Below are 44,293 nucleotides of genomic sequence, written 5' to 3' on the forward strand. Positions count from 1 at the left end.
CACGGGCCGCGTCCTCGAAGATGTCACCCGACTGACCCGCGAGTTGCCCGAGGCAACCGCGATGGAAGCCTATCTCGGCACGTCCGCGCCGTTCAATTTCAACGGGCTCGTGCGCCACTATTTCCTGCGCAGCCGCCCGGAGATGGGCGATGTCATGGTGACGCTGCTACCCAAGGGCGACCGGGACCGCTCGAGCCACCAGATAGCCCTCGACCTGCGCCAGAAGCTCAAGACGCTGAAGCTCCCTGACGGTGCCTCGGTCAAAGTCGTCGAAACGCCGCCGGGACCGCCCGTGCTCGCCACCCTGCTTGCCGAGATCTACGGTCCTGATGCGCAGAGCCGGCGTGCCACCGCGACCGAGCTGGAAAAGATCTTCAAGTCGATTCCCTACATCGTCGATGTCGACAACAGCTTCGGGCAGCCCCGTCCCAAGCTCCGCCTGATCCCTCAGCGGGACCGGATCGACTATTACGGACTGTCGAGCCGCGACATCAACGATTCGATCGGCGCGCTGCTGGGCAGCAAGACGGTCGGGTACGCTCCGCGCGGGGATGAACGCACGCCGCTGCCGATCACCATCGCCCTCCCGCAATCCGCGCGAAGCTGGACGCAGACGCTTGCCAGTACGCCGGTGGCGGTCTCGCAAGGCGCTACCGGCCAAAAGCTGGTCGAACTCGGCGCCGTCGTCGATGCCCAGCAGGAGCAGAGCAGCCCGGCCATCTTCCGGCGCGACGGTCATTTTGCCGATATGGTGACCGCCGAGCTTGCCGGCGATTATGAGGCGCCGATCTACGGCATGCTGGCGGTCGATCGCGCGATAGATAGCTATGACTGGGCCGCCAAGGGCCTGCAGAAGCCGGCAATCCGCCTGGCCGGCCAGCCCACCGACGAAAAGACGACGAGCCTGCTGTGGGACGGCGAGTGGGAGATCACCTGGGTCACCTTCCGCGACATGGGGGCTGCGTTCATGATCGCGCTGCTTGCCATCTACATCCTGGTCGTCGCCCAATTCCGCAGCTTCCGGCTGCCGCTCGTCATCCTGACGCCGGTACCGCTGACGCTGGTCGGCATCGTGATCGGCCATATGCTGTTCCGCGCGCCGTTTACTGCCACCTCGATGATCGGCTTCATCGCGCTGGCCGGCATCATCGTGCGCAACTCGATTCTGCTGGTCGATTTCATCCGGCACACGGCAACGCCCGACAAGCCGCTGCGCGATGTGTTGATCGAGGCGGGGACGATCCGGTTCAAGCCGATCGTCCTGACCGCCGCCGCCGCGATGATCGGCGCTGCCGTGATCCTCACCGACCCGATATTCCAGGGCCTCGCCATTTCGCTCCTCTTCGGTCTCGCCTCCTCGACCTTGCTGACCGTGCTGGTTATCCCGGCCATCTATGTGGTCCTGCGGGACGACGGGAGACCGGCAAGCAAATGACGATGACGGGCCAATGATGACGGACGAGGCGGTGGTAATGCTTTGTGAGCGTGCCACCGAGGTTGCTGCGTTCCTTAAAGTCGTCGCTAACGAGCAGCGCTTGCTCCTGCTCTGCCGCCTGCGCGAAGGCGAGGCATCGGTCGGCGAGTTGGTCGGCTTGTGCGGCCTGTCGCAGTCGAGCGTGTCGCAGCATCTCGCCCGCATGCGCGAGGGCGGCCTGGTCCAGACCAGGCGCGAGAACACCACGATCTTCTATCGCATCGCCGATATCAGAGTGCAGGCCTTGATGGCTTTCCTGTGTGATCAGTTCGGCGAGCAAGTCACCGGCGTGCCCGCTGCAGAGCGCGCACCGTAACCAACAACCGGCCGCCGGGGGAACTAAAGGATCTTGGCGAACATGGCAGCCGATCCCCGTGCCGGCGACGCCGCCTTTCGGTCAGCCCGAGCTGCCATTTCGACAGGTGCAGTCCTTGCAAGCGCGGCGAGAAAGGCCGCCGCCGCGATGAACGCATCCGACGCCACACTGTAATAGACCTGCTTTGCGGCGCGCCGGGTCTGAACCAATTCAGCCTTGCGCAGCACGCCGAGCTGCTGCGACAGCCCCGGTTGGCCGACGCCGGTCAAAGCCTCGATTTCGCCGACCGACGTCTCGCCTTGCGCGAGCAGGGTGGCGATCAGCCGGAGGCGGGTATCATGGCCCAAGGTGCGCATCACTTCGGCGAGCGCTTCGAGATCCGGGGCGGGCAAAGTGTCAGCCATCGCCTACCCTTTCTGCGGCTGCGGCTTGCTGCGGTAAAACCACAGCGGGTCATCCGCCACGGCCAGCAGAGCAGCCTGGTCCAGGTGGGGCGGCAACAGCACCGCGTCGCCGGGATGCCAGCCTTCCGGGGTCACGACATGATCGGCATCGACAATCTGCAGGGCGGCCAATACCCGGAGCATCTCATCGACCGAGCGTCCGATCGTCGCGGGATAGCAGATCATCGCGCGGATGATCCCGTCGGGATCGATGAAATAGGTCGATCGCATTGTGGCGGCGTCGGGCGAGCGATCCGAAATCATGCCGTAGGCCCGTCCGATGATCAGCGATGGATCCTCGACAATCGGGAAGCTCACCGTGACGCCGAACCCGTCGCGGATCGCGCGGATCCAGCCCAGATGCGAATAGAGACTGTCAACCGAGACCGCGAGCAGCGCGCAGTCGAGCGCCTCAAATCGGTCGGCCGCCTTTGACAGGACGACGAACTCACTGGTGCACACGGGGGTGAAATCGGCAGGATGCGAGAACAGGATCAACCATCGGCCGCGAAAGTCGGAGAGGTTGACCACCCCCATCGTCGTTCGCGCCTGGAAATTGGGGGCCGGATCGCCGATCTGCAGACACTGTGCGGTGCCGCCCGTATCGGCCGATGTTTCGTCCATTTCGGAAAATTCCGTCTCACGCATCTTGGCGTTATTCCCTACACGATTACATTACAGATGTAAGCGAGAAATTGAGGATCGGATCGTGGGAATGACATCGGGCCTTCCCTTGGACACGGGCAAGGTAGATCAATTACAGGGAATTGCGTGATGAATGCAGCGTCGGCTGATCCTGCCGTCATCATCTGCCCCTCCTGCGCGACGGCAAATCGTGTTCCCACCGCCCGCATCTCGGAAAGCCCGAAATGCGGGCGCTGCAGCCAGGTGCTGTTTAAAGGTGTGCCGGTTGCCGTAAACAGTCAGGCATTCGATCGCCATGTGATGGCCGGTTCGCTACCCGTCCTCGTCGATTTCTGGGCAAGCTGGTGCGGGCCATGCAAGGCGATGGCTCCGGCCTTTACCGCTGCGGCGAAGAGTCTCGAGGCGAAAGTGCGTTTGCTGAAGGTCGACACCGAAGCAGAACAGGCCATTGCCGCCCGGTTCTCGATTCGGTCGATTCCAACGCTCATCATGTTTTCAGGCGGACGCGAGATCGCGCGCAGTGCTGGCGCCATGGACCAACGCGCCATCACCAGTTGGGTCAACCAGCACCTGCCTCCTGGCTAATCTTCCGACGGTTGATTGCTGTGGGGAGCACCGTCATGGGCGAGCTGTGCGAGCGCGGGGACGCCCACCGGCGGCGTGGCTTGCCAGGGTACGAAGAACAGTCGCTTCGCCATAAATCCGCGTATGCGATCGACCTGTTTCAGCTCGCCGCTGAGCCGCTGGCGCAGCAGTGGATCGCTCGAGCCAGCCGCCAGCAGGCTTTTGTTGATGATCCAGGCAAAAGGCTCGATTTGCGCGCGCCGCAAATCGTCCTGCAATGCGCTTGCCTGCGAGACAGGTGTGGTCTCGGCAAGGGTAACCAGCAGAATATGCGTATAGTCGGGATCCTGGAGCCGCATCAGCGGCGTGGTGATGCGGCCCGCAAGGTCGTGCAAAGTCGATTGCCGTGTCATTTGGCGGTGATAGGCGCCGGTCGCATCCATGAGCAGAAGGCTGTGACCGGTGGGGGCCGTGTCCAGCACGACAAACGCGCTGCGCGCCTCGGCGACGATATGCGAGAAGGCATGGAAGACGGCGACTTCCTCCGTGCAAGGCGATGCCAAGTCCTCGCGCAGCAGGGCCTGGCCCTGCGCATCGAGCGTGCCGCCCTTCTGCTCCATGATCTTGGCGATGTACCGCTCGGTTTCCGCTTTGGGGTCAATTCGGTCGACGTGAAGGCCGGCGACATTCCCGGTCATCGTCATTGCCAGGTGGGCGGCCGGGTCAGTGGTACTGAGATGCACGCCATGGCCGCGCGCGACGAGCCCCAGCGCTATGGCGGCGGCGATGGTGGTCTTGCCCACACCGCCTTTTCCCGTGAAGAACAGAAATCGAGTGGGCTGAACCAGAAACCGTGGAGGATTGGCCGGCGAACTTTCGCTCATCATATGACCAGATCCCTTTCAATGAGAGCGGTCGCTCCGCCGAACAGCAATCGCTATTGGTGAGACGTCTCGTGAATGCCCGTATTAGAGCACACCGCTGAGCGGGATAGGCTCACTTAGAAGCCATGGTGATGCGTAGATTCCCGGAGAATCTAAAATGGCACGCCCGCCCGCCACGCGGCTCGTCGCAGAAATTTATCGGGTGGCCGCAGCGGTTCGCAGAAATCCGACGCCAAGACCCGGACGGAAACCCGGACCGAGTGGGTTTTATGAAAATTATGCAATAAAACCAATGTGTTTTGGCGGAGACGGAGGGATTCGAACCCTCGATACGGTTTCCCGTATGACGCTTTAGCAAAGCGTTGGTTTCAGCCACTCACCCACGTCTCCGGCGCACGGCAGAGCGGGGCTATAGCGGCGGTTTCGCGAAGGATCAACCGCATGTATCGCGCCCGCTCGGCGTGAATTCGACTCGGCCTGCCGCTTGGTTCATTGCGGATAAAGCATTCGGGGCGCTACGTTCCGCGACCAAATTCGGGGGAGTGCGCGATGCGCGGACGGATAGTACGATGTGCGATGGCTGCAGGCGCGCTGGCGATGCTCGCCACGCCGCTGGTCGCGCCGGGGCTCGCGCAGGTGCGAACGGTCGATCCCAACGAGGCGATCGACAGCGATCTGCGCTCGCCTTCGACGCCCACAATGGCGCAGCCCAGCGGCCCGCCGCGTGCCCAGGCGTCCGCCGCCCCGCGCTATCCCGATGCGCCGGTGCCGGCGGAGGCCGATCCGCAGGTCTCGGGCTCGAACTCGGGCGCACGCTATGATCCGCCGGGCCAGGCACCACAGGGTTCGCCCGCGCCGCCACCCGCACCCGCGCAGGGCGGCTTCGACACGCGCGAGCAGGCCGAGGCAGCCGCCAGCCGGGGCGGTGACACGTTCACGCCCGGGGAATTGCTCAGCGCGGCCGAGGGCACGTTCGGCAAGGGTGCCGCCGGCCTGTCGGGCATTCTCGAACGCACGCTCAAGGAACAGGGCCGGCCCAACGCCTATATCGCCGGCAGTGAGGCATCGGCCGCGATCGTGCTGGGCTTGCGCTACGGCAAGGGCACGATGTTCCACAAGGTCGAGGGACAGCAGCCGGTGTACTGGACCGGCCCGTCGGTCGGGTTCGATCTCGGCGGCGACGCCAACAAGGTGTTCGTGCTGGTCTACAACCTCTACGATAGCGAGGATCTGTATCACCGCTTCCCCGCCGCCGAGGGCCGGGTCTATTTCGTCGGCGGGTTCGCCGCCACCTATCTGCGCTGGGGCAAGGTGGTGCTGATTCCGATCCGCCTCGGCGTCGGCTGGCGGCAGGGCGTCAACCTTGGCTATATGAAGTTCGGCCATAAACAGAACTGGTTCCCGCTATAAACAGCGCGCCGCTTTCGCGCCGGGCGGAGCGCTGGCGGACCGGGCTGCGCTGGGTGCTGGCGGCGGCCTATCTGCTGGCGGGGGTGCTGCACCTGCGCTCACCCGAACCGTTCCTGGCGATCACGCCCGATTGGGTGCCCAACCCGCGTGCCGTGATCGCCGCGACGGGCGTGTGCGAGATCGCCGGCGCGATCGGGCTGTTGGTGCCGCGCCTGCGCCGGCTCGCAGGGGTGATGCTCGCGCTCTACGCGCTGTGCGTGTTCCCCGCCAATGTGAAGCATGCGATCGACTATATCATGTTCGGGCGCGGCGGGCTGACGCTCTGGTATCACGTCCCGCGCCTGCTGTTTCAGCCGGTGATCATATGGTGGGCGCTGTTCGCGGGCGGCGCGATCGACTGGCCGCTGCGCCGCCACAGCTATCCGCGCACCTCGCCCTTGCGGTGAACGCCCGCGCCGGAGCGCGCTGGCGCTTCGCCGCATTAAACATGGACCGGCGCGCCCACGCACATTAGGGATGCGCGCTTTGTTGCGGCAATGTGGGACGGACCTTGGCGAACGTAGCGGTAATCGGCGCCCAGTGGGGCGATGAGGGCAAGGGCAAGATCGTCGACTGGCTGGCCGAGCGGGCCGATGTCGTCGTGCGCTTTCAGGGCGGGCACAATGCCGGCCACACGCTCGTCGTCGGCGAGGCGGTGTACAAATTGTCGCTGCTCCCGTCGGGCATCGTGCGCGGCACGCCATCGGTGATCGGCAACGGCGTGGTGCTCGATCCGTGGGCGCTCAAGGCCGAGGTCGAGAAATTGCGTGGGCAGGGCGTGGCGATCTCGCCCGAGACGCTGATGGTCGCCGATACCTGCGCGCTGATCCTGCCGCTGCACCGCGATCTCGACGGGCTTCGCGAGGATGCCAGCGGCGCCGGCAAGATCGGCACCACGCGGCGCGGCATCGGCCCGGCCTATGAAGACAAGGTCGGCCGTCGCGCGATCCGCGTGTGCGATCTCGCACATCTCGACGATCTCGGTCCGCAGCTCGACCGGCTCACCGCGCACCACGACGCGCTGCGCGCCGGTTTCGGTGAAGCGCCGATCGACCGCGACGCGCTGCTCGCCGAACTGCGCGAGATCGCCGGGTTCGTGCTGCCGTTCGCACGCCCGGCATGGCGCGATCTCAACGCCGCGCGCGAGCGTGGCCGCCGCATCCTGTTCGAAGGCGCGCAGGGCGTGCTGCTTGATGTCGATCACGGCACCTATCCGTTCGTGACCTCGTCGAACACGATCGCCGGCACGGCAGCGGGCGGATCGGGCCTCGGGCCGAGCGCGGTCGGCTTCGTGCTGGGTATCGCCAAGGCCTATACCACGCGAGTCGGCTCCGGCCCGTTCCCGACCGAGCTGAACGACGAGACCGGCGAGCTGATCGGCCAGCGCGGCCACGAGTTCGGCACCGTCACCGGGCGCAAGCGCCGTTGCGGCTGGTTCGATGCGGTGCTGCTGCGCCAGTCGGCTGCGGTCGGCGGCATCACCGGCATCGCGCTGACCAAGATCGACGTGCTCGACGGATTCGCCGAGATCAAGATCTGCACCGGCTACAAGCTGGGTGACACGACGCTCGATTATTTCCCGGCGCATGCCGCCGATCAGGCCCGCGTCGAGCCGATCTACGAGACGATGCCCGGCTGGAACGAGACGACCGCAGGCGCGCGCAGTTGGGCGGAACTGCCCGCTCAGGCGATCAAATACATTCGCCGCATCGAGGAACTGATCCGCTGCCCGGTCGCGCTGGTTTCCACCAGCCCCGAGCGCGAGGACACCATCCTCGTGCGCGATCCGTTCGCGGACTGATCACGCACCAAACGTAGACAGCGATAATCCAACGCGTTCGCACGGAGATTGTCGAAGTGCGTGCCCCAAGCGAGCCGCTTGCGACACGTCCTTCGACAGGCTCAGGACGAACGGGGAAGGGTATTTCGCTTAGCGCCGCTTCTTCCTGGCCGGCGTTCCATCAGGCGCGCTATCGGCGGGTGACGGCGTGCTCGGCGTCGCCGTTGCGGTAGGGCGGGTGGCGTCGGTCGGCGCCGTGCTTGTCGTATCGGTGGGCGCAGGCGTGGTCGGCATCGTGCCGGACGGCGTCGGCGGGTTGGCCGGAACAGTCGGCGCGGTGGTGGTCGTGGCCGGCGCGGGGTAACCGTTGGGTGAGGTCTGGCCGGTGCCGGTCTGCGCCAGCGCAGCGGTCGACAGGCCGAAGGCCGTCGCCGCGAAGATCATGCTCTTTCGCATCGCTCTCTCCATATTTGCCCGGCTGTCCCGGGTATGGAGATAAAACGTCCGACTATCGCTTTCGAGACTCACCCCGCCGTCTGATTCGGTCGGTTCAGCGATCTCCGCCGCCGCACTGCGCGCGGTGGAGCAGCTTCTGGTCGGCGAGCACCAGCGCGACCATCGCCTCGACCACCGGCACGCCGCGAATGCCGACGCAGGGATCATGCCGGCCCTTGGTGCGAAGCTCGGTGGCGGCACCGTCGCGGGTGATCGTCGGCATCGGCGTGAGGATCGAACTGGTCGGCTTGAACGCGACCCGCAGCGTCACCGGCTGGCCGGTCGCGATGCCACCGGCAATGCCGCCGGCATGATTGGCGGTGAAGATCGGGCCGTCGTTGCCAGGATGCATCGGATCGGCATTCTGTTCGCCGGTCAGCGCGGCGGCGGCGAACCCGTCGCCGATCTCGACGCCCTTGACGGCATTGATGCTCATGCACGCGGCGGCAAGCTCCGCATCGAGCTTGGCGTAGAGCGGCGCGCCCCAGCCGGCGGGCACCCCGATCGCCTCGCACGCCACCACCGCGCCGAGCGACGAGCCCGCCTTGCGCGCGTCATCGACCATCGTCTCCCAGCGCACGGCGGCCTCTGCGTCGGGGCAGAAGAACGGGTTATTGGCGATCTCGGCGGGGTCGAACGCGGCGTAATCGATCGAATCGCCGCCGATCGCCTCGACCCAGGCGAGGATCGTCACTTCTGGGATCACCGCGCGCGCGACCGCACCGGCGGCGACGCGCGACGCGGTCTCGCGCGCCGACGAACGCCCGCCGCCACGATAGTCGCGGAAGCCGTATTTGGCGTCATAGGCATAATCGGCATGGCCGGGCCGATAGGCGAGTGCGACCTCCGAATAATCCTTCGAACGCTGGTCGACATTGTCGATGTGCAGCGCAATCGGCGTGCCGGTGGTCCGCCCCTCGAACACGCCCGAGAGGATACGGACCTGATCCGGCTCCTGCCGCTGCGTGGTGAAGCGCGACGTGCCAGGGCGGCGGCGATCGAGGAACGGCTGCACGTCGCCCTCGCTGAGCGCGATCCCCGGCGGACAGCCATCCACCACCGCGCCGATCGCAGGCCCATGCGATTCGCCCCAGGTGGTGAACCGGAAAACGCGTCCGAAGGTGTTGAAGCTCATTCGGCGGCCACGGCGTCCCACGCGGGGCCGAAGCGCTCCGCCATGTATCGTGCCGTCCCGAACCGTCCTGCCATCAGACCAGCAACGCTCACATCCACGTCCTGCTTTTCCCAGTGCAGCCCGAAGCCAAATGCGCCGGTATCGACTTCAGCAATATCGGCGACACTGGCGCTTCCAAGCCCTTGGACGAGACGCGGGGGGAACAGGAAGGTGCATCCGTTAACGAGTTCGACGACGATCCGATCGAGACGCTCATCGTACCGCGCGGTTTTGGCGCGCGGCTCCGTCAGCATCGCGATACGCCCGCGCTCCTCCGCAGCCGCAAAGGCCGCATCGCTAAGGTCAACCATGCATATCCTTCCAGCGATCGAGCAACATGTCCTGCTGCTCGATAATCGTGCGCATCATACGCCTTTGATCGGCGCGCGTCATGCCCACGACATAGACAAGTTCGGGATCACCATCCACTCCGGCAAGAACGACCTTGGCCGTGCCATCACCGCAGACATGGACATGCGCTGGCTCATGATCGTCAACGTAGATCATGAAGCGCAATCCATAAGCGCGATGAACGACGACCAAGTGCCTTACACCAAAGCGATGTCCGGTGCGTCCTCTGCCTTCATGCCGATCACATTGTAGCCAGCGTCGACATGGTGCGTCTCGCCGGTCACGCCGCTCGCCAGATCGCTGAGCAGGTACAGCCCCGCGCCACCGACATCCTCGATCGTCACGTTGCGCTTCATGGGCGAGTTGAGCTCGTTCCACTTCAGGATCAGGCGGAAGTCGCCGATCCCGCTCGCCGCCAGCGTCTTGATCGGCCCGGCCGAGATCGCGTTGACGCGGATGTTGTCGCGCCCAAGATCGACCGCGAGATATTGCACGCTCGATTCGAGCGCGGCCTTGGCAACGCCCATCACGTTGTAATGCGGGATCACCTTCTCGGCGCCGTAATAGCTCAGCGTCAGCAGGGACCCACCGTTCGGCATCATCGCCGCCGCCCTTTGCGCGACCGCGACGAACGAATAGACCGACACGTTCATGGTCAGCAGGAAGTTGTCGAGCGTCGTGTCCATGAAGCGGCCGCGCAGCTCGTTCTTGTCGGAAAAGCCGATCGCGTGGACGACGAAATCGATCGTCGGCCATTCGACCGCCAGCGCCGCGAAGGTCGCGTCGAGCGCGGCCATGTCGCTCACGTCGCAATCGAACAGCCGCGCCACGCCGAGTTGCTCGGCCAGCGGGCGCACGCGCTTCTCCATCGCCTCGCCCTGATAGCTGAACGCCAGCTCCGCGCCGGCTTCGCTCAACTTCTTGGCGATCCCCCAGGCAAGCGAGCGATCATTGGCCAGCCCCATGATGAGCCCGCGTTTGCCCTTCATCAATTCATTCACGCTTGTGCCGTCCCTGTTTCACGTCTCTTGCGGTGTCTCTACTCCCGCAAGGGGCGGTTCCGCCAGTGCCGCGTTGAGATGCGCGCCAAACACAATGCCCAAACCCACCAGGAAGAAGAACAGCAAGGTGATGATGACCCCCGCCAAACTGCCGTAGGTCAGGTCGTAATCGGCAAGCCGCGCGAGCACCATCGGCAGCAGCGCGGTGATCGACAGCCACCAGCCGGTGGTGAACAGCGCGCCGGGCCATTCCGGCGAATGCCCGCCGAAGCGGTATTTCGAGGGCGTCACCGACAGGAACAGCATGTAGAGCGCGATGAACATCACCACGCCGGGTATCGCGCGCGACAGGCCGACCCAGCCGGCGATATCCTTCGCGAACGGCAGCAGCGTGTAGATGAACTGCTCGGCGGCGACGAGCACGCCCTGAACGATGAATGAGAACACCGCGAGAATCACCGACGCGATGATCACCGCCATCGAACTCAGCCGGTAATGCCAGAACGGCTTGGTCGATTTGACGCCATAGGCGCGGCGGAAGATGTCGCGAATCGTCTCGACGAAGCTGCCGACGCTCCACAGCGCGACGAGCGCGCCCAGCCAGGCGAGCGAACTGCCGCGCCGCGCCGCCAGCACATGCTGGATCGGGTCGCGCAGCAGATCGGCAACCGAGGACGGCAGCACATGGAGGAACGACGCGACCGCGCGTTGCGTCTCCGCGCTCTGCCCGAGCAGCGACGCGATCACCGCCGCCAGGATGAAGAACGGAAACACCGTCAGCAGCGCCAGATAGGCGAGGTTGCCGGCGTGGATGAACCCGTCGGAGAACACGCCCATCACCACCCGCTTCAAGACCAGCCACGCATACGCGAGCCGTTTGAAGCCGACCGGCACATCCTCGGGCTTGATCCCGATCCCTACCTCGCCGTGCAGACCGCGTTCTTCGGGCGAGTAGGGCGAGATTTCCGACATGCGCCCTTAGACGCCCAGATTGCCGCGCGGGTTCCTCTTGTCCTGATCTTTCCAGCCCTGCACGAAATCGATCAAAGCCTCGTCGCCAACCGGCAAATCCACCATCAACGTAACGAGTTGGTCGCCGCGCCCGCTGCCATCGGCCTTGTGGAAACCGCGCCCGCGCAGGCGCAGCGTCTTGCCCGAGGTGGAGTTCTTGGGAACCGTCAGCATCACCGCGCCCTCGACCGTCGGCACGCGCACCGATGCGCCGAGCACCGCTTCTGACAGGCTAACCGGCAGATCGAGCCGGACATTGTCGCCGTCGCGCGTGAAGAAGCGGTGCGGCTGGATCTCGATCTTGACGATGCCGTCACCGGCGCCGCCCGGCCCCGGCTGCCCGCGCCCGGCGAGCCGCATCTGCGCGCCATTTTCCAGATTGGCGGGCAATTTCAGGTCGATCGTCTTGCCATCGGCGAGCCGCAGCCGCTGCGGCGCGAGCGTCGCGGCATCCTCGAACGGCACGGCGAGGCTGTAGACCACATTGGCGCCCTTGGGCTGCTGCTGCCGCCGCCCGAACCCGCCAAAGCCGCCACCGCGCCCGCCGAACAAACCTTCGAACAGGTCGCTGGCGTCGCCGCCCCCGCCGAAATCGAACGGTTGCTCGCCGGGGCGGAAGCCGCCCGGCGCACCACCGCCGCCACCGAAGCCGAACGGCGCGGTCGGGTTGCCATCGCCGTCGATCTCGCCGCGGTCGAAGCGCGCGCGCTTGTCCTTGTCGTTGAGCAGGTCATAGGCCTGCGTCACCTGGCTGAACCGCTCCGACGCCTTCGGATTGTCCTTGTTGCGGTCGGGATGCAGTTCCTTCGCGAGTTTGCGATACGCCTTCTTGATGTCGGCCTCGCCGGCGTCTCGCGCCACGCCCAGCGTCTGATATGGATCGGCCACGGTCTTCCCCGGTTGATACTACGAGTCTATTTGGTGTCTTGAAGCGCCGAGCGCAATTGCGTGTAACACGCAGCCTTTTCAACCTTTCGGATCAGAGGGCGCCCGCTAGGCCGCCACCTCCTCCACCTCTGGCGCGACATCCACGCTCACGTCGAGCTTCTGCGCGCCCGCGCCGAGCACGATGCCGTCGATCGGCGCGATGTCGCCGTAATCGCGGCCGATCGCCATGATGATATGGTCGTTCGCCATCCAGATGCCGTTGGTGGGATCAAGGCCCACCCAGCCGATCCGCGCGCCGCACCACAGCAGCACCCAGGCATGAGTCGCATCGGCGCCGACCAGCCGTGTCTTGCCGGGCGGCGGGATCGTGCGGATATAGCCCGAGGCATAAGCGGCGGGCAGACCGGCGGTGCGCAAGCCGGTGATCATGATCTGCGCGAGATCCTGGCAAACGCCGGCGCGCTTGACGAACGCCTCGTGCGGACTGGTGTCGATCAGCGTCGCTTCGGTATCGAACTGGAACTCGCGGCGGATGCGCTGCGCGAGCGCCATGCCCGCTTCCAGCACTGGCCGGTCGGGCTGGAGGTCCGCCGCGCACCACTCCCCGATATCGCGGTCGAGCGGAATGCGCGGCGACGGAAACAGATAAGCCGCCGGCCCCGCCGCCGAAGGATCGCGGCTGACGCGCGCGGCGGCGGCGACCTCGGCGAGCGTGGGATCGTCCGCCGACGGCACCGGCGCGGGGCGATCGACCGCGATTCGCGAGATGCTCTCGATCGACAGGAACTTGACCGGATCTTCGACCACCAGCCGCATGACATGCGCCAGCCCCGCCTCGGCGCGCGCCGGGAAGGTGCGGCCCGAGGGCGAGATCACCAGCTTGTAGTCGAGCAGTTCCTGCCCCGGCCAGTCGATCGGCTGCAATCGCAGGTTGCAGCGCGCGAACCGCACCGAGCCCTGATAATCGAAACGGGTGATGTGGCGGATATCGTAGATCATGCCCCCCGCCTCACGCTAACGTCATCCCCGCCGCGCGCAGCGGCTCGGCACCTTGCAGGAAATAGCGGCGCGCGATCGCGTCGGACAGGCCGTACAGCCGCCGCTCGGCCTGTTTGAGCGTCGGCTCGCTCAGCCGCGCGGCGTTGGCGGTCAGCACGCCGGCGAGCAAGGTGTTGGCCTGCGCCTGCTGGTCCTCCTCCATGCCATCGTCGCCGAGCACGGGCAGCGCGCGTAAGTGCTCGACGATCCGCTCGATCTGATAGGCGAGGCTGCGCGGATTGCCCGGATCGAGCGCGACGAGATCGACCACCGGCACACGCGCGATTCCAGTGAGATAGCGCTGGCGATAGCTGATCTGGCTGTCGGCGAGATCGAGCAGGGTGGAAAGATCGTCGGTGCCGGTGCCGGCCATGCCGAAGGTCGGCACCGCCCGCGCCATCGTCAGTGCGCGCTCGATCCGCCGGCCGAGATCGTGGAAGCGCCACGCCGCCGTCCGTCCCATATGCTCGGCCGACAGCCCGGCGAGCGCGGCGTAGCGGCGCTGGAGCGAGCCGGTACGATCGAGCATGCCGCCACGCGTCGGATAGGGCGCATCGAGCAGCCGCACGAAATCCGCCGCGAGCCGATCGCGCGAGCCCTTGCCGATCCCGCGCGCGAGCCGGTTGATCGCGCGGACGCTGTGCGTCTCCTCGCTCTCCAGCGCGGTGCGGACGAACTGCATCAGATCGGTGCGCTTGAGGCTGGCCGGCTTGGTCGCGCCGCCACCGTTGATGACGAGGCCGACCAGCCGCCCGATCGTCTCGGGGCCAAGCGCGCCGCCGGCATCGGCGTCGATCGAATTGCCGAGCATCACGCGGATGATGTTGAGCAGCGCCTCGCCGCGCTCCAGATACCGGCCCAGCCAGAAGAAATTGTCGGCGACGCGGCTCGGCAGCGTGCCGGGGTTGCGGCGGATGTGGACGGTATCGGCGGGCGGCAGCAGCGACACCGCATCGACCGGCTCCGGCCCGTGGATCGCGACATCGGCGGACCAGGTGCCCTCGCCCATCACCGATGCGCGCACGTCCGGCGCGGCGCCGATCCGCGCGAACCCGCCCGGCATCACCGTCCACTGCCCGTCGGCGCCGCGCGCCGCGAACACGCGCAGCGTGAACGGGCGCGGCACCAGCCCGGCCTCGGTGACGACCGGCATCGTCGAGAGCCGCACGATCTCCTGCCCGACATAATCCTGCGGCCTCAGCGCGATATCGGCGAGCAACCGTGCGCGCGCCGCGCCGGTGATCTCGGCGCCCGGCACCGGATTGAGGCTGTCGAGCCCGAGCGGCTGGACGCCGAACGCGGGGCCGATCAGCAGATTGTCGAGATCCTCAATCACGCTGGCGCGCGCACGCTCCTGCCCGCACCACCACGTCGCGATATTGGGAAGGATCAGGTCGCGCCCGGTCTCGCGCGCGCAGATACGCGGCAGGAACGCCGCGAACGCCGCCGATTCGGGCACGCCCGCGCCGGGTGCGTTGGCGACGACGGTGTTGCCCGCCGCCATCACGTCGACCAGCCCCGGCACGCCGATCTGCGAATGCGAATCGAGCGCGAGCGGATCGAGGAAGCGCGGATCGATCCGGTGCCAGATCGCGTCGATCCGCTTCAATCCGCCGATCGTGCGGACGTAGAGCTTGTCCTCCAGCGCGGCGAGATCGGCGCCCTCGACGAACAGGAAGCCGAGGTAGCGCGCGAGATGTGCCTGCTCGGCATAGGAGATGCTGTAGCGGCCCGGCGTCAGCAGCCCGATGCGCGGTTCGCTGCGGCGGCACGCGGCGGCGAGACCGTCGCGGAACGCCGCGAAGAACGGCGCGTGCCGCTCGATGTTGAGCTTGGTCTGCAACCCGCCGAACGCGCGGCTGATGGCGAGTCGGTTCTCCAGCGCATAGCCCGCGCCCGCCGGCGCGCGCAGGTGATCGGCGAGCACCCGCCACTCGCCGGTCGGCCCGCGCCCGAGATCGAACGCGACGAAATAGAGGTGGTGGTCGCCGGGTGGCTGCAACCCCGCCATCGGCCGCAGATAATAGGGACTGCCGGCGGTGAGCGCAGCGGGGATCAGCCCCTTCTCGACCAGTTTGGCGTCGCCGTAGAGATCGGCGACGACATGTTCGAGCAGCTCGGCGCGCTGGACCACACCGGCGGAAATGTGCGCCCATTCCGCGCTGTCGATCAGCAGCGGCACCGGCGAGAGCGGCCAGGGCCGCTCCTCGGTGTCGCCGGGGATGCTGAAGCCGGTGCCGATATCGTCGGCGTGATGCTGGACGCGTTCGCGCGCCTGGCCGAGATCATCGCCGGCGACGGTGGCGATCTCCTCGAACATCGCCGTCCACGCCACGCTCTCGCCCGCGTCGCACAGCACGTCGCCGGCGCGGCGCTTGGCGCAATAGTCGGCGATCCAGCGCCGCGCGTGGATCGACGGATCGAGCAGGGTCGTCGCGGTCAGCGTCGCCACGACTCAGGCTTTCGCGTCGGCAATGTCACGCCCCTTATCATAGCCGGGCGGCGTCCCACAAAGCCGGCGCGCGCGCAACCGCGTTCACAAATCCGGCAGCACCTGATCGGCGAACCCCCAGCCGGCGAGCGCGCGCGATCGGGCACGCTCGATCAGCTCGGCCGCGTCGCGCACGCCCCAGCGATTGGCGCGGTCGATGTCGCGCAATTCGGCCCAGCTCACCGGCGCCGCCACCGGCGCACCCGCGCGGGCGCGCGCCACATAGGGCAGCACTGCGGTCGCGCCGCGCTGGTTGCGCAGCCAGTCGATGAAGATGCGGTCCTTGCGCTTCGCCTTGGACATGGTCGCGACGAACCGCTCCGGCTCGGCAGCACTGAGCGCGCGCGAGAAACGATCGGCGAAATCCTTCACCGCCGGCCATTCGGCCTGCGGGGTGAGCGGCACGACGACATGCACGCCCTTGCCGCCCGACAGCATCGCGAAACTGGTGAGGCCGATGTCGGCGAGATGGTCCTTGAGATCCTCCGCCGCCTTGCGCACGACATCGAAGCCGAGTCCCTCGTCCGGGTCGAGATCGAACACCATCCGGTCGGGCTGTTCGAGCGTCGCCACCGACGATCCCCAGCCGTGGAACTCGATCGTCCCCATCTGCAAGCACGCGACGAGGCCGTCGGCATCATCGACATAGAGGTAATTCTCGGTCGATCCGTCCTTCTCGCGGATCGGCACCTGATGGACGTGATCGCCGAAGCTGCCCGCGTCGTGCTTCTGGAAGAAACACGCCTTGCCGCGCCCTTGCGGACACCGCACCAGACTGACCGGACGGTTGCCCGCCCACGGCAACATGACGCCCGAGACCTGCACGTAATAGTCGGCAAGATCGCCCTTGGTCACGTCCGACTCAGGAAAGATCAGCCGTTCGCGACTGCTGACGGTGACGTGGATTTCGGGCGCCACGTCCGGCTCCGCCACCGCGACCGGCACCTCGGCCACCACGTCCTTCGCCGCTTTGTCCTCGCGAAGCCCGATGAAGCTCGAATGCCGCAGCACGCCATCAGGCGTGGTCTCGGCGAAGGCGACCTCGGCGACCAGCTTGGGGCTGACCCAATGCGCGCCACGCACCGCCGCACGCGGCGCGGTGACGGTCGGCGTCTTGCGCTCGAGCCGGGCGAGCTTCGTCGAAAGCGAGTCGATCAGCGCCGCGTTGAAGCCAGTGCCGACCTTGCCGGCATAGACCAGCCCGTCCGCACCATTCAGCCCGAGCAGCAGCGAGCGAAACCCCCGCCCCTTGTCCGACGGCAGCCACCCGACGATCACGAACTCCTGCCGGCGGATGCATTTGGTCTTGAGCCAGTCGGTCGTGCGCCGCCCGCGATAGGGCGCATCGGCGCGCTTCGATACGACGCCCTCGAAGCCCTCGCGGCACATCGTCTCAAACAACTGCTCACCGCTGCCGGTGATATGCTCGGCGAACTGAAGCCGCGCATCGTCACCGCTGACGAGCGGGCGCAGCCGTTCCTTGCGCTCGATATTGGGCAGCTTGGTGAGATCCTCACCGTCGAGCGCGAGCAGATCGAACGCGAAGAAGGTCATGTCGCCGCCCGAGGAGATCGCATCCTTGAGCGTCGAGAAATCGGGCCGCCCCTCCTTGAACGCGACGATCTCGCCATCGATCAGCGCATCCGCCACGTCGAGTTTGGCGGCGGCTTCGGCGATGGCGGCGAATTTGTCGGTCCAGTCGAGGCCGGAGCGGGTAAACACCTTGGCCTTGCCCCCCGACACGGCGAGCAGCGCGCGATAGCCGTCATACTTCACCTCATGCAGCCAGCCCGAACCGGCCGGCACCGAGTCGACGAGCGTGGCAAGCTGGAGCGGCTGAAACACGACGTCGCCCCGGCGCAGGCCGGGGCCGCTGCGTGGCTTGGCCTTGCGCTCACCACGAACCGGCCCCGGCCTACGCCGGGGCGACGCCTTTTTCCCCTCCGCGATCTCCGCCATCGTCCGCCCGGTCGTCACGCTCGTCAGCGCGCCCTCGACCAGCGCATCGGTCGCGCCGGCCTCGGCGTCGTCGATCTTGCGCAGCAGCCAGTTCTCGCCCTTCTCCTTGCCGCGCGGCTTGAGACGGATCAGCAGCCACTCGCCCTTCATCCGTTCGCCATCGAGGATGAAGTGGAGATGCCCCTTCTCGAGATCCTTCGCCGATTTGCCTTTGATCGGCGCCCAGGTGCCGCTGTCCCACAGCATCACCGTGCCGCCGCCATATTCGCCCGCCGGAATCGTCCCCTCGAAATCGGCATAGGACAGCGGATGATCCTCGGTCCGCACCGCCAGCCGCTTCTCGCCCGGATCGAGGCTCGGCCCGCGCGTCACCGCCCAGCTCTTGAGCACGCCGTCGATCTCGAGCCGAAAATCCCAGTGCAGCCGAGTCGCGTCATGCTTCTGGACGATGAAGCGGTTACCGTGACCAGGTTCGAGCGTGCCGGCGGGCTCGGCGGTCTTGGCGAAATCGCGCTTGGCGTTGTAGCGGGCGAGGGGGTCGGTGGTCACTCTCCCCTCCCTGGAAGGGAGGGGGCGGGGGTGGGTTGCTCTCCGCAGAGCGCGACACCCGCCACGAACCAACCCACCCCCAGCCCCTCCCTTTCAGGGAGGGGAGCAGGTTGGCGCACGCACCCGCCCTCAAGCACGCTTCTTCGCCGGAGCTTTCCGCGCCGGCGCCTTCTTCGCGGGCGCAGCCGCACCGCCGCCCTTCTCGACCGACTTCTTCAACGCCGCCATCAGATCGACCACGTTCGATCCGCCCTTCTTCGGCGCGTCGCCCTCGGCATCCTCGATGATCTTGCCGCCCTTGGCCTTGCGCTTGCGCTCGACCAGATCCTTCAGCGCATCGACATAGCGATCGTGGAATTCCTGCGGGTGGAACGGCCCCGATTTCTTCGCGATCAGCGTCTCGGCGAGATCGAGGAGGTCGTCGTCAGGCTTGCCGTCGGGAATGTCGCGGAAATAGCCCTGCGCCTTGTTGACCTCGTCGGCGTAGCGCAACGTCTCCAGCACCATGCCGCGCCCGCACGGCTTCAGGCTGACGACATATTCGCGCCCGCGCATCGCAAGCTGCCCCAGCCCGACCTTCTTGGTCCGCCGCAAAGCCTCGCGCAGCACGATGAACGCCTCTTCGGCAAGGTCATCCGCCGGCACCACGAAATACGGCTTCTCATAATACAGCACGTCGATCTCGTCGGCATCGACGAACTGGGTGAGTTCGAGCGTCTTCTTCGATTCGAGCTTCACCGCGTCGATCTCGTCCTGTTCGAGCAGCACATAATTGCCCTTCTCGAACTCGAACCCCTTCATGATCTCGTCGGTATCGACCGGGCCGACGCCGGTGACGACCTTCTCGTAATGGATCGGCTTGCCGGTCGGCTCGTGGATCTGCTTGAAGCTGATCTGGGCGCCCGATTTGGTCGCGCTGTAAATCTCGACCGGAATCGAGACGAGCGCGAGGCGGATCTGCCCCTGCCAATATGCGCGTGCCGCCATGTCCGGTCCCCTTCGCCAGCGAAGCCGAGTCAATGTGTGGCGCGCTGAGTCGTTCCGTGCGTGCGCCACGCAGGGCCGGATCAGCCGCCACGAAAGCGTCACGGATCGCGCCTAGGGCAACCTCAAAAGGATAAGGGGGGCCTTTCACGATGATCCGCATCACGTTCCACGCGCTTGCCAGTCTCGCGGCGATCGCCGCCGCCACCACCGCGCATGCCGCGCCCGCGCCAGCCCCGGAAGCCGCTCCTGCGCAGGATGCCGATACCGGCAACGACATCATCGTCACCGCGCAGCTCGCCCCGCAGACCGCGATGACGGTCCCCTTCGCGCTCACCGCCTACAAGGGCGCATTCCTCGATGATCTCGGCATCACCGAATTCGACAAACTCTCGCGCTACGTGCCGGGCTTCGTCGTTCAGAACCAGTCGCCCAACAACCCCGGCTTCGTGATGCGCGGCATCACCTCGGACGATGGCAGTTCCTATGTCGAGCCGCGCGTGTCGGTGTTTCAGGACGGCGTCTCGATCTCCAAGTCGCGCGGTTCCTATGTCGAACTGTTCGATCTGGAGCGCGTCGAGATCGCCAAGGGGCCGCAATCGACGCTCTACGGGCGCGGCGCGCTGATCGGCGCGGTCAACATCGTCACCGCCAAGGCCGATCCGAGCGCACCTTACGGCTATTTCTACGGCTCCTACGGCAATTACAACGCCTACCGGCTCGACGCGACCGTCAACGTGCCGCTCACCGACACGCTCGCCATCCGCATCGCCGGCCGTTCGAAGAAGCGCGACGGCTATGTCGACAATCTGCTCAGCGCCACGCCGCAGAGCGACGCATTCAATTCGAGCCAGGGCGACGCGATCCGCGGCTCGCTGCAATGGGCGCCGGGACAATTCACGTTCGACGCGATCGGCAATTACGAACAGGATTCGGCGACCGGCACCGCGTTCAAGTCGATCGCCTTTCTGCCGACCAACCCCACCACCGGCGCGATCCTCGGCGATACCGGGCGCAATTCGGGCGCGGCGCTTGCCCCGGCGAGCGGGTTCGAGGGCAACAAACCGCTCGGCCTCGAACGCCATGTCTGGAGCGCGACCGGCATCGCCAATTACGACTTCAACGACCATTGGTCGCTCAACGCGATGGGATCGTACCGCCGCTTCGCCGGTGAGGAAGTGTTCGACGCCGACGGCATCTCGCTGCCGCTGCTCACCGCCGCCGAGGATGCGCGTGGCAACCAGACGATGGGCACGCTGCGGCTGTCGTACAAAGGCGAGAAGCTCGACGCCTTCATCGGCGGCACCTATTTCCACGAGGACGGGTCGCAGCGCGCGCCTGCCCAATTCGACGAACGCGCGGTGCTGGCGCGGCTGGCCGATGCGAGCACGCCGGGCGTGCTCGCCGGCGGCGGGCTGATCCCCGGCCGCGCCGCCAACGCGCCCGCGCCGATCTCGATCATCGACAGCAGCGCATTCGCGGCCAACATCCTGCAACGCGGCTTCGGCCTGCCCGCCGCCGCTGCCGCCGGCATCGCCACCAATCTGCCGACCGCACATCTCGAAACCAACACCAACACCGCACGCACCAACAGCATCGACGTGTTCGGCGATGCGACCATCCACGTCACCGACAAACTCGATATCGGCGGCGGCCTCCGCTATTCGCATGACGACAAGCAGACCGGCATCAGCGTCGCGCTCAACAACCGCTCGATCCTCGGCGGCGTCATCGCCGCGCAATCGCTCCAGGCCGCCGCGCAGGCGATCGCCAAGGCTGGCGGTAACCCGACCCCGCAATTGCTCGCGCTTAACGCGTTGCTGACCAATCTCGCGACGCCGGGCGCCGCCAACGCGCCGGTCACCGCCGCCTTCCCGCTGTTCGGGCTCGGCGCGCAGCCGACCGCCGGCAACGGATCGCCTGTCACGCAAGGCTCGAAAGACGATGGCCTGACCTGGCGCGCGACCGCGCGCTATGCGGCGACGCCAGACTTGAACCTCTACGCCACCTATGCGCGCGGCCGCCGCCCCGAGGTGCTGGCTGTCTCCGCGCCAAGCACGCCCTATGGCGCGCCCAATTTCAACAAGCTCCCCGCCGAAACGGTCGACAGCTTCGAAGTCGGCGCCAAGACCGCGCTGCTCGGCCATACCCTGTTCGCCGATGGCTCGGTGTTCTACTACAAATACAACAACTTTCAGACGACCGAACAGGTCGGCACGCAGTTCATCACCACCAACGCCGGCAAGGCCGAAAGCTACGGCTTCGAGGGCCAGATCCGCTACGTGCCGATCCCGGCGTTGACGGTGTTCGGCACCTATTCGTACAGCCACGGCCGCTTCAAGGAAGGCGCGCGCACCGGCAACCGCTTCCGCCTCTCGCCCGACAATGCGCTGTCCGCCGGCTTCATCGCCAAGCTGCCCGCCGGCCCGGTTACGGTCGATTTCACGCCGAGCGTCACCTATCAGTCGAGCATCTTCTTCGACGACGACAACGACAAGCCCGCGCTCCAGGCCAAGAACCTGATCCCCGATCTGATCCAGGACGAATATCAGACCGGCTATGCGCTGGTCGATGCGCGCTTCGGCATCGAGCCGAAGCGCGGCGTGTGGCGGCTGGAGGCGTTCGTCACCAATCTGCTCAACAAAAAATACATCAAGGATGCCGGCAACACCGGCGACGCGCTCGGCCTGCCGACCTTCATCGCCGGCGAGCCGCGCTTCTACGGCCTCGCGATCAGCTTCAAGACCGGCCGCAAATAAGCCGGAACGGATTGCGTGGCAGACGGTTGGCGTTAAGCCTGACACGCTCAGGCGAACAGGAGAGAATGGACATGCGGATCGCGATCATCGCCGGCGGCCTCGCCGCCACGCTGGCACTGGCGGCGTGCCATGAGGACAAGGCCGCGCTCGGCGCGCCGACCCCGCAGGGCGCGCGCGCGGTCGCGATGCTGCGCACCGCCGACGGCGCCGACGTCGGCCGCGCCACCGCCACCGAAGTGACGGGCGGCCTGCGCATCACCGTCGATGCCTCGGCGATGCCCCCGGGCACTCACGGCGCGCACGTCCACACCACCGGCCAGTGCGCCGGCCCCGATTTCGCCAGCGCCGGCGGCCACTGGAACCCGACGAGCATGAAGCACGGCTCGATGAACCCGCAGGGGCCGCATGAGGGCGATTTGCCCAACCTCGTGATCGGCGCGGATGGGCGCGGCACGATCGGCGTAACAGTGCCGGGCGCGACGATGGCCGGGCTGCTGGATGCGGACGGCTCGGCGCTGGTGGTGCATGCGAAGGCGGATGACCTGATGACCGACCCGTCGGGCAATAGCGGCGGGCGTGTCGCGTGCGGGGTGTTCGCGGCGAGTTGAGGGACGTGGGGGACCGGGTGCGTTCGCGTCGCGCGCGCCGGGCGCCCGCAGTTGCCACCACCGTTCGCCCTGAGTAGCGGCTGAGCGAAGTCGAAGACGCGTATCGAAGGGCAGGTCCCGCGCGAACCACCGGAGGGAGCCGCTCCTCCACCGTTCGTCCCGAGCGAAGTCGAGGGACACGCCCCAAACGCAACGCCCGAGGCCCGTGCGTCGATACGCTCGACATGAACGGGTTGGGCACGCCCCTTCCCACCACCGTTCGCCCTGAGTAACTGCCGAGTAGCCCGCAGGGCGTATCGTAGTGTATCGAAGGGCAGGCCCCGCACGGAACGCCAGAGAGACTCACTCCCACCCGTTCGTCCCGAGCGAAGTCGAGGGACAAGCCCCAAACGCAACGCCCGGAAATGAACCCCGCCGCGGCAAAGCCGCGTCGTCGGTCGGCGCTGCAGCGCCGCCGGCCGGGCGCGCCTCCGGCTCCGCCGGGCGCGCGATTAGCTTCGCTAATCTCTCGCGCGGCGCGCTCCGTTCGTCCCGAGCGAAGTCGAGGGACAAGCCCCAAACGCAACGCCCGGAAATGAAGCCCGCCGCGGCAAAGCCGCGTCGTCGGTCGGCGCTGTAGCGCCGCCGGCCGGGCGTGCCTCCGGCTCCGCCGGGCTTGCGATTAGCTACGCTAATCTCTCGCGCGGCGCGCCTAGCCAGAATTCCTCAACGCCGTAGCGATCGCGTTAATCGACAGCAAAATCCCCACCCCGACCCGCTCGTCCTCCTCACCGGCCCGTCGCCGCTTGATCAGCTCGATCTGAAGCATGTTGAGCGGCTCGATATACGGCAAGCGCAACCGGATCGACGCGTCGAGCGAGGGATGCTTCTCCAGCAGATGCGATTGCCCCGTCGCCGCCAGCAAGGCGTCATACGTCACCTGCCACCCGTCGCGGATGCGCGGGAAGATCGCCTGCGCGAGCGCGCGGTCCTCGACCAAAGCCGCATAACGTTCGGCGATGCCCATGTCGGACTTGGCGATCACCTGCTCCATGTTGCCGAGCATCGCCGCGAAGAACGGCCAGCCCTGCGCCATCTCGGCGATCAGCCCTTTGTCCTCGAACGCCGCCAACGCCTGCCCAACGCCGTACCAGCCCGGCAGCATCACCCGCGCCTGCGCCCAACTGAACACCCAGGGGATCGCGCGCAGATCCTCGATCTTGTCCGATTTGGTGCGGCTCGCCGGGCGCGAGCCGATCTTGAGGCCGGCGATCTCGGTCAGCGGCGTCATCTGGCGGAAGAAGGTGCGGAACCCTTCCGTACCGTAGACGAGATCGCGGTACGCGGTGAACGCATCCTGCGAGATCCGGTCCATCGCGCTCGCGAACCGCGCCTGATCCGCCGCCGACACCGAAACCGGCTCGAGCGTGGCGAGCAACGTCGCCGCCGTCATCGCCTCGAGATTGACCATAGCGCTCTCGCGCGTGCCGTATTTGCCCGCGATCACCTCGCCCTGTTCGGTGATGCGGATGCGGCCCTGCACCGTGCCGTCGGGCTGCGCGCGGATCGCCGCGAAGGACGAGCCGCCGCCGCGCCCGACCGCACCGCCCCGCCCGTGGAAGAGCTGCATGCCGACGCCGGCCTGCTCGAACACCGCTTTCAGCGCGGTCGACGCCTTGCTGAGCGACCAGGTCGAGGTGAGATAGCCGCCGTCCTTGTTCGAATCGGAATAGCCGATCATCACTTCCTGAAAACCGCGCGCGCGCGTGATCGCGCCGGCTTCGGGCAAGGCGAACCATTCGGTCATGATCTCGGGCGCGGCTTCGAGATCGCCGATCGTCTCGAACAGCGGCACCGCCATGATCGCGGCGGTAGGCGCGGCGCCCGGACGGTACAGCCCGACTTCCTTCAACAGCACGTTGATCTCGAGCAGGTCTGACACCGACTGCGCCATCGAGACGATGTAGTTGGTGATGCAGCCCGGCCCGTATTTCGCATGCGCCTCGGCGGCCGCGCGCACGATCGCCAGCTCGCTCTGCGTCTCGTCCGAATATTCGGCGAACGGGCTGGTCAGCGGTCTTGCGTTGGACAGTTCGTGCCGCAGCAGCGACACCCGCTGCGATTCGCTCAAGGCCAGGTAATCGTCCTCGACCCCCGCCACCTTGAGCAGCTCCGCCACCACGCGCTCATGCACCGCGCTGTTCTGGCGCATGTCGAGCGTGGCGAGGTGGAAGCCGAACGTCTCGACCGCGCGGATCAGCCGCCCGAGCGCACCCCCGCTCGACAATGCGCCCGCCCCGCCCGCGCGCAACGCCCGCGCGATGGCAACGAGATCGGAGCGCAGCGCCTGCGGATCGGGATACGGCTCACCCTTCACGCTCGCCGGACGCGCCGCCGGCTTGCCGGTCAGCTTGAGATGCGTCGCCGCCAGCCGCGCGTAAATGCCGGTCAGCGCGCGTCGATACGGCTCGTCGCTTCGGCTCAGCCCGGTGTCGCCGCTCGCCTCGGCCAGCGCCAGCACCGATTCCTCGACGCTCGCCAGTTCGCTCGAAATCGACAGTTCGGCGCCGAGTTCGCTCAGCGCCTCCAGATAGAAGCCGATCACCGCCTCGCACGATCGCCCGAGCGCGGTACGCAGCGAGTCGGCGGTGACGAACGGATTGCCGTCGCGGTCGCCGCCGATCCAGCTTCCCGGCCGCAGGAAGCTCGGCGCGCGCTCGCCCAGCGCCCGGTCCCAACGCTGGTACAAGGCGGGCAGCGCGGGCAGGAACACGTCGCGCAGATAGCTGAGCGCAGTCTCGACCTCGTCGGTGACGTATAGCCGCTCGCGCCGCAGCACGCGCGTCTGCCACAGAAGCGCGATCTGTCGGTAGATCGCCTCCTCGACATCGTCGCCATCGGGCGTCTCGGCGAGGCCGGCGTCCTTCAGCGCCATCAGCTCGGCGATGCGATTGCGGTGGTCGATCATCGACTTGCGCCGCACTTCGGTCGGGTGCGCGGTCAGCACCGGCACGATCAGCGCATGGTCGAGCAGCGCCATCACCGCGCCCTTGTCGATCCCCTCCTCGGCCAGCCGCGCGAGCGCGGAGGCGACATCGGCGCCCTTCTCGGCGGCGACACCGTGGCGATCCTCGGCGAGATTGGCGAGCATCGAGAACAGCATGAACCCGCGCACGAAATCAAGCGTCTCGTCGAGGCTGAGGCTGCCGAGGCCAAGATCGACCTCACCCCCCGCGACGCCGCGATGCCGGTCAACCGAGGCGGCGCGGATATACTCCGTCCGCTTGAACAGCATCTCGCCGCCATAGGCACGGATGACGTCGCCGAGCAGCTTGCCCAGGAAGCGGACGTCGGGGTTGTTCGCGATCGAGGGAAGCTCAGCCATGCGGCGATGCTGCATCGCGGCGAGCAAGCGGTCAAGCGCCGTAATCCTCCCCCAATCGACCATCTTGCCGCCATGTTCGGCGGCGATGCTCGGCGCAACACCATGCGAGGGCCAGCGATGCTCGGACTGATGGCGATGTTCCTGCAAGCCGCGCCCGGATCGGCCGACCCGCCGCCACTGGCGACCGGCCGATCCGCGCCCTGCCCGACCGACGCGAACGGCGATATCGTCGTCTGCGGCCGGCAGGGCCGCGACGAGAGCTACCGCCTGCGCCCGCTCCCCGAACGGTACGTCGAGGATCGCCAGTTTCGCCTCAAACTCCCCGGCGGCAGCACGATCTCACCGCACGCCGATCAGGGCCGGCTTGGCGAGGTGCAGGCAAAGGTGACGCTCAAGATACCGTTCTGAGATCAGGCGGATCGCCGCCCGCGAACGTCAGCCGATATCATGAAGGAGACGCCGCGAAGCGTGTCTCCACCCAGCGCAAGCCCGTTGCAGGTTGCTCGGAATCGGTCTTCGGCGGCGATATCGTAATCTGCTGACGGATCTGGTCACACGCGACGCGATCAATTGCGACATTGCCGCTCGATTTGACGATCGAGCAATCGGTCGCGTGCCCTGTCGCGTCAAACAGAACCTCCGCGCGCGCCGGACCTTGGTAGCTGTCCGGCACACGCGCCAGCAAGACGGTCAAAGCCATCATCGTACCGGACCCCGTGCGCGGCTCGCGCTGATAGGATGTCGCAGTGCGAAACATGCCCGGTATCGTACCGCCGCTCGCATCCCGGGCGGGTTCGAACACGGCATAGCGTTTCAGAACCTGGCATGACGCGTCATCGAGTGTTTGCGCCCCGCTGCTTTCGGTCACCGTGCAGTCATCGACCTTGCCCGCGTTCGAAATGCGGAGAAGAAAGGAAATCGTTCCGCCATTCGTCTTGCTCAGCACCGCCATCGGAGCGTGCGAGATTGCGATCTCGCTGTTCTTCCAGACAGGTGCCTTCGCGGGCGCTTCAATAGCGATTGGCATCAACAGGACCAGAGGAACCAGCATTACCGCCTCAAGCCTCCAGCTCGACATCCCAATACAGCCAGTCCCGCCAGGTAGCATGCAGGAAGTTCGGCGGAAAGCGCCGGCCATGTTCCTGCAACTGCCAGCTCGTCGGGCGGATCGCCTCGATGTGGAGTGGCATCGCCGCCTGCTTGGGCGTCCGCCCGCCCTTCTTGAGATTACACGGCGCACACGCGGTCGCGACATTCTCCCACGTTGTCCGCCCGCCCTGCGCGCGCGGGATGATATGGTCGAAGGTCAGGTCGCGCCCGCAGCCGCAATATTGGCATTCGAACTTGTCGCGCAGGAACAGGTTGAACCGCGTGAACGCCGGAAACGCGCTCGGCTTCACATATTGTTTCAGCGCGATGACGGACGGCAGCTTGATCCGTGCCGTAGGGCTGCGCACCTCGCGCTCATATTCGGCGACGATATCCACGCGATCGAGGAACACCGCCTTGATCGCGGTCTGCCACGGCCAGATGCTCAGCGGATAATAGCTGAGCGGGGTATAATCCGCATTCAGCACCAGCGCCGGGCAGCTATCCGGGTGGCGGATCAAGTCGGGATGGTACACTTACGCGTTCCCCTCGCTTCCTTGCGCGGCATTCGCCCACTAGGATGACGTGGTGATGACAGCACAGCGCGCGACTCGCGGTCAAGAGCCGGTGTGAACTTCGTGACCGTAACGCGCTTCGCCCCCAGCCCGACCGGACGGCTCCACATCGGCCACGCCGCCTCGGCGATCCGCGCGCACGACCATGCGCGCGCCGCCGGCGGGCGCTTCCTGCTGCGCATCGAGGATATCGACGGCACGCGCAGCCGGCCCGAATTCATCGCCGGCATCGAAGCGGATCTGGAATGGCTCGGGCTGACATGGGATGGCCCGGTGCTGCGCCAATCGACCCGGCTCGACGCTTATGCGGCGGCGCTCGAAACCTTGCGCGGCATGGGGCTGCTCTATCCGTGCTTCTGCACCCGCGCCGAGATCGCCGCGAGCCTCTCCGCGCCGCACGGCGGACCGGATGGCCCCCTCTATCCCGGCACCTGTCGCCATCTGTCGGCGGCGGAAGCCTCGTCGCGCTTCGCCGAGCCGCATTGCTGGCGGATCGACATGGCAACGGCGGTCGCGCGCACCGGCCCGCTTCGCTGGCACGACGCCCGCGCCGGCGACGTCACCGCCGACCCGCTCGCCCACGGCGATGTCGTGCTCGCCCGCAAGGATGCGCCGGCGAGCTACCACCTCGCCGTGACGATCGACGATTCATGGCAAGGCGTGACCGATATCGTGCGCGGGCAGGATCTGTTCGCCGCCACCCACGTCCACCGGCTGCTCCAGGCACTGCTCGGCCTGCCGACACCGCGCTACCATCACCATCCCTTGCTCACCGATGCGAACGGCAAGCGCCTCGCCAAGCGCGACGGCGCGCCCACGCTGGCGGCCTTGCGCGACAGCGGCATCGACGGCGTCGCACTCGCCGACGCGGTGCGCGCGGGGCGGCTCCCCGATGGCAGCGCCGCCGCGAGCGCCTAGACACGACGCCACGCAACGGATTCCCCCTCCCCGTTCATCCCGAGCGAAGTCGAGGGACGTGCTCCAAGCGCGCCGCGAAGTGTCTCGACTGCGCTCGACACGAACGGAGGGGGAGCGGTTGTTCGAAGGGTGTCGCACCCGACCGCCAAGCGCGCCAAGCACACCCACCCGCATCGCCGCCGCGAACACCCGGACATAGCATTATGAAACGCCCCCTCTCCGTTCGTCCCGAGCGCTTCGCGAAGTGTCTCGACTGCGCTCGACACGAACGGTTGGGGGGAGGCCAGCGAGCCGCAGGCGACTCACGCCCGACGAAGCGCGGCCGACCAAATGCGCGCCGATCGCCCCATTGGCATCGCCGCCGCGAGCGCCTAGATACCCCTTCACGCAACGGGTGAACCCTTCCCCGTTCGTCCCGAGCGAAGTCGAGGGACAGGCCCCACGCGTTGCGCAGGGTGTCTCGATTTCGCCCGACACGAACGAATCGGGAAACGATTGTACCCGGAACTCGAATCTAGGCGCGCATGATGACCTTCCTCTCCATCTTGCTGATCGCGGCGATGATCGCGGTGGTGGTCGTGCTCATCCGCGGCCTCGCCACCTTCCTGCTCAACGCCAGCGCCGATGCGCGCAGCGGCGAAACCGGGCCGAGCGAATCGGCGCTCAAATCGAACAAGATGATGCAATATCGCGTGTTCTTTCAGGCGATCGCAGTCTTCATCATAGTGCTGATCCTGTTCATCGGCAGCGCAAGAAGCTGATCGGAACCCGCCGTTGGTCAAGCTCAACAAAATCTACACGCGCACCGGCGACGACGGCACCACCGGGCTGGTCGATGGCTCGCGCGTGTCCAAGGCCGATCCGCGCATGGCCGCGATCGGCGATGTCGATGAGGCGAACAGCGCGATCGGCCTCGCCGTGATCGCGCTCGGCACCCCGGCGGCGGGCGCGCTCACCCGAATCCAGAACGATCTGTTCGATCTCGGCGCCGATCTCGCCACGCCGGGCGAGGATTTCACGCCGTCGCAAATGGCGCTGCGCATCGTGCCCGAACAGGTCGCGCGGCTCGAAGCCGAGATCGACGCGATGAACGACACGCTCGCCCCGCTCACCAGCTTCATCCTGCCCGGCGGAAGTGCTGCCGGCGCGGCGCTCCACCTCGCCCGAGCGATCGTGCGGCGGGCCGAGCGCACCGCCATCGCGGCGGCGGAAAGCGTTCCGCTCAACCCGGCGGCGCTCGCCTATCTCAACCGGCTTTCGGATTATCTGTTCGTCGCCAGCCGGTTCGTGAACCAAACGACGGGTGGCGACGTTTTGTGGGTGCCCGGCGGCTCCCGCCAGTAGCCGCTCGGTCGCGTGAGGCCGGTTGACAGCCCGGACGACGCGCCGATATGGAGAACATCATGAGAACGCGGCTGGGCCTGTCTCCGTCCCCAGAGGCGCTGTCCGCGCGGTTCGATGCCGTGCGGGGCTTGAGCGTCGCGCTGGTCGCGCCGCTGTCGGATGCCGATGCCACCGTTCAGTCGATGGAGGATGCCTCCCCCGCCAAATGGCACCTCGCGCACACCACCTGGTTCTTCGAAACCTTCGTGCTGCGCGATTTCGTGAGCGGCTATCAGCGCTTCGACGAGCGCTTCCCGTTCCTGTTCAACAGCTATTACGAGGCCGAGGGCAAGCGCCACAGCCGCGCGCGGCGCGGCATGGTGACGCGCCCGACGCTCGACGAGGTGCTGGCGTATCGCGCGCATGTCGATGCCGAGATCGGCGCGGCGCTGCCCAATTTGCCGCACGAAGCGCGCGAGCTGGTGCGGCTTGGCTGCCATCACGAGGAACAGCATCAGGAATTGCTGCTCACCGACATTCTTCACCTGATGTCGGAAAACCCGCTCGAACCCGCGATCTGGCCGGGCGCGCGCAAGGTTCCGGTCGAGATGCCGGGGCCGGTCGGCTGGATCGAACACGGCGGCGGCGTGGTCGAGATCGGCCATGACGATCCGCACTTCGCCTTCGATAGCGAGGGGCCGCGCCACAAGTCGCTGCTCACCCCGCACGCCATCGCCGACCGCACCGTCACCAACGGCGAATGGGCCGCGTTCATCGCCGACGGCGGCTATGCCGAGCCGCGCCACTGGCTCTCCGACGGCTGGGCATGGGTCAAGGCCGAGGGCATCGCCGCGCCGCTCTATTGGGAGCAGCATGACGGCGTCTGGACGCGCTTCGGCCTCGACGGGCGCCGCCCGATCGATCCTGCCGCGCCCGTCACCCATGTCAGCCTCTACGAAGCCGACGCCTACGCCACCTGGGCCGGCGCGCGCCTGCCGACCGAGTTCGAATGGGAAGCCGCCGCCGCCCGGCACAATGCCGACGGCGGCAACCAGCTCGACCACGCCGGCCCGGTTGAGCCGCGCCCGTCGAGTGGCGGCCCGGCGTTCTTCGGCGATGTCTGGGAATGGACCGGCAGCGCGTTCCGCCCCTATCCCGGCTTCCGTGCCGTCGAGGGCGCGGTTGGCGAATATAATGGCAAGTTCATGAGCGGCCAGTTCGTGCTGCGCGGCGGCTCCTGCGCCACCCCGCGCGGCCACGCCCGCGCGAGCTACCGCAACTTCTTCTATCCCCACCAGCGCTGGCAGTTCACCGGCGTCCGTCTGGCGAAGGATCTCTGATGCTGAAGCCCGAAATCGAAGACGGCCAAGCGAGCCTTGCCGACCCGGCGTTCCGCGCCGACGTGCTGCGCGGCTTCGAAATGCGCCCGCGCGCGATTCCGGCGCGCTGGTTCTATGATCGGCGCGGCTCGGAACTGTTCGAGGCGATCACCGATCTCCCCGAATATTATCCGACCCGCACCGAAACCGCGATCCTGCGCCGCATCGCCCCAGAGGTGGCCAAGCTCGCCGGGCCGGGCCGCGCGCTGGTCGAGTTCGGCTCAGGCTCATCGATGAAAACGCCGATCGTGCTGCGCGCGCTCGATCCCTCCGCCTATGTGCCGATCGACATCTCGGGCGATTTCCTGCGCGAATCCTCCGCCGTCATCGCCGACGCGTTTCCCGGCCTCACCGTGCTGCCGCTCGAGGGCGATTTCCTCCGCCCGATCGCCCTGCCCGCGCAGATCGCCGATGCACCCAAACTCGGCTTCTTCCCCGGCTCGACGATCGGCAACATGGTGCCGCACGAATCGGTCGATCTCCTCCGCACGATGAAGGAATCGTTAGGCGAAGGCGCGATGCTGCTGATCGGCATGGACCGAATCAAGGCCCCGGAGGTGCTCGTCGCGGCCTATGACGACGCCGCCGGCGTCACCGCCGCCTTCAACCGCAACCTGTTGGATCGCATCAACCGCGAACTCGCCGCCGCGCTTCCTGTGGACAACTTTAGCCACGTTGCGCGCTGGAACGACGACCGCGCCCGCATCGAAATGCACCTCGAAGCACAGGCCGATTGCGCCTTTACGATCGACGGCCACGATTTCACGATGGCCGCCGGCGAGACGATCCACACCGAGAACAGCCACAAATACGGCCCCCGCGACGCCCGCGTCCTGCTCCACGCCGGCGGCTGGACGCCGATCGCCGAATGGACCGATCCCGACGACCTGTTCGCCGTGATCCTCGCCGAAGCCCAGCCGAGCCGCCTCGCGCCGTAATCGCTACTTAATCCGCAACCGCACCCGCCAGGTGTTGAGGAAGGTCGTATTGCCGCGGCACACATCCATCTGCGCCTGCTCGATTAGCCGGAACAATGTGCCGTCCCAAAGGAAGTGCTGCGAGACGCCGCAATCCCCGTCCCGCGCCTTGCGGGCGTAGCTGTAGAGCGAGCCATTGGCGTAGCTCCCGTTGGTGACACGCGGCACCCGCGTCCACCCGCCAAGCCCCGGCGTCGCATCGAGCCGCGCCGGCTTGGCGACGCCCTTGTCGAGCAGGAACACCGCCTCGGTCGGGTTGTCGCCCGTCGTCCGGCACGGCACCAGCACGACGTTGCGCAGATGGTCGAGCGAATGGACCTGCGCCTTGACGGTGCCGCGCGCGACGGGACATTTGGCGCGCCGCCGTAACGCCTTGATCCGCGCCTGCGTCAACACCGGCGGATGCCCGACCGGCCGCACCACGGGCACGATCGGCAGCACCGGCGCGGCCGGCACCGCGCTCTCCGGCTTGCGCCCGCGCGCGATCGCCGCCGTTACGGTGCCCGCGCGGCCCTGCACAGTGTCCATATACCGCAACGCATCGTCGAGCCCGTCGGACGAAATCCGCGCCAGCTCGCGCCCCGTGCCGTCGATCACCGCGATGCGCCGCGCACCGGGCAGCGCCGCAGCGACGGCGCGCGCGGTCGATCCCTCGATCGTCGCCCCGTCCGGCGTGGCGCGGAACGCGCCGCCGACCTGCTCGCCGCCGATCTCGATCGCGAACGGATCTTCGTCGGTGCGCGCGGTCAGCCACAATTTCCAGCGGCCCGGCGACCCCGCCTCGCGCATCACCGTGAACACTTCGCTCGGCGCCGCGCCTTCGGGATCGAGCGTGGTCAGCGTGCAGCGGTTGGCGTTGTCGCACGCCACCGCCCAGTCGCCGAAAGTCGTGAACGGACCGGGCTTGACCGGCGCCGCCGCCACGGGAAGCGCCGCCGTTAATAGGAGCGCGAGAGCAGACATCGGTACAGGCCCCTTCATAGCGGCTGGCAGGTCGGCGAAATGCCGCTAAAGCGTGCGCGAGGATTTCTTAGGCAAAGGGCCGGACGATGCAAGCAGTGGGTGTGATCGGCGCAGGCCAGATGGGTGCGGGGATCGCGCAGGTTTCGGCGCAGGCCGGTTACCGCGTGTTGCTGAGCGACGTCTCGCGCGAGCGCGCCGAGGCCGGCAAAGCGGGCATCGCCAAGGCGCTCGACCGGCTCGTCACCAAGGAGAAGATCACGGGTGACGCGCGCGATGCCGCCCTCGCGCTGATCGAACCCGTCGAAGGCGTCGCCGCGATGGGCGATTGCGCGCTGGTGATCGAAGCGGCGACCGAGCGCGAGGAGATCAAGCGTGCGATCTTCGCCGATGTCGGCAAGGTGCTCGGCCCGCAAGCGATCCTCGCCTCGAACACCTCGTCGATCCCGATCACGCGGCTGGCGCAGGCCTCGCCCGATCCGGCGCGCTTCGTCGGCGTGCATTTCTTCAATCCGGTGCCGGTGATGGGGCTGATCGAGCTGATCCGCGGCCTCGCCACCTCGGACGCGACCGTGGAGACCGTCGAGGCGTATGCGCAGTCGCTCGGCAAGCAGGTGGTTCGCGCCAACGACGCGCCGGGCTTCATCGTCAACCGCGTGCTGATGCCGATGCTCAACGAAGCGTGCTTCGCGCTCGGCGAGGGCGTGGCGACCGTGCGCGACATCGATCTCGGCTGCCAGCTCGGCCTCAATCACCCGATGGGGCCACTGACGCTCGCCGATTTCATCGGGCTCGACACCTGCCTGGAGATCTGCCGCGTGCTCCACACCAGCACCGGCGACCCCAAGTTCCGCCCGGCGCCGCTCCTCGTGAAATATGTCGAAGCCGGCTGGTTCGGCCGCAAGACCAAGCGCGGCTTCTACGACTATACCGGCCCCGAGCCGGTGCCGACGCGCTGACCCGGCTCGCGCCGCGCGCTGCGCGGTGGTAGGAACGGGCGATGCACCGACCCGCCGCGATCTTGCTAGACGTGTTATATTCTTGTAATACACACTCCGGTCTTATCGGCGGGCCGGCGGAGTGAGTATGCGGCATTTTCCCTTTGGTTCGGCGAACGACGGCGACCCGCCGTTCGAGCTGACCGGCGGCATGCCGCCGCCGCGCGACGGTCGCGACCCGTATGGCCGCCGCGCGCCCGAGCCTGAGCAGGATGACGACTTCGACGACGATGACGACGCTGCGGCACCGCGCCGCCGCATCGCCTGGGGCCGTTGGATCATGCGCGGGCTGGGCGCGCTGGTGATCGTGTTCGTGCTGCTGGTCGGCTGGCTCGCCATCACCGCGCCGCTGTCCAAATCGCTTCAGCCGCCGTTGCCGCCGAGCGTCACATTGCTCGCCGAGGATGGCACGCCGATCGCGCGGCGCGGTGCGATCATCGGCGCGCCGGTCGATGCGGCGAAGCTGCCGAAAAACGTAACCAACGCCTTTATCGCGATCGAGGATCGGCGCTTCCGCACGCATTGGGGGATCGATCCGCGCGGTATCCTGCGCGCGATGTTCCACAATATCGGGCGCGGCGGCTTACGCGAGGGCGGCAGCACGATCACGCAGCAGCTCGCCAAGAACGCCTTCCTCGATTCGGATCGCACCGCCGCGCGGAAAATCCGTGAGGTGATGATCGCGTTCTGGCTAGAAGCATGGCTGAGCAAGGACCAGATTCTGTCGCGGTATTTGTCGAACGTCTATTTCGGCGACAACGTCTATGGCCTGCGCGCTGCGGCGAAGCATTATTTCAACCGCGATCCCGAGGATCTGTCGATCGGCCAGGCCGCGATGATGGCCGGGCTGGTCAAGGCGCCGTCGCGGCTGGCGCCGACCGGCAACCTCAAGGGCGCGCGCGACCGGCAGAAGCTCGTCGTCCGCGCGATGGCCGACGCCGGGCTGATCGACAAAGCCACCGCCGCCGATGTCGGCCCGGCGCGGCTTTCCGCCAGCCGGATCAAACCGCTGCCCGACGGCACCTATTTCGCCGACTGGGTGCTGCCCGACGCGCGCGACCGCGCCGGCGAGATCGTTACCGAGACAACGGTCCGCACCACGCTCGATCGCCGGCTGCAACGCATGGCCGAGCGTGCGGTCGCGCATGCCGGCCTCAAGACCGCGCAGGTCGCGCTGGTAGCGATGCGACCGGACGGTCGCGTCGTCGCGATGGTGGGCGGCAAGAATTACGCCGCCAGCCCGTTCAACCGCGCGACCCAAGCGCGGCGCCAGCCCGGCTCCGCCTTCAAGCTGTTCGTCTACCTCGCGGCGATGCGCGCAGGCCTTACACCCGATTCGATGATCGCCGACGAACCCGTCACGATCGGCGACTGGAGCCCGAAGAACAGCGATGGCCGCTACGAGGGGCAGATCACGCTGCGCCACGCCTTCGCCAAATCGAGCAACGTGGCGGCGGCGCGGCTGATCCAGAAGGTCGGCGTCGCGCAGGTCATCAAGGCGGCGCGTGACCTCGGCATCTCGACGCCGATCCCCAATGAGGCGACGATCGCGCTCGGCACCTCGACCGTGTCGCTGCTCGAACTCACCGCCGCTTATGCCGGCATCGCCGCCGAGAATTATCCGGTGCGCCCGCGCGGGCTGGAAGCCGAACCCGAGGAGCATCACTGGTATGACGGGCTGACCGGCGGCACCCATGCGCTGACCCGTACCGAGCGCGACGAGATGCTCGACCTGCTCTCCGCCTCGGCCGAGACCGGCACCGGGCGGCGCGCGGCGCTGTCGATCAAGACCTTTGGCAAGACCGGCACCACGCAGGACAATCGCGACGCCCTGTTCATGGGCTTCGCCGACGATCTCGTCGTCGGCGTGTGGGTCGGCAATGACGACAACACGCCCAATCCCGGCCTGTCGGGCGGCGGCGTACCGGCGCGGGTGTGGCGCGAGTTCATGACACAGGCGCTCGGCGTAAGTGCAGCGATCCCGCCCGAGGCGATCCCGGCGACGGTCGATCCCGATGCGCTCGATGACAGCGACAATACGGTGCTGCCGGTCGGCGGTGATATCGAAGGGATGGGGCTGCACCTGCATGTCGGGCGCGACGGGAGCATTTCGCTTGGCGGCGAGAACCGCGACGATCGCGGCCGCCCGCCGCGACCCGACGAACCGCGCGACGACGAGCCTTATCGGGATGACCAGTAACGCGGGTTGACGCTTGCCGACGATCCACCGCAAGGCACGATCATGCGCTTCTTTTCCGACAATGCCGCCCCGGTCCATCCCGCCGTGTTCGCCGCGATGGCCGCGCACAACACGCTCGACACCGCCTATGACGGCGATGCGCTGAGCCGCAGCCTCGATGCGCGCTTCTCGGCGCTGTTCGAGACCGAGGTGCGCGCGCTTTGGGTGCCCTCGGGCACCGCCGCCAATTGCCTCGCGCTGGCGGCGCTGTGCCCGCCGTTCGGCGGCGTGGTGTGCCACCGCGACGCGCATATCCAGAACGACGAATGCGGCGCCCCCGAATTCTACACCCACGGCGCCAAGCTGATGATCGGCGAGGGCGACGGCGCCAAGCTGACCCCCGACAGCATCCGCGCGGTGATCGACATCATCGCCAACGACGTCCACCGCGTCCAGCCGCACGCCATCTCGATCACCAACGCGACCGAGTACGGGATGGTTTACATGCCCGCCGAAGTCGCCGCGATCGGCGCACTCGCGCGCGAACGCGGGCTTGCGCTCCACATGGACGGCGCGCGCTTCGCCAATGCGGTCGCGCATCTCGGCTGCGCGCCCGCCGACCTGACGTGGCGCGCCGGGGTCGACGCGCTCAGCTTCGGCTTCATCAAGAACGGCGGGATGACGGCCGAGGCGCTGATCTTCTTCAAGCCTGACCTCGCCGCCGACACGCTGCGCCGCCGCAAGCGCGCCGGCCTGCTGCTGTCGAAGGGGCGCTATCTCGCCGCGCAGATCGTCGCACTGCTGGAGGACAATCTGTGGATCACCAACGGCGCCGCCGCCAACGCCGCCGCGCGTGCGCTCGCTGAGGCAGGCGGGGCACGGCTGGTCTATCCGGTCGAGGCGAACGAGGTGTTCCTGCGCGTCACGCCCGAAGAAGCGGCCGGGCTGCGCGCGCTCGGCTTCGACTTCTACGATTGGGCGCCGGGCGAGATCCGGCTGGTGACATCGTGGAACCACACCATCGAACAGGTGCGTCCGCTCGCCGAGGCGATCGCCGCGCTTCCATAAGTCCCGCTTGTGACGCGATAAGCAGATCGCGCTTGCCGGCACCGGCTACCGCGATACTGCTGGCTTATGACACCCGCCCCGCCTCCGGCTACCCGCCTGTCCGTGCTGATCCCGTTCGCGATCGTCACGATGATCTGGGGGTCGACCTGGCTGGTCATTCGCGGCCAATTGGGCGTGGTGCCGCCGGGCTGGTCGGTCTGCTACCGCTTCACCATCGCCGCGCTGACGATGCTGGCCTATACGCGCATCCGCGGCGAGCGGATCGCGCTCGATGCGCGCGGCTGGGGCTTTGCCGCGATGCTGGGGCTGTTCCAGTTCTGCCTCAATTTCAACTTCATCTACCGCGCCGAACAGTATGTCACCTCGGGGCTGGTCGCGGTGGTGTTCGCGTTGCTGCTGTTGCCGAATGCGCTGTTCGGGAGACTCCTGCTCGGCCAGCGGCTCGGGCGGCAATTGCTGCTCGGCTCGGCGGTGGCGATCGGCGGGATCGCCTTGCTGTTCCTCCACGAAGCGCGAGTCGATCCGCATGGACCGATGCAGGCGCTGACCGGAATCGCACTGACGCTGGCCGGCACGCTCGCCGCTTCGGTCGGCAATGTCATGCAGGGCACGCAATCGGCCAAGCGCTATCCGATGCTGCCGATGGTCGCGGCGTCGATGCTGCTCGGTGCGATCATCAACGGCGCGTTCGCCTGGGCCACCTATGGCCCGCCGGTGATTACCCCGACGCCGGCCTATCTGGCGGCAACGCTCTACCTCGGCATGGTCGCCTCCGCGCTGGCCTTCCCGCTCTATTACGGCGTGATCCGCGCGATCGGCCCGGCCAAGGCCGCGTATTCAAGCGTGCTGGTGCCGGTGATCGCGATGACGCTTTCGACGCTGTTCGAAGGCTATCGCTGGTCTGAACTGTCGATGGCGGGCGGTGCGCTGGTGATCGTCGGGCTGCTCATCGCGCTGACCGAGCGCAAGCCGGCGCGGTAATCGGGGTAGCGCGGGCGCCAGCCGAGCAGCCGCTTGGCCTTGGTCGTCGCGATCCGCCGATTCTCGGCATAGAAGCCGCGCGCCATCGACGACAGTCCGTCGAGCGCGACCAATGGCGGCAGCGGCAGGCCGAGTAGGCGTGCCGCGAAAGCGACGACATCGTCATGACTGGCGGGAAGATCATCGGCGAGGTTGTACGCGCCCGCCGCCGCACCAAAGCCGGCGATCACGCCGGTGACGATGTCCTCGACATGCACGCGACTGAAAACTTGGCCCGTGAGGCCGGTGCGGTGCGCGGTGCCGGCGGCGACGCGATCGAGCGACGAGCGACCGGGGCCGTAGATGCCGGGCAAGCGGAACACCCGCGCGCCGAGCGCCAGCCACGCCGCATCGGCGGCGGCGCGGGCGGTGCGACGCCCGGTGCCGGTCGGCGCGGTTTCATCGACCCACGCACCGGCGGCGTCGCCGTACACGCCGGTGGAGGAAAGGTAGCCGAGCCACGCGTCGCCGTCCCGCAGCGCATTGCCATAGTACGCCAGCACCGGATCGCGCTCGTCAACCGGGGGAACCGACGACAGGATATGCGTCGCCGTCGCCAGTTCGCGCCGCACCGCCTCGGCATCGTCGAAATCGACCGTACCACCGCGCCCGCTCCCCGCGACATGCCACCCCTCGCCGCGCAGCCGCGTCGCCAGCGCCTGCCCGGTGTAGCCAAGCCCGAAGACGAACAGCCGCATGCTATTTCGCGCCCGGCCCGCCGTAGAGCAGGCCGAAGAAATCGCCCTTGGTCCAGCGCGGCCGTTCGGGGGCATCGGCAATCGCGCGGGTGATCGCATAATTGGCGGCGACGAAGCGCAGCCCCTGCGCCCAGTCTATCGGCTGCGAAAGGTCATCCGACGGCTGGTGGTAGCGGTGCTTCATGAAATCTTCGAACGCCGCCTTGCCCGGCCCGGCCTGCCCCGGCCACAGGAACACCGAGGGAATGCCCTGTTGAACGAAACGGTAATGGTCCGATCGCACGAAGAACCCCTCGCCCGGATCGGGATCGGGTGACATGGTGACGCCGAGCGCCGCCACCGCCCGCGCGACGATCGGCCCGAGCGTCGAGCGATCCGCGCCGAACACGGTCATGTCCTGAAACGGATAGGACAGGATCGGCATGTCGAAATTCACGTCGGCGACAATCCGCGACACGGGCACCGATGGGTGGCGCGCAAAATAATCGGAGCCGACCATCCCCTCCTCCTCGGCGGTGACGGCGAGGAACAGGATCGAGCGGCGCGTCGGCATGTCGCTGGTGCGGAAGCGCTTTGCCGCCTCGATCAGCGCGGCGATGCCGACGGCATTGTCCTGCGCGCCGTTGTAGATCGCATCGCCGTTGACCGGCAGCCCGATGCCGAGATGGTCGAGATGCGCCGACAGCACCACAACTTCACGCGACAGCGCCGGATCGGTGCCGGGCAGCAACCCGGCGACATTGTAGCTTTCGAGCGGTTCGGACAGAGTCTTGAGCGCGGCGGTCAGGATCGAGGGCAGTTGCTCGGCCTTGAACAGCGCGGTCGGATCGTCCGCGCGCGGCGCGATCTTCTCCCACGGGGTCCGCGCCCGTGCGAACAGCTTGGCCGCGCCAGCACCGCTGACGGTGGCGATCAGCGGCACGCCGGCGACCTGCCCGGTGCCGTCGGGATAGGCCCAGGTCATGCGCGACCGGTCCCACCGCGCCTCGCTGACGCTACCGGGTTCGATCATGATCGCCGCCACCGCGCCATGATCGGCGGCGATCGCGGTGCGGCTGGCGGGGCTGGCGAAGTGCGCGCGCTCCTCGTTCTGCATGTTCGCGGGCGTCTCGGCGAGGAAGGCGACGACCTTGCCGCGCACGTCGACCCCGGCATAATCGTCGCGCTTGTACTTGGGCGCGACGATGCCCTGGCCAACGAACACCACCGGCGCATCGAGCGCGAACACCGGCTTGCCAGGCACCGCGCCAGGCACGAAATCCTTGCCGAACACCAGCGGCGTCGGCGCGCCGCCCTTTGCGGTCAACACCAGATCACCATGATCGGCCGGTTGGTAGCGCAGCAACGGCACGCTCTGGAGATACCCGCCCTTGTCCCCCGCCGGTCGCAATCCGGCGGCGAAGAAGCGCGCGGCGACATATTCGGCGGCGATGCGATATTCGGGGGTTCCGGCCTCGCGCCCGCGCAACGCGTCCGAGGCGAGGAACATCACATGCGCCTTCATCGCCGCCTGATCATCGGGAAGCTGGACCGGAGACGGCGCGGCGGCCTGCGCCGTGTCGGCAGCCCGGACCGCGCCCGGCGCCCCGAGCGCCAGCGCTACCGCCGCCATCAATCTACCCACGCCTGTACCCATGCGATGCGCGGTATCACGCCGGCAGACCCCAAGCAAAGCCGGCGATTTGTGTGGCACGGCGCAGGTCGCCCGCTTACATCCTCAGCATGCTCGATATCCAGACCGCCACCGCCCAGCCGCACGTCACCCGCCGCGCCGATTACACGCCGCCCGAATGGCGCGTGCCCGACATCGCGCTCGATTTCGATCTCGCGCCGGAAGCGACGCGGGTGCGCGCGACGCTGTCGGTCGAACGGAACGCGGGCCACGGCCCGCTGCGGCTCGACGGCGCCGGGCAGACCTTGCTGTCGGTGAAGGTCGACGGCCTCGCGGTCAACGACTGGACCATCGAGAACGACGCATTGGTGCTGCCGCTCGCCGGCGGCGCGCATGTCGTCGAGACCGAGGTCGAGATCGCGCCAGATCGCAACACCCAGTTGATGGGCCTCTACGCCTCGGGCGGCATCCTGTGTACGCAGTGCGAGGCGGAGGGCTTCCGCCGCATCACCTATTTCCCCGACCGCCCCGACGTACTGAGCCGCTACAGCGTGCGGATGACCGCCGACAAGGCGCGCTATCCGGTGCTGCTCGCCAATGGCGATCCGGTCGCGCAGGGCGATCTCGACGACGGGCGGCACTGGGCCGAGTGGAACGATCCGTTCCCCAAGCCGTGCTATCTGTTCGCGCTGGTGGCGGGCGATCTCGCCTGTAATTCGGGCAGCTTCGTCACGCAATCGGGCCGCACAGTGCAGCTCGGCATCTGGGTACGCGCCGCCGATCTGGCCAAGACCCATCACGCGCTCGAAGCGCTCAAGACGTCGATGGCGTGGGACGAGCGCGTCTATGGCCGCGAATATGATCTCGACGTGTTCAACATCGTCGCGGTCGATGATTTCAATTTCGGCGCGATGGAGAACAAGGGCCTCAACGTCTTCAACAGCCGCTACATCCTCGCCGACCCCGACACCGCGACCGATTACGATTTCGACGCGATCGCCGCCGTGGTCGCGCACGAATATTTCCACAACTGGTCGGGCAACCGCGTAACGTGCCGCGACTGGTTCCAGCTTTCGTTGAAGGAAGGCTTCACCGTCTATCGCGATCAGGGCTTTTCAGCCGATCAGGGATCGGCGGCGGTCAAGCGGATCGAGGATGTGCGCGGGCTTCGCGCCGCGCAATTCCCCGAGGATGCCGGCCCGCTCGCGCACCCGATCCGGCCTGACGAATATCAGGAAATCTCGAACTTCTACACCGCGACGATCTACAACAAAGGCGCGGAGGTAATCCGCATGCTCGCGACGATGCTTGGCGCGCAGGCGTTCCGCGCGGGCACCGATCTGTATTTCGAACGGTTCGACGGAACAGCGGCGACCTGCGAGGATTTCGTCGCCTCGCTGGAGGAAGCGAGCGGCATCGACCTGACGCAGTTCCGCCGCTGGTACAGCCAGGCCGGCACGCCGCGCGTCAAGGCGCAGCTTTCGCACGAGACCGCCGGCGGTCGCGCAGTGCTGACGCTGTCGCAGACGGTTCCGCCGACGCCAGGCCAGCCAGTCAAAGCGCCGATGGTGCTGCCGCTGCGGCTCAAGCTGTTCGGCGCCGACACCGGGCGGGCGCTCAGCGACGAACGGCTGGTGCTGCTGGAGGACGACGTCGCCGAGATCGCCTTCGAGACCGTCACCGAGCGGCCGGTGCTGTCGATCAACCGCGGCTTCTCCGCGCCGGTGGTGATCGAGACCGATCGCAGCGCCGCCGATCTCGCCTTCCTGTCGGCGCATGACGACGATCCCTTCGCGCGCTACGAGGCGATGCAGCAACTCATGCTCGACACGCTCGTCGCGGCCGCAAGCGGCATGCACGCGGATCAGGCTGCGGTGATCGCCGCGATCGAGACCACGCTGGATAATAGCGCGCTCGACCCCGCCTTCATCGCCGAGGCGGTGTTGCTTCCATCGGAAAGCTTCGTCGGCGACCAGATGGCGGTGGTCGATCCCGACGCGATCTTTCGTGCGCGCGAGGCGCTGCGCCGCGAGATCGGCCGCGCGCTGGAGCCGAAATGGCGCGCCGCCTACGCGCAGGCGGCGGCGACCGGCGGCTATGTCTATTCGCCCGACGCCAAGGGGCTGCGCCGGATGAAGACCGTCGCGCTCGGCTATATCGCCGCGAGCGGCGCGGCGGATGCGGGCGCGCTCGCCTTCGCGCAGTTCGAGGCGGCCGACAACATGACCGACCGGCAGGGCGCGCTCACCACCTTGGCCAGCAGCGATGCGGCCGAGCGGGTGGCGGCGCTCGACATCTTCTACAACCGCTACTCCGACAATGCGCTGGTGCTCGACAAATGGTTCCAGGCGCAGGCGCTCGCACAGCGCGACGATACGCTCGCGGCGGTCGAGGACCTGGCGCGGCACCGCGACTTCACGCTCGCCAACCCCAACCGCGCGCGCTCGCTGGTGGGGGCGTTCAGCGTCAACCAGCGCGCGTTCAACGCAGCCGATGGCGCCGGCTATCGCTTCGTGGCCGATCAGTTGATCGCGCTGGACAAGCTCAACCCGCAGACCGCCGCCAAGCTGCTCCCGCCACTCGGCCGGTGGCGGCGCTACGATGCGGCGCGCGCGGCGCTGATGCGGGCGGAGCTGGAGCGTATCCTCGCGACGCCGGGATTGTCCAAGGACATGTTCGAGCAGGCGTCGAAGAGCTTGGCGCAATAGGCTGCGTCTTCAGGCAGGACAATTGATGCGAGGTATTTCCCGCGCGGCATTATCTACTATCATGTCGAGCGCGGCGTTTCTGCCGCGCCGATAGTACACACCAATGATCTCGCCACGAGGATAGTCGTTCACGACGGCGTAGCGTCCGCTCATGCTTGATTGAAACGAAAAGCCGGTCTCAGCTAAAATTTGATATTCCGGCTTCCCGTACTCGATGGTTATAGCGCGAGGTTTCTGGCCGGGGGCGTCAACCATCATGCGGGAAGCGGTAACGCGAACGAGTGGACCACCGGGCAATTGATAACAGCCTTCCACTACAGAAACTGGCGGTAGCGGCGGCATGAGAAAATAGATCAAACCGAATATGACGATCCCTGCCGGAAGGATAACGATCGCAAGGGCTCGCGCCATCGCAGCCTTGGTCGCTTCATCCTCTGGCTTATCACGCCACATCGCTAGGGCGTGGTGACGATTTAACTATCTCAGCCATATAGCGATGGCTGCGAGTTTGACGAAGCCCATGAAGTTGGCGAGCAGCTTGTCGTATCGGGTTGCCACCCGT

General features: G+C 67.0%; 40 protein-coding genes, 1 tRNA gene and 1 pseudogene (1 of these 42 cut by a window edge). 19 read left to right on the forward strand and 23 right to left on the reverse strand.

The window, feature by feature from the left end; genetic code table 11:
• Together EWE75_RS05845 and EWE75_RS05850 are read left to right on the forward strand one after the other, a co-directional pair.
• Positions 1-1,435: the 3' end of an efflux RND transporter permease subunit gene (locus tag EWE75_RS05845; RefSeq protein ID WP_130155722.1), read on the forward strand. The gene continues 1,799 nt to the left of window position 1, outside the view; only the last 1,435 of its 3,234 coding nucleotides appear in the window; its start codon lies off the left edge, out of view; it ends in the stop codon at positions 1,433-1,435.
• Between the two features lie 13 nt (positions 1,436-1,448).
• Positions 1,449-1,790: an ArsR/SmtB family transcription factor gene (locus tag EWE75_RS05850; protein ID WP_130155723.1), complete on the forward strand. Its 342-nt coding sequence runs from the start codon at positions 1,449-1,451 to the stop codon at positions 1,788-1,790.
• A 23-nt stretch (positions 1,791-1,813) separates the two neighbouring features.
• Here EWE75_RS05850 and EWE75_RS05855 read toward each other — a convergent pair whose 3' ends face one another.
• Both EWE75_RS05855 and EWE75_RS05860 read right to left on the reverse strand, forming a co-directional pair.
• Positions 1,814-2,194, reverse strand: coding sequence for an ArsR/SmtB family transcription factor (locus EWE75_RS05855; RefSeq protein ID WP_130155724.1), 381 nt, complete (start codon positions 2,192-2,194; stop codon positions 1,814-1,816).
• A 3-nt stretch (positions 2,195-2,197) separates the two neighbouring features.
• The gene (locus tag EWE75_RS05860; RefSeq protein WP_130155771.1) at positions 2,198-2,857 is read right to left on the reverse strand and encodes a peroxiredoxin; all 660 of its coding nucleotides are present in this window, start codon (positions 2,855-2,857) and stop codon (positions 2,198-2,200) included.
• A gap of 150 nt (positions 2,858-3,007) precedes the next feature.
• Here EWE75_RS05860 and trxC point away from each other — a divergent pair, with 150 nt between their 5' ends.
• Positions 3,008-3,463 (forward strand): thioredoxin TrxC, encoded by a 456-nt coding sequence (trxC, locus tag EWE75_RS05865; RefSeq protein WP_130155725.1) that lies wholly within the window; start codon positions 3,008-3,010, stop codon positions 3,461-3,463.
• Here the strand turns inward: trxC and EWE75_RS05870 are convergent.
• Positions 3,460-4,329 carry an ArsA-related P-loop ATPase gene (locus EWE75_RS05870; protein WP_130155726.1) on the reverse strand — a complete coding sequence of 290 codons (870 nt, stop codon included), beginning with the start codon at positions 4,327-4,329 and terminating at the stop codon, positions 3,460-3,462. The two genes, trxC and EWE75_RS05870, sit on opposite strands and share 4 nt — an antisense overlap.
• 297 nt (positions 4,330-4,626) lie before the next feature.
• Positions 4,627-4,716, reverse strand: a tRNA-Ser gene (locus EWE75_RS05875).
• 186 nt (positions 4,717-4,902) lie between these two features.
• Between EWE75_RS05875 and EWE75_RS05880 the strand changes: the two genes are divergently transcribed.
• The 3 genes from EWE75_RS05880 (at position 4,903) to EWE75_RS05890 (ending at position 7,576) form a co-directional block, all read left to right on the forward strand.
• On the forward strand, positions 4,903-5,736 hold the full coding sequence (locus EWE75_RS05880) for a DUF1134 domain-containing protein (RefSeq protein ID WP_231708237.1): 834 nt from the start codon (positions 4,903-4,905) through the stop codon (positions 5,734-5,736).
• Between the two features lie 44 nt (positions 5,737-5,780).
• Positions 5,781-6,182 carry a DoxX family protein gene (locus EWE75_RS05885; protein WP_231708240.1) on the forward strand — a complete coding sequence of 134 codons (402 nt, stop codon included), beginning with the start codon at positions 5,781-5,783 and terminating at the stop codon, positions 6,180-6,182.
• A 104-nt stretch (positions 6,183-6,286) separates the two neighbouring features.
• A complete protein-coding gene (locus EWE75_RS05890) occupies positions 6,287-7,576 on the forward strand; it encodes an adenylosuccinate synthase (RefSeq protein WP_130155729.1) in 1,290 nt (429 codons plus the stop codon).
• 129 nt (positions 7,577-7,705) lie between these two features.
• Here EWE75_RS05890 and EWE75_RS05895 read toward each other — a convergent pair whose 3' ends face one another.
• The 11 genes from EWE75_RS05895 to ku all read right to left on the reverse strand — a co-directional run bounded on the left by EWE75_RS05895 (position 7,706) and on the right by ku (position 19,499).
• A complete protein-coding gene (locus EWE75_RS05895) occupies positions 7,706-8,011 on the reverse strand; it encodes a hypothetical protein (RefSeq protein ID WP_130155730.1) in 306 nt (101 codons plus the stop codon).
• Positions 8,012-8,105: 94 nt separating this feature from the next.
• A complete protein-coding gene (gene aroC, locus EWE75_RS05900) occupies positions 8,106-9,185 on the reverse strand; it encodes a chorismate synthase (RefSeq protein ID WP_130155731.1) in 1,080 nt (359 codons plus the stop codon).
• The gene (locus tag EWE75_RS05905) at positions 9,182-9,535 is read right to left on the reverse strand and encodes a DUF2442 domain-containing protein (protein WP_130155732.1); all 354 of its coding nucleotides are present in this window, start codon (positions 9,533-9,535) and stop codon (positions 9,182-9,184) included. The genes aroC and EWE75_RS05905 overlap by 4 nt, the downstream gene beginning before the upstream one ends.
• The gene (locus EWE75_RS05910) at positions 9,528-9,731 is read right to left on the reverse strand and encodes a DUF4160 domain-containing protein (protein ID WP_231708238.1); all 204 of its coding nucleotides are present in this window, start codon (positions 9,729-9,731) and stop codon (positions 9,528-9,530) included. The genes EWE75_RS05905 and EWE75_RS05910 overlap by 8 nt, the downstream gene beginning before the upstream one ends.
• A gap of 41 nt (positions 9,732-9,772) precedes the next feature.
• Complete coding sequence (fabI, locus tag EWE75_RS05915; RefSeq protein WP_130155734.1) at positions 9,773-10,576, reverse strand: enoyl-ACP reductase FabI; 804 nt, start codon at positions 10,574-10,576, stop codon at positions 9,773-9,775.
• Between the two features lie 18 nt (positions 10,577-10,594).
• Positions 10,595-11,548 carry a YihY/virulence factor BrkB family protein gene (locus EWE75_RS05920; RefSeq protein WP_130155735.1) on the reverse strand — a complete coding sequence of 318 codons (954 nt, stop codon included), beginning with the start codon at positions 11,546-11,548 and terminating at the stop codon, positions 10,595-10,597.
• Between the two features lie 6 nt (positions 11,549-11,554).
• Positions 11,555-12,475, reverse strand: coding sequence for a DnaJ C-terminal domain-containing protein (locus EWE75_RS05925; protein ID WP_206364692.1), 921 nt, complete (start codon positions 12,473-12,475; stop codon positions 11,555-11,557).
• A 105-nt stretch (positions 12,476-12,580) separates the two neighbouring features.
• A complete protein-coding gene (locus EWE75_RS05930; RefSeq protein WP_130155736.1) occupies positions 12,581-13,474 on the reverse strand; it encodes a transglutaminase family protein in 894 nt (297 codons plus the stop codon).
• Between the two features lie 10 nt (positions 13,475-13,484).
• The gene (locus EWE75_RS05935; protein WP_130155737.1) at positions 13,485-15,965 is read right to left on the reverse strand and encodes a circularly permuted type 2 ATP-grasp protein; all 2,481 of its coding nucleotides are present in this window, start codon (positions 15,963-15,965) and stop codon (positions 13,485-13,487) included.
• An 84-nt stretch (positions 15,966-16,049) separates the two neighbouring features.
• A complete protein-coding gene (ligD, locus tag EWE75_RS05940; protein ID WP_130155738.1) occupies positions 16,050-18,512 on the reverse strand; it encodes a DNA ligase D in 2,463 nt (820 codons plus the stop codon).
• Positions 18,513-18,641: 129 nt separating this feature from the next.
• Positions 18,642-19,499 carry a non-homologous end joining protein Ku gene (ku, locus tag EWE75_RS05945; protein WP_130155739.1) on the reverse strand — a complete coding sequence of 286 codons (858 nt, stop codon included), beginning with the start codon at positions 19,497-19,499 and terminating at the stop codon, positions 18,642-18,644.
• 149 nt (positions 19,500-19,648) lie between these two features.
• On the opposite strand from ku, the gene EWE75_RS05950 reads away from it, so the two are divergent.
• Both EWE75_RS05950 and EWE75_RS05955 read left to right on the forward strand, forming a co-directional pair.
• Positions 19,649-22,255 carry a TonB-dependent receptor gene (locus EWE75_RS05950; protein ID WP_130155740.1) on the forward strand — a complete coding sequence of 869 codons (2,607 nt, stop codon included), beginning with the start codon at positions 19,649-19,651 and terminating at the stop codon, positions 22,253-22,255.
• A gap of 71 nt (positions 22,256-22,326) precedes the next feature.
• On the forward strand, positions 22,327-22,863 hold the full coding sequence (locus EWE75_RS05955) for a superoxide dismutase family protein (protein WP_130155741.1): 537 nt from the start codon (positions 22,327-22,329) through the stop codon (positions 22,861-22,863).
• A 691-nt stretch (positions 22,864-23,554) separates the two neighbouring features.
• Here EWE75_RS05955 and ppc read toward each other — a convergent pair.
• Complete coding sequence (ppc, locus tag EWE75_RS05960; protein ID WP_130155773.1) at positions 23,555-26,227, reverse strand: phosphoenolpyruvate carboxylase; 2,673 nt, start codon at positions 26,225-26,227, stop codon at positions 23,555-23,557.
• 117 nt (positions 26,228-26,344) lie between these two features.
• Here ppc and EWE75_RS05965 point away from each other — a divergent pair, with 117 nt between their 5' ends.
• Positions 26,345-26,635: a hypothetical protein gene (locus EWE75_RS05965; RefSeq protein WP_165388274.1), complete on the forward strand. Its 291-nt coding sequence runs from the start codon at positions 26,345-26,347 to the stop codon at positions 26,633-26,635.
• Positions 26,636-26,672: 37 nt separating this feature from the next.
• Here EWE75_RS05965 and EWE75_RS05970 read toward each other — a convergent pair whose 3' ends face one another.
• Both EWE75_RS05970 and EWE75_RS05975 read right to left on the reverse strand, forming a co-directional pair.
• Positions 26,673-27,278 carry a TonB family protein gene (locus EWE75_RS05970; RefSeq protein ID WP_165388275.1) on the reverse strand — a complete coding sequence of 202 codons (606 nt, stop codon included), beginning with the start codon at positions 27,276-27,278 and terminating at the stop codon, positions 26,673-26,675.
• 7 nt (positions 27,279-27,285) lie between these two features.
• Positions 27,286-27,852 (reverse strand): HNH endonuclease, encoded by a 567-nt coding sequence (locus EWE75_RS05975; RefSeq protein WP_130155744.1) that lies wholly within the window; start codon positions 27,850-27,852, stop codon positions 27,286-27,288.
• A gap of 93 nt (positions 27,853-27,945) precedes the next feature.
• Here EWE75_RS05975 and gluQRS point away from each other — a divergent pair, with 93 nt between their 5' ends.
• The 5 genes from gluQRS to egtD all read left to right on the forward strand — a co-directional run bounded on the left by gluQRS (position 27,946) and on the right by egtD (position 32,449).
• Positions 27,946-28,809: a tRNA glutamyl-Q(34) synthetase GluQRS gene (gluQRS, locus tag EWE75_RS05980; protein WP_130155745.1), complete on the forward strand. Its 864-nt coding sequence runs from the start codon at positions 27,946-27,948 to the stop codon at positions 28,807-28,809.
• A gap of 527 nt (positions 28,810-29,336) precedes the next feature.
• The gene (locus EWE75_RS05985; protein ID WP_345789370.1) at positions 29,337-29,570 is read left to right on the forward strand and encodes a twin transmembrane helix small protein; all 234 of its coding nucleotides are present in this window, start codon (positions 29,337-29,339) and stop codon (positions 29,568-29,570) included.
• 13 nt (positions 29,571-29,583) lie between these two features.
• Complete coding sequence (locus EWE75_RS05990) at positions 29,584-30,153, forward strand: cob(I)yrinic acid a,c-diamide adenosyltransferase (protein WP_130155747.1); 570 nt, start codon at positions 29,584-29,586, stop codon at positions 30,151-30,153.
• A 59-nt stretch (positions 30,154-30,212) separates the two neighbouring features.
• Positions 30,213-31,472 (forward strand): ergothioneine biosynthesis protein EgtB, encoded by a 1,260-nt coding sequence (egtB, locus tag EWE75_RS05995; RefSeq protein WP_130155748.1) that lies wholly within the window; start codon positions 30,213-30,215, stop codon positions 31,470-31,472.
• Positions 31,472-32,449, forward strand: coding sequence for an L-histidine N(alpha)-methyltransferase (gene egtD / locus EWE75_RS06000; protein WP_130155749.1), 978 nt, complete (start codon positions 31,472-31,474; stop codon positions 32,447-32,449). The genes egtB and egtD overlap by 1 nt, the downstream gene beginning before the upstream one ends.
• Positions 32,450-32,452: 3 nt before the next feature.
• On the opposite strand, the gene EWE75_RS06005 is transcribed toward egtD, so the two are convergent.
• The gene (locus EWE75_RS06005; RefSeq protein ID WP_165388276.1) at positions 32,453-33,451 is read right to left on the reverse strand and encodes a DUF1176 domain-containing protein; all 999 of its coding nucleotides are present in this window, start codon (positions 33,449-33,451) and stop codon (positions 32,453-32,455) included.
• Between the two features lie 86 nt (positions 33,452-33,537).
• On the opposite strand from EWE75_RS06005, the gene EWE75_RS06010 reads away from it, so the two are divergent.
• From EWE75_RS06010 to EWE75_RS06025, 4 genes are all read left to right on the forward strand, one after another.
• Positions 33,538-34,407 (forward strand): 3-hydroxybutyryl-CoA dehydrogenase, encoded by an 870-nt coding sequence (locus EWE75_RS06010; RefSeq protein WP_130155751.1) that lies wholly within the window; start codon positions 33,538-33,540, stop codon positions 34,405-34,407.
• Between the two features lie 127 nt (positions 34,408-34,534).
• Positions 34,535-36,646, forward strand: coding sequence for a transglycosylase domain-containing protein (locus EWE75_RS06015; RefSeq protein ID WP_130155752.1), 2,112 nt, complete (start codon positions 34,535-34,537; stop codon positions 36,644-36,646).
• 42 nt (positions 36,647-36,688) lie between these two features.
• The gene (locus tag EWE75_RS06020) at positions 36,689-37,693 is read left to right on the forward strand and encodes a threonine aldolase family protein (RefSeq protein WP_130155753.1); all 1,005 of its coding nucleotides are present in this window, start codon (positions 36,689-36,691) and stop codon (positions 37,691-37,693) included.
• 66 nt (positions 37,694-37,759) lie between these two features.
• Complete coding sequence (locus tag EWE75_RS06025) at positions 37,760-38,674, forward strand: DMT family transporter (RefSeq protein ID WP_130155754.1); 915 nt, start codon at positions 37,760-37,762, stop codon at positions 38,672-38,674.
• On the opposite strand, the gene EWE75_RS06030 is transcribed toward EWE75_RS06025, so the two are convergent.
• Together EWE75_RS06030 and EWE75_RS06035 are read right to left on the reverse strand one after the other, a co-directional pair.
• The gene (locus EWE75_RS06030) at positions 38,584-39,411 is read right to left on the reverse strand and encodes a Rossmann-fold NAD(P)-binding domain-containing protein (protein WP_130155755.1); all 828 of its coding nucleotides are present in this window, start codon (positions 39,409-39,411) and stop codon (positions 38,584-38,586) included. The genes EWE75_RS06025 and EWE75_RS06030 overlap by 91 nt on opposite strands.
• A gap of 1 nt (position 39,412) precedes the next feature.
• Positions 39,413-41,023, reverse strand: coding sequence for a M28 family peptidase (locus EWE75_RS06035; RefSeq protein WP_206364697.1), 1,611 nt, complete (start codon positions 41,021-41,023; stop codon positions 39,413-39,415).
• A gap of 110 nt (positions 41,024-41,133) precedes the next feature.
• Here EWE75_RS06035 and pepN point away from each other — a divergent pair, with 110 nt between their 5' ends.
• On the forward strand, positions 41,134-43,731 hold the full coding sequence (gene pepN / locus EWE75_RS06040) for an aminopeptidase N (RefSeq protein ID WP_130155774.1): 2,598 nt from the start codon (positions 41,134-41,136) through the stop codon (positions 43,729-43,731).
• A gap of 9 nt (positions 43,732-43,740) precedes the next feature.
• On the opposite strand, the gene EWE75_RS06045 is transcribed toward pepN, so the two are convergent.
• Positions 43,741-44,184, reverse strand: a complete 444-nt coding sequence (locus EWE75_RS06045) for a hypothetical protein (RefSeq protein ID WP_130155757.1) — start codon at positions 44,182-44,184, stop codon at positions 43,741-43,743.
• Between the two features lie 24 nt (positions 44,185-44,208).
• A pseudogene (locus EWE75_RS06050) lies at positions 44,209-44,293 on the reverse strand (IS5/IS1182 family transposase); the annotation flags it as partial.

This window comes from Sphingomonas populi, assembly GCF_004208535.1.
Lineage (GTDB): Bacteria > Pseudomonadota > Alphaproteobacteria > Sphingomonadales > Sphingomonadaceae > Sphingomonas > Sphingomonas populi.

Excerpts from the sequence above, each read along its gene's own strand:
- EWE75_RS05850 (WP_130155723.1), top strand. The coding sequence starts at position 1,449 with ATGATGACGGACGAGGCGGTGGTAATGCTTTGTGAGCGTGCCACCGAG.
- EWE75_RS05855 (WP_130155724.1), bottom strand. The coding sequence starts at position 2,194 with ATGGCTGACACTTTGCCCGCCCCGGATCTCGAAGCGCTCGCCGAAGTG.
- EWE75_RS05860 (WP_130155771.1), bottom strand. The coding sequence starts at position 2,857 with ATGGACGAAACATCGGCCGATACGGGCGGCACCGCACAGTGTCTGCAG.
- trxC (WP_130155725.1), top strand. The coding sequence starts at position 3,008 with ATGAATGCAGCGTCGGCTGATCCTGCCGTCATCATCTGCCCCTCCTGC.
- EWE75_RS05870 (WP_130155726.1), bottom strand. The coding sequence starts at position 4,329 with ATGATGAGCGAAAGTTCGCCGGCCAATCCTCCACGGTTTCTGGTTCAG.
- EWE75_RS05880 (WP_231708237.1), top strand. The coding sequence starts at position 4,903 with ATGGCTGCAGGCGCGCTGGCGATGCTCGCCACGCCGCTGGTCGCGCCG.
- EWE75_RS05895 (WP_130155730.1), bottom strand. The coding sequence starts at position 8,011 with ATGCGAAAGAGCATGATCTTCGCGGCGACGGCCTTCGGCCTGTCGACC.
- aroC (WP_130155731.1), bottom strand. The coding sequence starts at position 9,185 with ATGAGCTTCAACACCTTCGGACGCGTTTTCCGGTTCACCACCTGGGGC.
- EWE75_RS05905 (WP_130155732.1), bottom strand. The coding sequence starts at position 9,535 with ATGGTTGACCTTAGCGATGCGGCCTTTGCGGCTGCGGAGGAGCGCGGG.
- EWE75_RS05910 (WP_231708238.1), bottom strand. The coding sequence starts at position 9,731 with ATGATCTACGTTGACGATCATGAGCCAGCGCATGTCCATGTCTGCGGT.
- EWE75_RS05920 (WP_130155735.1), bottom strand. The coding sequence starts at position 11,548 with ATGTCGGAAATCTCGCCCTACTCGCCCGAAGAACGCGGTCTGCACGGC.
- EWE75_RS05930 (WP_130155736.1), bottom strand. The coding sequence starts at position 13,474 with ATGATCTACGATATCCGCCACATCACCCGTTTCGATTATCAGGGCTCG.
- ku (WP_130155739.1), bottom strand. The coding sequence starts at position 19,499 with ATGGCGGCACGCGCATATTGGCAGGGGCAGATCCGCCTCGCGCTCGTC.
- EWE75_RS05950 (WP_130155740.1), top strand. The coding sequence starts at position 19,649 with ATGATCCGCATCACGTTCCACGCGCTTGCCAGTCTCGCGGCGATCGCC.
- EWE75_RS05955 (WP_130155741.1), top strand. The coding sequence starts at position 22,327 with ATGCGGATCGCGATCATCGCCGGCGGCCTCGCCGCCACGCTGGCACTG.
- ppc (WP_130155773.1), bottom strand. The coding sequence starts at position 26,227 with ATGGCTGAGCTTCCCTCGATCGCGAACAACCCCGACGTCCGCTTCCTG.
- EWE75_RS05965 (WP_165388274.1), top strand. The coding sequence starts at position 26,345 with ATGCTCGGACTGATGGCGATGTTCCTGCAAGCCGCGCCCGGATCGGCC.
- EWE75_RS05970 (WP_165388275.1), bottom strand. The coding sequence starts at position 27,278 with ATGCTGGTTCCTCTGGTCCTGTTGATGCCAATCGCTATTGAAGCGCCC.
- EWE75_RS05985 (WP_345789370.1), top strand. The coding sequence starts at position 29,337 with ATGACCTTCCTCTCCATCTTGCTGATCGCGGCGATGATCGCGGTGGTG.
- egtB (WP_130155748.1), top strand. The coding sequence starts at position 30,213 with ATGAGAACGCGGCTGGGCCTGTCTCCGTCCCCAGAGGCGCTGTCCGCG.
- egtD (WP_130155749.1), top strand. The coding sequence starts at position 31,472 with ATGCTGAAGCCCGAAATCGAAGACGGCCAAGCGAGCCTTGCCGACCCG.
- EWE75_RS06005 (WP_165388276.1), bottom strand. The coding sequence starts at position 33,451 with ATGTCTGCTCTCGCGCTCCTATTAACGGCGGCGCTTCCCGTGGCGGCG.
- EWE75_RS06010 (WP_130155751.1), top strand. The coding sequence starts at position 33,538 with ATGCAAGCAGTGGGTGTGATCGGCGCAGGCCAGATGGGTGCGGGGATC.
- EWE75_RS06015 (WP_130155752.1), top strand. The coding sequence starts at position 34,535 with ATGCGGCATTTTCCCTTTGGTTCGGCGAACGACGGCGACCCGCCGTTC.
- EWE75_RS06020 (WP_130155753.1), top strand. The coding sequence starts at position 36,689 with ATGCGCTTCTTTTCCGACAATGCCGCCCCGGTCCATCCCGCCGTGTTC.
- EWE75_RS06025 (WP_130155754.1), top strand. The coding sequence starts at position 37,760 with ATGACACCCGCCCCGCCTCCGGCTACCCGCCTGTCCGTGCTGATCCCG.
- EWE75_RS06030 (WP_130155755.1), bottom strand. The coding sequence starts at position 39,411 with ATGCGGCTGTTCGTCTTCGGGCTTGGCTACACCGGGCAGGCGCTGGCG.
- EWE75_RS06035 (WP_206364697.1), bottom strand. The coding sequence starts at position 41,023 with ATGGCGGCGGTAGCGCTGGCGCTCGGGGCGCCGGGCGCGGTCCGGGCT.
- pepN (WP_130155774.1), top strand. The coding sequence starts at position 41,134 with ATGCTCGATATCCAGACCGCCACCGCCCAGCCGCACGTCACCCGCCGC.
- EWE75_RS06045 (WP_130155757.1), bottom strand. The coding sequence starts at position 44,184 with ATGTGGCGTGATAAGCCAGAGGATGAAGCGACCAAGGCTGCGATGGCG.